A 57,671-nucleotide genomic window follows, 5' to 3' on the forward strand; every position below is an offset into this window, starting at 1 on the left:
CTCTTCCTCGCTCCGCTGGCGTCGACTTCATGTGCACTCGTCGACCGAACGAGAAATCCGCGTTGAGAAGTCGTGCACTCGTCGACATCACGTGCACTCGACGAGGGGAGGGAGGGAGGGAGGGAGGGAGGGAGGGAGGGAGGGGAGGGAGGGGATTTGGGGGAGGAGAGGGGGTGGGGTAGAGTGGGGGTAACCGAAGACCGCTGGTCATCGTCGTGCGCGTGAGTGCAAGACGGTCGAAGCTCTGCAATGCAGGGGCCCGCGCAGGTGTCACGAACTTCTCTGAGCTCCGTGCGCTTGCGCCGGAGCTCTTCTCATTTTCAGGGCACCGGGTGGTCGAGGCCGATGCTCCACCGTCGTGGAGCATCCCGAACACATCAAGGAGTGACCATGGCGCAGAAGGATGCATCGGTTGCCGAGCTCACGAAGTCATTCGAGAACTCGTCCGCCGTTCTGCTGACCGAGTACCGCGGTCTGACGGTTGCCCAGCTCAAGGAGCTGCGCAACAGCATCCGTCAGGACGCTGAGTACGCCGTGGTGAAGAACACGCTGACCAAGATCGCCGCCAACAAGGCTGGCATCACCGCGCTGGACGACGACCTCAAGGGTCCGTCGGCCGTCGCGTTCGTGCACGGTGACTTCGTCGCCACTGCCAAGGCTCTGCGTGACTTCGCCAAGGCCAACCCGCTTCTCGTGATCAAGTCCGGCATCTTCGAGGGCAACGCCCTGAACGCCGACGAGGTCAACAAGTACGCCTCGCTCGAGAGCCGTGAGGTTCTGCTGGCGAAGGCTGCGGGCATGATGAAGGCCACGATGGGCAAGGCTGCGGCCACCATCGATGCTCTTCGCGAAAAGCTGGAGACCGCAGAGGCCGCGTAAGCGACCGGCGATCTCGTTCAACAAAAACCATCTATCTAGGAGATACATCATGGCGAAGCTCACCACCGAAGAGCTGCTCGAGCAGTTCGCTGGCCTGACCCTCATCGAGCTCAACGACTTCGTGAAGGCGTTCGAGGAGAAGTTCGAGGTCACCGCTGCTGCTCCCGTCGCCGTCGCCGGCGCTGCGGGTGGCGCAGGCGCTGCCGAGGCTGAGGAAGAGAAGGACTCCTTCGACGTCATCCTCGAGGCCGCTGGCGACAAGAAGATCCAGGTCATCAAGACCGTCCGCGAGCTCACCTCGCTCGGCCTCGGCGAGGCCAAGGCTGTCGTCGACGGCGCTCCCAAGGCCGTGCTCGAGGGCGCGAACAAGGAGACCGCCGAGAAGGCCAAGGCTGCTCTCGAAGAGGCAGGCGCCACGGTTACCCTCAAGTAATCCGTCAGGGTCGGCGCTCGCGCTCCGACCCGATCGCGTCTCGACGCTTCAACGAAGGCCCCGGGTTCATCCCCGGGGCCTTCGTGCATGCCGGGGCCTTCGTGCGCGCCGACGCCGGTTCGTCGGCCGGGTTCAGGTGCGCGGCGCTGAGGTCGAGTTGCGCACCACGAGAGCGGATGCCGTCGCCACGCGCTCCAGCGGGCCCTCCGGATGCTCCATGCGGTCCCGCAACAGCCGCACGGCCTCATGGCCCTGTTCGCGCGGCGACTGGCGGATCGTCGTGAGGGTGAACATCGCGGCATGCTGGTGGTCGTCGATGCCGACGATGCTGAGCTCGGCGGGTACCGCGATGCCGAGTCGACGCGCGGCGATGGTCGCTCCGATGGCCGCCTCGTCGCACACGCCGACGATGGCGGTCGGGCGGCGGCGCCTGTCACCGAGGAGCTCGACGGCCGCCTCGTAGCCGCCCGGCATGGTCGGCGTCGACTCGGCGAAGCGTGCGGAGCCTGCAAGTCCAGCGGCCTGAAGGGCCTCGAGGTACCCCTCGACCCTCATCGCGTCGCCGAAGCTGAGGTCTGCGGCATCCGTCGATCCGCCGACGAATGCGATGTCGGAGTGGCCGAGCTCGATCAGATGCTCGGTCGCGATGCGCGCGGCGGCGACGTCGTCGATCGACACGGCGCTTGAGCCCTCGCTGTACGGGCCGACGCTGACCAGCGGACGCTCCGATCGCTGCAGCCGCTCCAGCTCGTGCGCGCTCGGCTGGATGCCGACGGCGATGATGCCGTCGAACCGGCGCTGGGGGAGCACGGTGTCGAAGAGCTGTTCGCGGGTCGTCGTGCTCTCGCGGATGCCGTAGAGCGCGAGCTCGTAGTCGAGCGCGAACAGTCCCTCCTGGATGCCGGCGAGCAGCTCGGAGAAGAACCACCGGTCGACCGGTGGCATGATGACGCCGACGGTCCGGGTGCGTCCGGTGGCGAGGCTGGTGGCAGACGAGTGCGCGACGTAGGAGAGCTCTCTCGCGGCATCCTGCACCTGCTGTCTCGTCGCGTCGGAGACGTAGCCGCGTCCGGTGAGCGCGCGGCTCGCCGTCGCCTTGGACACACCGGCGCGTGCGGCGACGTCCGCGATCGTGCTCATCCCCGGTCCTCCTCGACCTCGGCCTGCATCAGCATGCCGAGTGACAGCGTATCCGCTCGGGGGCCTGAAGGGAACCGGTTCCACACGACCGTCGAGGGAGCGCTCCCACGGAATCATCCCCTTCCGCAGGAAAGGTTGCGAGCTTGTGATAGTTCCCCATTGTGCCGGGAGGATCGCGGCCGGTAGGTTGGCCTGGAATCGGTTCCCGATCGCACCGTTGAGGGGCGCGATCGAGGTGGGGGCCAGTTACTCGAAGAGGAGAAACCACATGGGTCTGTCACAGCGTTCACGGCGGTTCGCACCGCTGGCACTACTGGGGGTCGCTGGTATCGCGCTCGCCGGGTGTGGGGCACCCGGAGCACCGAGTGGCGGAGGCGGCGGATCGAGCGACAGCAAGACCGTCACGATCTACGGAACGATCGTCGACGACGAGGCGAAGCTCCTCCAGCAGTCCTGGGCCGACTGGGCCAAGGAGAACGACATCACCATCAAGTACGAGGGAAGCCAGGACTTCGAGACGCAGCTCGGCACCCGCGCACAGGGCGGCAACCCGCCTGACATCGCGATTTTCCCGCAGCCCGGTCTGTTCGCCGATTTCGCGAGCCGCGACTACCTCAAGCCGGCTCCGAAGGACGTCGAGGACAACGCCAACAAGTACTGGACGAAGGACTGGGTCAAGTACGGCACGGTCGACGACACCTTCTACGGCGCGCCGCTCATGGCGAACGTCAAGGGCTGGATCTGGTACTCACCGGCGAAGTTCAAGGAGTGGGGCGTCGAGGTTCCCAAGACGCTCGACGAGCTGAACACGCTCACCGCATCCATCCAGTCGAAGACCGGCACCGCTCCGTGGTGCGCCGGCTTCGAGTCCGGCACGGCCACCGGCTGGCCGGGCACCGACTGGATCGAGGACTACGTGCTCCGCCAGTCGGGCGCCGACGTCTATGACAAGTGGGTCACCGGAGAGGTCCCCTTCACCGACCCCGCGATCAAGGGCGCGTTCGACTCCGTGGGGAAGATCCTGCTCGACCCGAACTACGTCAACGCCGGCTTCGGCGACGTGCGCTCGATCAACTCGACGGCGTTCGGCGATGTGGCTCCGAAGGTGGCGGACGGCTCGTGCGCTCTGACGCACCAGGCATCGTTCCTCTCGGGCTTCTACCCGAAGGGCACCGACATCTCGCCCGAGGGCGACGTGTGGGCGTTCATGCTCCCGGGTGAGACCGAGGGTGAGACCACGGTCACCGGTGGTGGCGAGATCGTCGGGGCGTTCAGCGACTCGGAGGCCACGCAGAAGGTGCTGGCGTACCTGTCCAGCCCGGAGTGGGCGAACAGCCGCGTCAGCCTCGGCGGCGTGACGAGCGCCAACAACGGCCTCGACCCGGAGAGCGCGAAGGACCCGATCCTGCAGGAGACCATCAAGATCCTCCAGGACAAGGACACCACGTTCCGCTTCGACGGCAGTGACCTGATGCCCGGCGCCGTCGGCGCCGGCACCTTCTGGAAGGGCATGGTCGCCTGGATCAACGGCGACTCGACCGATGCGGTCCTGACCCAGATCCAGACCGGCTGGCCCGCCAGCTGATCGGTGACGAGGGCCGCCCCGTCGGGGCGGCCCTCGTGCTCTCACAGGCCCGTGCACCGTCGCCCGGACCTGACATTCTGTTCTGCGTCATGAAGGGGAATCCGTGACCGCGAAAGATTTCTTCGGATGGATCGGCATGCTCCCGCCGATCCTGCAGGCTGTGGTCGTCGTCATCGCATTCGCGGTGGTCGTCGCCATCATCCTGCTGCTGGTGGACATAGCTCCACGCAAGGGAGCCCTCTACACCGGCGTGCGTCTGGCCATGTGCCTTCTCATCCCGCTCGCCGTGATGTGGTTCTTCCAGTCCTACTACTGGGCTATGGGCGTCGCCGTCGTCGTCGGCGCCGTGTTCTTCCTCCTCGACTTCCGTTCGCGTGACGGGGCGGGGTACCTGATTCAGCTGGTGGCGTTCATGGCGCCGGCGATGCTGCTGCTGCTCGTGGGACTCATCCTCCCCTCGATCCAGACGATGTACACGTCGTTCTGGAACTCGACGGGCAAGGAGTTCGTGGGCTTCACCAACTACATCTGGATCTTCACCCAGTCCGACGGCATCACTTCCGTGATCAACTCGATCATCTGGGTGCTGCTCGTGCCGACCGTGTCGACGCTCGTGGGCCTCGCCTACGCGGTGTTCATCGACCGCACCCGCGGCGAGAAGATCTACAAGGTGCTGGTGTTCATGCCGATGGCGATCTCGTTCGTCGGCGCCGGCATCATCTGGCGGTTCATGTACGAGTACCGCGGCGCTGAGTTCAAGCAGATCGGCCTCCTGAACCAGATCCTGGTCTGGTTCGGCGGAACTCCGCAGCAGTGGCTGCTGAACCAGCCGTGGAACAACCTGTTCCTCATCGTGGTGCTGATCTGGGTGCAGACCGGTTTCGCGATGGTCGTGCTCTCGGCATCCATCAAGGGCGTTCCGCAGGAGCTCCTCGAAGCCGCCGAGCTCGACGGCGCGAACGCCTGGCAGCGCTTCTGGTCGGTCACGGTCCCGTCGATCCGCCCCGCCCTGATCGTCGTGCTGACCACGATCTCGATCGCCTCGCTGAAGGTGTTCGACATCGTGCGCACCATGACGGCCGGAAACTACGGCACCTCGGTGCTCGCCAATGAGATGTACACGCAGTTCTCGAAGTTCGAGGCGGGTCGGAGCGCAGCGCTCTCGGTGATCCTGTTCCTCCTGGTGCTGCCGATCGTCATCTACAACGCACGCCAGATCAAGAAGCAGCGGGAGATCCGATGAGCGCCGTGACCACCGATTCTCAGAGCACCCGCGCGATCACGACCGGGGGCAGGCTGGAGGCCTCCGCCGGGCGCGCCCGCAAGCGGCTCTCGCGCCCCTGGGCGTCCATCGCCTCGATCATCATCGCGGTGCTGTGGACGATCCCGACGCTGGGGCTGTTCGTCTCCTCGTTCCGTCCGAAGGATCAGATCTCCTCGAGCGGATGGTGGGAGTTCTTCGCCAACCCGCAGGTGACGCTGGAGAACTACGTCGAGGTGCTGCAGTCGGGCACCACTCAGCTGACCATCGTCGAGTCGTTCGTGAACTCCATCGCGATCACGATCCCGGCGACGCTCATCCCGCTGATGATCGCCTCGATGGCGGCCTACGCGTTCGCGTGGATCGACTTCAAGGGACGCAACGCGCTGTTCATCTTCGTGTTCGCTCTGCAGATCGTGCCGATCCAGATGGCCCTGGTGCCGTTGCTCAGCTCGTTCTCTCGAGGGATCAACCTCTTCGGCGTGCAGATCACGACGCCGCTCGAGGCCTCCCAGGGTTACGCGCAGGTGTGGTTCGCGCACACGATGTTCGCGCTGCCGCTGGCGATCTACCTGCTGCACAACTTCATGTCGGAGATCCCCGGCGAGATCATCGAGGCCGCGCGCGTCGACGGCGCATCGCGCGGGCAGATCTTCTTCCGGGTGGTGCTGCCGCTGACGATGCCGGCGATCGCGTCGGTCGCGATCTTCCAGTTCCTCTGGGTGTGGAACGACCTGCTCGTGGCCCTCGTCTTCGCCGACGGGGCAGCGGCGCCGATCACGAAGCTGCTGGCCGAGATCACCGGAACGCGAGGAAACGACTGGTACCTGCTCACCGCGGGCGCCTTCGTGTCGATCATCGTTCCGCTGATCGTGTTCTTCTCGCTCCAGCGGTACTTCGTCCGCGGCCTGCTCGCGGGCTCGACGAAGGGCTGACCCGGACCGTAACGGTGGAGCTCGGGTGGCGAATGCGGACGTAGTCTGAACGACATGTCCGATCACGCATTCGCCACCCGAGCCATCCACGCAGGTCAGGCGCCGGACCCCACGACGGGTTCGATCATCCCTCCGATCCACCAGGCGTCCACCCACGTCCAGGACGGCATCGGCGGCTTCCGCGACGGCTACGAGTACAACCGTGCGGGCAACCCCACGCGCTCGGCCCTGGAGACCCAGCTCGCCGCGCTCGAAGGCGGCGCGCACGCGCTCTCCTTCGCATCGGGCCTCGCCGCGGAGGACGCGCTGCTGCGCGGCATCCTGAAGCCCGGCGATCACGTGCTGCTCGGCAACGACGTCTACGGCGGCACGTACCGCCTGCTCACCAAGGTGCTGGCGCCGTGGGGCATCGAGACCACGACCGTCGAGCTCTCCGACGCCGACGAGGTCACCGCGGCGATCCGTCCGGAGACGAAGATCGTCTGGGTCGAGACCCCGAGCAACCCGCTGCTCAAGATCGTCGACATCGCCGCGCTCGCCGGCATCGCCCACGACGCGGGGGCCGTCCTCGTCGTCGACAACACCTTCGCCTCACCGGCGCTGCAGCAGCCGCTGTCTCTCGGCGCCGACCTGATCGTGCACTCGACCACCAAGTACCTCGGCGGGCACTCCGACGTGCTCGGTGGCGCCGTCGTGTTCGCCGACGATCGCTTCTACGACCAGATCAAGTTCCAGCAGTTCGCGGTCGGAGCCGTGTCCGCGCCTCTGGACGCCTGGCTGACCAGCCGCGGCATCAAGACCCTCGCGGTGCGGGTGCGCCAGCATTCCGAGAACGCCCAGGCCGTCGCAGAGTGGGCGGCGTCCCGTCCCGAGTTCGAGACCGTGTACTACCCGGGTCTGGCGTCGCACCCGGGGCACGAGATCGCGGCCGCGCAGATGAGCGGATTCGGGGGGATGCTGTCGCTCGCCCTCTCCGCGGGTCCTGACGCGGCACGGGCGTTCGCGTCGTCCACCTCGGTCTTCCAGCTCGCCGAGTCGCTCGGGGGAGTGGAGTCGCTCATCAGCTACCCCTCCGACATGACGCACGCCTCCGTGCGCGGCACTGCTCTCGCGGTTCCGGAGAACGTCGTCCGCCTCTCGGTGGGCATCGAGGATGTCGCCGATCTGATCGCGGATCTGGAGCAGGCTCTGGAGAAGATCGCCCGCTGAGGCTCTTGGCGCGCGGGTCGTTCCGCGCGGCTTCCGGCTAAGGTTCGTCGGGACGCGGGGCTTCGAGGTCATCCTGCGTGGCCTGCACTCTCTGCAGGAACTCCCGGAACTCTCCGAAGCCTGACCCGAGCGCGTTCGCGAGCTCTTCCGGCGACTCGACCCAGACGGTGTCATCGGGTTCGGGGACATCGTCCTCGCTGTGCGTGCGTCCGACGACGATGTACAGAGGGTCGCCCTGGGGGTTGACGATCATCATCCTCCCGGCGGAGCAGAGACCGTAGATGAAGGCGCACTCGGATGCCGTCAGGGTGGCGTGATCGATCCCGCCGCTGACCGCATCCTCCTGGTCGAGCGGGTCGATGTGCAGATCGCTCCAGAATCCATCGAAGGCGAGCCGCTGGCCGGACGAGTCGACGATGGCACTGTTGCCGGCCTCCCCCTCCACGTGGAGATCTCTGGCGGTGAGGAACTCTTCGATCCCCGTGCGGTCAGCATCGACGACGTCACCGTCGCCGAGGTTGAAGAAGTGCAGAGAGAAGCCCATAGAGAGATCATGCCAACTCTCGGGGATGGAGGACCGACATCGGCTCGCCCGGGACCGACCCTCTGCGCCGGGCCGACAGGTTTCTCGGTGATGAACTCACGGCTGTCGAGCGGTAACATGGAGTCTCGTTGTCGAATCGATTCGACGGCATCCGCTCCTCTCGAAAGCCCTCTGTGTCTGACGCGCCCACGACCGACCCCGCCTCGAACGACCCCGAGCGCACCGCGACGGGGAGCATCCGCGTCCCCTCGGCGACCGGCGCGATCCGCACCCTGGGGGCCAACCCGGCGACCGCGCCGATCATGCTGCACCCCGGCGATTCGATCTCGAACGGCCGTCGCCTTCTCTACATCGTGCTCCTCGGCGCGCTCACCGCGCTCGGCCCGTTCACGATCGATCTGTACCTGCCCGCGTTCCCCGTGCTCGAGCGCGACTTCGACACCACGGCAGCGGCGATCCAGCTGACCCTCACGGGCACCATGATCGGCTTCGCCCTCGGACAGCTCGTCGTCGGCCCGCTCAGCGACAAGGTCGGCCGCAGAGTCCCGCTCATCGCCGTCACGGCGCTGCACGTGCTCGCCAGCGTCGGCGCCGCCTTCGCTCCCGATCTGCTCCTGCTCAGCGCCGCCCGCGTGCTCATGGGCGTGGGCGCCGCCGCCGGTGGCGTCGTCGCCATGGCGATCGTGCGCGACCTCTTCGGTGGACGTCGCCTCGTCGTCATGCTGTCGCGTTTGGCCCTGGTCTCGGGCGTCGCCCCGGTGATCGCCCCGCTGATCGGATCGTGGCTGCTCACGCTCATGCCCTGGCGCGGCATCTTCGGCGTCCTCGCCGTGTACGGGGTCGTGATGCTGGTCTCCACGATCTTCTTCATCCCCGAGACGCTCCCCGTGGCGCGTCGACAGGATCGCGGCGGCGCCACCGTGCTGCAGCGGTACCGCTCGGTGTTCAGCGATCGGGTGTTCATCGGCGTGCTGATCATCGGTGGCATGACGTTCTCCGGACTGTTCTCCTACCTCTCCGCCTCGCCCTTCCTCTTCCAGCAGACGCACGGGCTGGATGCGCAGCAGTACGGCCTCCTCTTCGCGGTGAACTCCCTCGGCGTCGTCGTGGGAGTCCAGGTCGCAGCACGACTCGCCGCCCGGTTCGGGCCGCAGTGGGTCATGGCGTACTCCACCGGCGTGCTGCTCATCGCGGGCATCGCGATCATCGTGACCGACCAGCTGGGCCTCGGTCTGTGGGGCACCGTCATCCCGCTGTTCGTCTTCATGACGGCCTGCGGCTTCACGTTCCCGAACGTGCAGGTCCTCGCGCTCGACCGCCACGGCAAGGCGGCGGGCACGGCGGCATCCGTCATCGGAGCCACCAACTTCGGCGTCGCCGGTCTCATCTCGCCGGTCGTCGGCTGGGTGTCGAAGGGCGCGGGGATCACCGCGACCACGATGGCCTCCGTCATGGTCGGGTGCGCGGCGATCGGCGTGATCGCGCTGTGGCTCATCGTGCGTCCGCGCACGGTCGAGATGCTCGCCCCCTGATCGCTAGCTACTCGGGGAGAATGGTCCGATGAGAAGACGGATGCTGCTGTGGTGGGGCCTCGGTCTGCTCGCCGCCGCCGTGCTGCTCGGAGCCGTGATCGTGTTCGGCTACTCCGAGCCGCCGGGATTCGACACGTGGTGGAACGACTTCGTCTCCGCGCACCGCGGAGAGGTGATGGTCGACTTCGCGATGGTGCTCAACGCCATCGGCGGGGGATGGATCGCGGTCCTCGCTGTACCGCTGCTCGCCGTGCTCGCGCTGCTGCTCGCTCGGCGATGGCGTGCCGCGGTGTTCGCGGCGCTGTGCTTCGCCGCCAGCGCCGGAGCCGTGCAGATCCTCAAGCACCTGTTCGGCCGGGCGCGACCCGACGACATGATCGCGGCGAGCGACTTCGGGTCATTCCCCTCCGGGCACACCGCCAACGCCGCGACGATCGCACTCGTCGTCTGGGTGCTGTTCCCGCGGGTGTGGACGGCGATCGCCGGAGCGGTCTGGATCGTCGCCATGGCGCTCTCCCGCACCTTCCTGTCGGTGCACTGGGCCACCGACACCCTCGGCGGCGCCCTCGTCGGAGCGGCGACCGTGCTGCTCCTCGCGGCATGGCTGCTGCCGTGGGCGCAAGGGCTGCGGCCCCCGCGCGAACCCGCGCCGATAGTCTGAAAACCCGACCCCGCTGAGGAGCACCCGTGTCTGTCATCCGTCCCTATCGCCCGAGCGACCGTGCAGCGATGTACGAGATCTGCCTCAGGACGGCGGATGCCGGCACCGACGCCACCGGCATCCTCTCCGACGACGCGCTCTGGGGCGACCTGTTCGCCGTCCCGTACGTCGAGCGGCACCCCGACCTCGCGTGGATCGTCGAGTCCGAAGACGGTCGAGCCATCGGGTACATCGTCGCGACCGACGACACCGACGCCTTCAATACCTGGTTCCGCGACGAGTGGTGGCCGGCTTTCCACGAGAAGCACCCGCGGCCCGACTCCGTCGTGACCCGTGAGGACCGCATGGTCGAGTACGGCTACGGCCGTGCCCCCGGCATCGACGCCAACGCCGCGGAGTACCCCGCCCATCTGCACATCGACCTGCTCCCGGAAACCCAGGGGCAGGGTCTCGGACGTGCGCTCATCGAGACGCTGTTCGCCGAGCTCCGCCGCCGCGGGGTGCGGGGACTGCACCTCGGCATGGACCCCGAGAACACCGGCGCCGCCGCGTTCTACGAGCGGCTGGGGATGACGGAGCTCCCTGCGGCGCCCGGCGGGAAGAGCTACGGAGTGCTGTTCGACTGAGACGCGGAGGGGTGCTTGCGGGCCGCTTCGCGAGGGTCGCTTAGCGCTCGGCGGTGACGGCGGGACTCCGCTCTTCGCTGCGCTCAGGGCTCCCCGAATCCCACAGCATCAGATAAACGTAAAACGGCCCCCGCTTCGCGAGGGCCGTTTTACGTTTGGCGGTGACGGCGGGATTCGAACCCGCGGTTGCTTGCACAACACACGCTTTCCAAGCGTGCTCCTTCGGCCGCTCGGACACGTCACCAGGGAACAACCTGAACAGTCTATCCGATTGGCCGGGTTCCCCGTGACACAGGCGAGAGGTCAGGCGGCCGGGACCTCATCGATCGAGAAGTAGACGGGGATGCCGCGCTCCCGGGCGATCCGCACATCGGTGTCCGCACCAGACGACTCTCCTGGCAGACGCAGCACCGCATCGCAGTGCTGCAGCAGGCGGGCGGCGACCTCGTACATGACGTCACCGCGCTCCGCCTCCTCGTCCGACAGGCCGCGCAGCACCGGCAGCGCCACCCACTCGCCGATCATCGGCACGTGGCCGAGACGATGGAGGGGAGCGGCCGACTCCTCCAGGCGTTCGAGGTTGCGCGCGATCGCATCCGGGTCTCCGCCCGTGCCGGAGCGATAGGGGCCGGCGATCAGGATCATCAGTGGATTCTTCATGTCGGACACTGTAGCGTTAACCGTGCAAGATCATGCAACAACAGGAAGAAGTGGGAATGCTGGGTGTGCAGCGCAAGGATCATCTCCTGACCGTCCTGCGGAAGGAGGGGAGGGTCGTAGCCAAGGAGGTGGCAGCCGACCTCGGCGTCTCCGAGGACTCGATCCGCCGCGATCTGCGCGAGCTGGCGGATGCCGGCGCCTGCATCCGCGTCTACGGCGGAGCGCTGCCCGTCCCCGAGGCTGACGCACCGGTGGCCCGGCGGCTCGCTGTCGCGTCGGAGAGCAAGGAGCGCGTCGCGCGCGCGGCCGTGGCGCTGATCCAGCCCGGCGCCACGGTGGTCCTGGATGCCGGGACGACGACGCTCGCGATGGCGAGGATGCTGCCGCACGGCGCCGACCTCACCGTGATCACCCCGAGTCCCGCCGTGGCGCTGACCGCGCTGGAGCATTCGGCCGCCCGCGTGCTCATGGTCGGAGGTGAACTCGATCGGCACTCCCTCGTCGCCACGGGAGGGTTCGCACTTGAGGCGATCGGGCGCCTGGGAGCGGACGCGTTCTTCCTCGGCGTGACCGGCATTCATCCGGATCACGGCTGCACGACCGGGCGCCTCGACGACGCCGTCACCAAGCGCGCGATCGCCTCTCGATGCGCCGACGTGTTCGTGCTGGCGAGCGAGGAGAAGATCGGCGCCGTCTCGCGCTTCCCCGTGCTGGGGCTCGATGAGATCACGAAGGTCATCGCGGATCCGCAGGATGGGAACCCGATCCTGCGTGAACTCGGGTGAGGGGCGGGATTCCCCTCTAAGTGCCGGTTAATCGACCACGTCCAAGTGCGTATAGTCCTCATATGAGGGGCTTCGACGGAGGATGCGGAGCCCCCTGAATCTGAGTCTCCGTGTTCACGCCCCGCGGAGAACGCACTGGGGGGAGCGTGGACATGACGTCTTCGACGACGAGCACGAATCACCGGACGGCGGCCGCCTTCGAGCAGTACGTCAGCGCCCGGCGATCAATCGTGGAGGGAACCGTCTTCTTCCTGGAAGCCGGCGCCCACCTCGACGAGGTCCGCCGGATCTGCACCGGATCCGACATCATCTTCGCGCCGGGCGCCGACATCGGCTCGGACGGTCACGAGGTCGGATACACCGGCTCCTTCCAGGAGACCGGTGATGAGATGCTGCTCGACGGACGACACGCCTTCGAGCTGCAGGACTACCTGGCGGCGCCCTTCATCTCGATCGTCGGGCTGACCGTCGTGCGGCAGAACTCGGCGGTCGGCCTCGACGCATTCCTGCAGGACGCCGACACGGCCAGAGCATCCGGTGTGTTCGTGGAGCAGCTCCTCAGCGGCGCGGTGCTCCTGGACTCGCGGGCGTCGTTCTCGGGGCACGACACCGGAGCGGAACTCGTGCGAGTGCACGTGACCGCCGCGGGAGAGTACCGCGACGGCCCGGACGGCGCGCTGCTCGGCGTCATCGGCGATCTGCGGGAAGAACTCGACGCGGCAGCCGCGGCGTCCGCAGGACCCGGCCGAGCTTTCGAGCGCATCGTCGCCAGGAGCGAGTTCGACGACGCGGTCGCATCCCGACCATGGCTCGGAAGGTACATCGCGGCGCTCGATCTGCTGCGGCAGTGGGACGGCGCGCATGCACACCCCGCGATCTCCGGCTTCGGTGGTCATCTCGTCAGGGCGCTCGACGACCGCCAACGTGCGGCGGCCGCGACGTCACCGGAGGCGCCGTTCCTGGTGACCGAGGTCGACGGCGACTGGGTCCTCGTCGAGCCGAGGACCCGTCGTCGCTTCCGGCTCGGAGCGGACGCCGCGCGCGGGGCCGAATGTCTCATCACGACCGGAGACGAGGCGCTCGCCGCCGAGATGCTCGCCGAGGATGCCGGCAGCTCGCCCGCGTCGGCCGGCGCCGCCGTCTCCGAGATCAGGGCACGATTCGCCGACGCGGGCGTCGATCTCCTCTCCTTCTCCGGTGCGGTGTCATGACGGGCGATGCACGGCACGCGGTCTGGCAGAGCCTGACGGCCCGCCGCGCCTGGGACGACCCGTCCGCGAAGGCGACCGGCGCTGAGGGCGTCCGCGTCCACGGCGCCGACGGCGTGGCGCGACTGTGCGCCACGAGCGGCCTGTGGAACGTGCCGCTCGGCTACGGGAACGCCGCCGTGGCGGACCGTGTCGCCGAGGCGCTGCGCTCGGCGTCCTATCTCTCGCTCTTCCGGTCGTCCCACACGTACGCCGAGGAAGCCGCGGAAGCACTGATCGACATCACGGGACCCGAGAGATTCGCGCGCGTGCTGTTCTCGACATCGGGGTCCGCAGCCAACGATCTGACCATGAAACTGGTCCGCCAGGCGGCCGCGCTGAGGGGGAGCCCCGAACGCGCCATCGTCGTCGGTCTGCACGGGGGATACCACGGGCTGACGTACGGTGCGCTGAGTCTCAGCGGCGACCCCCTCGGCCAGGCGGTGTACTCGGCCGATCGCAGAGGCGTTCGACACGTGTCCGCGGTCGACGGGGGCGCGCAGCTCCGCCAGCTGTTCGCCAGGGAAGGGGAGCGGATCGCCGCGCTCGTGCTCGAGCCGCTTCTCGGTTCGGGGGCGTTCCCGCTCGACGACGACTTCCTGGCAGCGGTGGCGGAGATCCGTGCGAGCCATGACATCGCCCTCGTCGCCGATGAGGTGGCCACCGGTTTCGCCCGGTCCGGACCCCTCTTCGCCTCCTCGCGATGGCCGGTGGCTCCCGACGTCATGGTGCTCTCGAAGGCGCTGACGAACGGAGCAGCCGCAGCATCCGCCGTCCTCGTGTCCGCGGAGATCTGCGACCTCTTCGACCGTCCCGACGCGGTCTTCGTGCACGGCGAGACCCAGGCGGGAACCCCGGCATCCTGCGCCGCCATCCTCGCGACCCTCTCCGAGTTCGTGAGGATGGACGCCGCCGCGCTCGCCGGCCGTCTCGCAGCCCGACTGGATGGCGCCCTCGCGCGGATCAGCGACCATCCCGATGTCACGGGCGTCCGAGGCGCCGGGTGCTTCCGAGCCATCGTCCTCTCCCGTGACGGGGAGCCGCTGAGCGGCGAGGAGGTGTCCGGTGTCGTCACAGCCGTCCGGCGTGCGGGCGCTCTCGTGCAGCCGGGGCCGAGCTGCATCCAACTGATCCCCGCATACGTCTACGAGCGTGCGGAGCTCGATGCGCTGGAGACCGCCGTGCTCCACGGCATCGACGAGGCCGCCGCGTGAGGGGCATCGTCGAATCTTCCGACAGGGTGCGGGTGACCGCCGGAGCCGGCGCCACGGCGGCGGCCTTCACGCGCTTTCCGCGCGGAGACCGCCCGCTGGTCATCCGCGATGCCGCGGTCTCCCATGAAGGTCTCGCTCTGCCGCGCGATGCGATCGATGTCCCTCTGGAGGCTGCCGCCGTCGACTCCGCCATGATCGGGACCCTCGTGGCCGCGGGGAGGGGCGCGACGTCGATCGTCTCGCTGGGCGGAGGGTCGGTCATGGACGCCGCGAAGATCGTGCGGATGCTGCTCGTGACTCCGCAGTTGACCGGCCCGCTGCAGAGCCTCGCGCGGCGGAGCGGCCTGGTGCGGGTGCCGGAGCTGCTCGTGCGGAGGGGACCGGATCTGCCGCTGCTGCTGATCTCGACGACTTTCGGCACGGGCACGGAGACGAGCAGGGTCGCCTGCCTCGCGACGTCGTGGGGACGACGGTTGCTCTCCGGCTCGCGATTGCAGGCCGATGGCGCGGTCCTCGATCCCGTGCACACCGCGACGCTTCCGCGGATGCTGCAGGGCGAGGGACTGATGGAGGTGATCCTCCGCGTGCTGGGACCGGCGGTCGGGAGCGCTCCGAGTCTCGCGGCCGATCACGACGCGCGCGGCATCGTGATGGCCGCGACGGGGCTCGCCGAGCAGCTGCGGACAGGACGCCTCTCCCCGGAGCAGCGTCTGTTCGCCTCCCAGCTGAGCGCCGCCACGCATCGCTCCTGGGCGCTCGTCGGCCGGCGCACGTACGCGGCTGCGCACTGGTATCTCGCGAACGAGCTCTCCTGGGAGACGGGGACGCGCAAGATCCCGGCGACGCTCGCGATCCTGCCGGCGATCTGGCGGCGCATCGCCGACGGCGACACGCGCTGGGGGTCGCAGGAGCGGCTGGCTATGGTCTGGGCGTGGATCCGTGAGGCGGTGCCGGGGCTCCCGGAGGACGCCGATGACGGCCTGATCGCCCTCCGAACGAGGTGGGGCCTGCAGGTGATTCCCGCCCCGGCACCGGCGGTCCTCGATGTCGTCGTGGAGCGATGCCTCGCCTCCTGGGGCGCGCCGCTGCCTGCGCTCGGACGCCTCGACCGCGACGCCGTCGCGAGCATCTTCGCAGAGTCCTTCGACGGCTCTGCGATTCGCCCGAGACAGGGAGAGGAGGTGATGGGGAGATGACGAACGACATGGATCTGCTGATCGAGGAGCTTCCGACGATGGACGCGCCCTCCGAGTGGTCCGACTTCGTGAACGGAGTCGGCATGGGGATCGCGATCGTCGTGATCGCCGCCGGCCTCACGTAGCCGTCGGCCGCCCGATTCGACCACCGGAAGGAGGTGAATGCACATGGAGATCTCGAACGAGCTGCGCTTCGAAGAGCTGGAGTCGATGGACTCGCCCGATTTCTGGACCTGGTACGCCGCGGTCAAGATCGGCGTCGTCCTCGGCCTGATCGGCCTCGCCGCCACCTGAGTCCTCTCGAACGACACCCTCGAAGGAGGTGAGCACATGGACCTGAGTTTCGAAGAGATCGAGACGATGGACGCGCCCGAGCCCTGGTACATCATCGTCGGCGACATCGTCATCCTCATCGGCGCGGTCGTCGCCATCACCTGATGAGCATCACCTGAAGAAAGAAGTCGAGGGCGTAGCGGGTGACACACCCGCTCGACACGGAGAACCGTGCATCCGCTATGCCCCCGACCTCGCATCCAGCATCCCACGCCAGAAAGAAGGCCGCCATGACCACACAGGGCCTGAACCGCGCCGCGGCGCGGCTCCTCGCGGTGATCGACCCCGACGCCGTCGTCTCCGACATCTACAGCGAGCGCGGGTCGGAGGTCTATGACGCGATGATCCGCGGCGACGACAGCGAGATCCGCGAGATCCTGCGGATCGCGCGACGCAGCACCGGACGCGTCCTCGAACTGGCCTGCGGATCGGGGCGACTCAGCCTCCCGCTGGCGCGGCTGGGGCGGGAGACGGTGGCTCTCGACACCTCGCCCCGGATGCTCGCCCTCCTCGAGGAGAAGGCGAACCGGGCCGGGCTCCCTGCACTGCGTCCGGTGCTCGGCGACATGAGCGACTTCCGGATCGACGGGGAATTCGGGCTGATCGTGCTCGCGACGACCTCGATCTCGCTGCTGTCCGCCGCCGAACGACGGACGCTGTACGACTCTGTCCGCGCGCACCTCGCCCCCGACGGCCTCTTCGTCGTCTCCGCCCACGTGGCCCGGCCGCGTGACGACGACAACGAGGCGCTCGTCGTGTCCACCGGAGACTCGGAGGTGGTGTTCCTCAGCGACGAGGTGGATGCCGCGGCCGGAGTGCGCGACGTGGGAGTCGTCCATCTTCGCCGCGAGGGCGGGGTGCTCCGGGCGGAGGCCTTCTCCTCACGGGTCGCGTTGATCGACGCCGGACAGCTCGAGGCGGAACTCCGGGAGGCGGGGTTCGTCGTCCGTGACACGCATCCGGTGCGCTTCTCCGAGGGAGCCCGCCGCATCGCGATGATCGAGTGCTCGCTGTGACCTCCGTCCTGCCTCCGCTGCCCCTGACCGCCACGCCGAGGCTCGCGCCGGGGATCACGGTCGACGATCCGCTCGCCGACGCCGGGCAGTGGATCATCGCGCGCGACGGGGCGCCGGCCGTGCGCGTGTCGGAGCCGGTCGCCGTGGTCGCGCGGCGGTTCACGGGAGACCGGAGCATCGCCGAGATCGCCGCCGCACTCGGCGACCCGTGGACCGCCGACGATGTCGGCCTGATCGCTCGGCGTCTCGACGGGGCTGGACTGCTCGCCGCAGACGCCCACACCGGCGGATCGCGCGGCCGCCCCCCGCGTCGGCGCGGTCGACGTCTGCAGTTTCGACCGCCGCTGACGCTGCAGTGGAGCGTCGGCGACCCGTCGGCGCTCTTCGCCGCGCTGCGTCCGCTGACGCGCGCCGTCGCGGGTGCGCCCGGCGTCGTCATCGGCGCTGTGGTCGTCGTCGCCGGGGTGGTCGCGACGGCACTCGGCTGGTCCGACGTCGTCGCGGTTCTGGAGAGCCCGCTCCCGCTCTCGGTGATCGCGTGGCTCGGGCTGGCGATCATGCTGACGACGATCGTGCACGAACTCGGGCACGGTGCGACGCTCAGCGCATTCGGCGGAAGCCCGCGACGCATCGGCATCATGCTGTTCTATCTCGCTCCCGCCTTCTTCTGCGACGTCACCGACGGCTGGCGTCTGTCGCGCCGCCGTCAGCGGGTCCTCGTCGCTCTCGCCGGGCCCGCGGTGCATCTCGTGTGCGCGGCGGCGAGCATCGTGGCCTCGCGTTTCGTGGTCGACGACTCCCTGCACGCCGGACTCGTCCTGTACGCGCTGTCGTGCCTGGCGATCGCGGCCCTCAACCTGCTTCCCTTCGTTCAGCTCGACGGCTACCTCGCGCTCATGTCCGCTCTGGACTGGCCGCATCTGCGCAGAGACGCGATGACGGCCGCCGGGCACTCGCTCCTCGGGCTCCTCGGAGGCGCGGCACGCTCCACGGGTGCGGCCGATTCTCGTCCCGAGCCCGACGGCCTCCATCGCGCTGGGCGGCATCGCGGCCTGCTCATCGCCTACGGCATCCTGTGCCGGCTCTTCCCCGTCGGGCTCGTCGGGTTCGTGCTCTACCGGTACGCCACGTCGGTCGCGGGTCTCGGGACGGTGCCGGCGCTCTGCTACCTCGCCACACTCGGTCTGGTCGCCGTCGTCTTCTTCCGGGCGCTCCTGCGCCGGGCGAAGGCGCTCGCCGCGTCCGCGCCGAACCCGTGGCGGGTAGCCGCGGCTGCCGTCGCCACGAGCGCCCTGATCGCCGCCGTGCTCATGATCCCGGTGTCGTCGGCCCGCACCGTCGGCTTCGTCAGCGAGGGCGGCGAGGTGCGGCTCGTCGCGTCCGCGGGGGAGACGCTCCCGGAGGCAGGGACCCCCGTGGTTCTCGAGAGCAGCGGAATTCTCATCCAGAGGCGTCTCGGAACCGCGGTGGTCGGTGACGGGGAGCCCCACCGGGGCGAGATCGACCTCGCCGCGCTCGTGCCGGTGACCCCGTCGACCCTCAGGACGGATGGCGTCCAGGTCGCCCTGTCCGACGTCCGGAGCGAGACCCTTCCGCGCTTCGGAAGGGCCCGCGTCGACGGCGATTCTCGATCGCTCGGCGCCTGGTTGTGGCGGACGTTCCTCGACGTCCCCCTCGCCGCGCTCGGATCGGAGGCGCGCGCATGACGGCCGAACCGCACACGTCAGCTCCGGAGAACGAACTGCGGAGGATGCTGCACTCGGCCCTGGAGAGGGAGCTCGGCGCTCTCGGCGTCGAAGCGAGCGGGGTGCCCGTCTTCGGGTGGCGCGACCGATCCCTCGGGGCCGCCGTGTCGCGGGGCGGGGAGGCGCTGTGGCTCCGACTCGTCTGGTCGAGGACGGAGTGGGCCCGCGGATCCTGGTGGACGGGCAATCAGGACGCCGGTGCGATCAGTGGCGTTCGTAAGCCGAGGGTGCTCGAGGTCCGCGAGCAGACCGACGGTCCTCTCACGGTGCGCGCCGAGCTGATGACGCTCGTTCCCGGGCGCCCGGCTCAGTCGACCCCGGACCTCCGCGCGGCTCCATCGCTCGACGAGGCGTGGTGGAACGCGCTCGCGGGCGGCCTCGATGCGCTCTCCGTGGCGCCGACCGTGCGGAGGGCCGTCGACCCCGACGGCATCCGCCGCCGCATCGCGGTGTTCTTCGGCCTCGACGTCGACACGGACGTCGGCGACTGGCGGGCGGCCCACGGCGACCTGCACTGGAACAACCTGCACGTGGAGCCGTTCGCGATGGTCGACTGGGAGGCGTGGGGGCTGGCGCCGCGCGGCTACGATGCCGCCTTCCTGCTCTGCCATTCCCTTGCGCAGCCCGACGTCGTCGCGCAGATCGCCCGGCGTTTCGCGGACGACCTCGACTCCGAGGACGGCGTCGTCTCCCAGCTCTACGTCCTGACCAAGCTGCTCACGAGGGCGGATGGCGGAGAGCATCCCCACCTCGTGGCCCCGATCCACCGGCACGTCGATCGTCTGATCGGTCGTGCCACACGCACCCGCCCCCTATCGAGAGGAGAAGGCTCATGACAGCGGTCATCAGCTTCGACGGATTCACCAAGAGCTACGGAGGGGATGCCGTCGTCAGAGACCTCAGCTTCACGGTCGAGTCCGGAGCGATCGTGGGCCTGCTCGGCCCGAACGGCGCAGGCAAGAGCACGGCGATGCGCGGTCTCGTCGGCCTGCTGCATCCGACGGCGGGTTCCGCCACGCTCTTCGGAGCCCCCTTCGCGGCCATGACGAACCCCGCGCGCCGGGTCGGCGTGCACATGGACGGCCTCGGATTCGAGACCGGGATCACCGCCCGCCGGCACCTCGACATCTACCGTCTCGCCGCGGGCATGCCGCGGACCCGTGTGGACGAGGTGCTCGCGCAGGTCGATCTCACCGCCCACGCCGGCAAGAGGGTGAAGCGGTTCTCCACCGGCATGCGGCAGCGGCTCGGCCTGGCGACCGCGCTGATCGGGAACCCGGAGCTCCTCGTGCTCGATGAGCCGGCGAACGGGCTCGACCCCGGCGGCATCCGGTGGCTGCGCGGATTCCTGCGGTCCTTCGCGGAGAAGGGCGGCACCGTCCTCATCTCCAGCCACCAGCTCGCCGAGCTGGAGCAGACGGTCGACGAGGTCGTCGTGATGCGCGGGCGCAAGCTGTTCGACGGTCCGCTGGAGGCGCTGACGGCCGATGGGGCGACGACTCTCGAAGAGGGGTACTTCGGGCTCATCGGCGGCGCCGAGGGAGGGAACGTCCATGTCTGACTTCCTCCGGAGCGAGCTGCTGCGCGGCGTCAGCGGGCTCGCGATGCTCGGGATCTTCTCCTTCACGCTCCTCATCCCTGCGCTGATGGTCACGGTCGGCCCGTCGCTGGACGGACTGACCGATCTCGATGACGGGAACGCGACGCGGATCGTGTTCGGCCTGTTCGCCGCGATCGGCATCACGGCGATGTACCTCGGCAGCTATTCGGTGTCGCGGGAGTACTACTACCACTCCATGTCGCGATCGCTCGTCATCGGATCCATCCGGCGGGTGCTCCTCGCGAAGCTCCTCGCCAGTGCGATCACCGCCGTGGTCCTGTGCCTCGTCGGGGCGGCGATCTGGGCGGCGGCGTCTGCGGTCCTGCTCTCTTCCGTGGGGCGGAGCCTGCAGATCGACCGGGCGTTCTGGGGGATCGTCGGCGGGTCGGTGTTCGCGGCGATCTTCGGCAGTGTGATCGGGGTGTCCCTGGGCTGGGTCATCAAGGGCTACTACGCGGTGTCCGCGATCGTCCTGCTCGTGCCGATCATGATCGAGCTCCCGCTGCTGTTCAACGTGCCCGCCGTCGAGAGGTACCTTCCGGTCGGCGCCTTCGCGGGCGTCACCGGTGCACCGGTCGACGGGCTGCTGCCGTGGTGGGGGAGCGCGCTCGTGCTGCTCGGCTGGAGCGCCGTCACCGTCGTGCTCGCGGTCGGTGCGGTGCGGCGGCGAGAGCATTGAGCGCCGGCGGGGCGAGGCCGTGGGGCGGCCCGATGCGCGGGCAGGTCGTCCGCGGGCTCTCCGCGGAGCTGCGACGGCTGCGCGGAGACCCCCTGCCCTGGGTGTTCCTCCCCGTCGCGCTGCTCTCGGGGCTGTCGATCGCGGCGTCGCTGCCGAGCGATGTGCGATCGGCGCCGCCCGCCGTCGTCGATGCACTAGGAGCCACCATGAGCGCATCTCTCGTCGGCGGGCTGGTGATCCTCGCGGCGGTGCTGGGAGCGCTGGGCCCGGCGCTCGCCGACCGATCGGGCGTGCTGGCGCGCGATCATCTCTTCACCTCCGGCGTGGTGGTCCTCGGATCGCGCGCGGTCTCCGCCGTGGCCTCGACGCTCCTCTTCGGGGTGTTCGGGATCGCGGTGATCCAGGCGGCGTTCCTCCTCGTCACCGGTCGCGCGCTGTTGAGCGTTCCGGAGGCTGCCGCCGCTGTCGGCATCCTCGCGGCGGCGGGGCTGTGGGGGTATCTCGTCGGCGTGCTGGTGCGCAGCCCGGTCCTCGTGCTGTTCGTCGTGCCCGCGACGCTGTCGCCGGCTCTCCTGCTGTCGGATGCCGCGCCGGACGTCGCGAGGATCCTTCCGCTCAGCGCGCTGCTGTCGGCCGCGGGCCTCGCCGACGACGGGCTCGCCGCTCCCGTCGCGTCGCTCGTGGCGACGGGGTGGGCGGTCGCGCTCGCCGTGGTCGTGGTCCTGGTGCTGCGTCGCCGCGACCGTCTCTGAAGGGCGTGGTCACGACGTAGGATTCCCTGGTGGCAACCCCCAAGATCGTCCTGTTCTACGTCTTCACCCCGCTCGCCGACCCCGAGGCCATCCGGCTCTGGCAGCGTGACCTCGGCGAGGCGCTCGGCCTCCGCGGGCGGCTCGTGATCTCGAAGGACGGCGTCAACGGCACGCTCGGCGGCGATCTCGTCGCGCTCAAGAAGTGGGCGCGCTCGTTCCGCTCGTACGCGCCGTTCAAAGGCGCCGACATCAAGTGGAGCGAGGGGACGGGTGTGGATGCCGACGGCCGCAGCATCGACTTCCCCAAGCTCAGCGTGAAGGTGAGGGAGGAGATCGTGTCCTTCGGTGCGCCGGGGGAGCTCAGGGTCGACGAGCACGGCGTCATCGGAGGCGGCACCCGGCTCTCGCCGGAGGCCCTGCACGCGCTGATGGACGAACGAGGAGACGAGGTCGTCTTCTTCGACGGGCGCAACGCGCTCGAAGCGCAGATCGGACGCTTCCGCGACGCGATCGTCCCCGATACGGAGACCACGCGGGACTTCGTGCAGCTCCTCGATTCCGGAGCCTACGACGACCTCAAGGGCAAGCCGGTCGTCACCTACTGCACGGGCGGCATCCGGTGCGAAGTGCTGTCGAGCCTGATGGCGTCGCGGGGCTTCGGCGAGGTGTATCAGCTCGAGGGCGGCATCGTCCGCTATGGCGAGCAGTACGGAGACGACGGCCTCTGGGAGGGCTCGCTCTACGTGTTCGACAAGCGCGGCTCGGTCGACTTCTCCGACCACGCAGCCGTGATCGGAGAGTGCGCGGGGTGCGGAACGGCGACGAACCGCACGGCCAACTGCCCCGACCTCTCGTGCCGGGTCCAGCTGGTCGTGTGCGACGCATGCGCGGCGGTGCCGTGCCCGGTCCACGTGCACGCCTGAGCACTCCCGTCAGACGAGCAGCGGGGCCTGCGAGCCGCGCCCGGCGAACAGCGAACGCGGAAGCAGCAGCGCCCTGAGCCGCGACGGCCGATCGACGCTGCGACGCAGCTGTGCGAGAACCTCGCCCAGAGCGGGGGACAGATCCGCCGGGTCGGCAGAGCGCGCATAGGTCGCGCGCTCGACGGCATCCGTCAGCACCCGCATCGCCTCCGGATCCACGCCGTGCTCGGACACGAGGGCCGCGCCGCGCGAGCGGGGCGAATCGGCATCCGACAGCGCGATGCGCAGGTCGATCAGCGTGGCGCGCAGCTCGGCCCACGCGGACGCCGCATCTCCCCGTCGTGCTCGGCGACGTCGCGCCGTGCCGATGCCGAGGCGGATCAGCGCCGGCAGCAGGAGCACGAGCAGCGCTCCGAACGCGGTGAGCACGACCGGCATCGGGTCGAGCTGACGCAGGGCGCTGGCGCCGCCGGTGTTTCCGCCCGCATCTGTCCGATCGATCTCGGGGCCGCTCGTGGCCTCCGAGGTCGGGGCCGTCGTGGGCGCGGGGGTGGCCGCGCCCCCAGGGCCGGAGCCCGTCGTCGTCGCCGATGCGAACGCCGTGGGCACGCCGAGAGAGGCCGTCGGCTCGAACGGCACCCAGCCGATGCCGGGGAAGAGGACCTCCGGCCAGGAGTGCAGCTGATCGCTGGAGACAGAGTAGATGGTCTCTTCGCCGCGCTTCTCGTCGGTGCGCGTGCCCGGCAGGTATCCGACGACGATGCGGACGTCCATCCCCAGGCTCTGCGCCATCAGGGCGAAGGCGCCGGCGAAATGCACGCAGTATCCGGATCGTACGTCGAGGAACTGCGCGACGGCGTCCGCGCCGGTGCCGTCGAAGCCCTCATCGACCGGCGTCTCCAGAGAGTAGGAGAACTCGGTGCGGAACCAGGTCTGCAGTGCGATCAGACGGTCGTAGTCGCTCGTGGCGTCCGCCGTGACCTCGCGCGCCGTGTTCGGGATGACGTCGGGGAGCTCCAGCGGCTCGTCGTCGGGGTCGACCACCGCCGCGGCCGCGGGCACGGCTCTGATCTGCTCCAGCGACGGATTCACCCTGAGCGACGCGACCGTGTAGTCGTTTCCGACGGCATCCGCGGTCTTCGAGACGATCGTGCGGTTCTCCGGCATCAGCTTCCAGGCGCCGCTCAGACCCTGGACGCTCGTCGCGGGGTAGGGAACGGGCAGCCACGAGCTCGACATGCGCAGCACGCGGATCGAGGTCGTGACATCCTTCGCGGCGACGTCCTCCGTCCACTCCGCGGCCCCGAAGCCGTCGCTCAGCGACTGGGTGTCACCGCGATCCGGATGCCAGACCCTGCCGTCGAAGCGGGACAGGGTGGTCAGTCGGAGGTACGGAGCGGTGTTCTCCGCCGTCGCGAGCGTGAGCACCTCGACCGGGTCGGGCTGACGCAGGTCGTTCCCCAGGCGCAGCGACGCGTCGACGCTGACGCCGACGCCCGTGCCGGCGAGGGATGCCGAGACGGGAATGATGGGCGCGATGACGAGCGCCGCGGCGACGGCGGCGGCTCCGGCGCCCACCGCGATGCCCGTGGACACGCGGCGGGGGGACTCGGAGTTGCGTTTCGCGGACTGCCGGAACAGCAGCAGGATCATGACTCCGAGCATCACGAACCACACGACGTTCGCGTCTCCGAGCGTGACGATCATCGGCGTCGCGCCGACGACGGCGACGAGAACACTGGCCAGGACGGCGCTCCGCTGGGCGACGAGCTGGTCGAGGAGGAGCGCGACGAGAGCGAAGCCGGCGCCCATGATCACGCGGAGACCCGGCGTGCTGTCGAGCGGAGCGGTGCCGAACACGACCTGCTCCCAGGCCGTCGCGGCGAGGGAGCTGAACACGGTGAAGGTCGATGAGGTGGGCACGACTCCGAAGATCGCGGTGTCTCCGGCGACGAGAATCGTGAGGACGCCGAGCGCCGCGACCGCCTGCGCGATCATGGCCGCGGTCTCCCGGATCCAGCGCTTCCGGCGGAGCAGCAGGGTGCGCACGGCGACCCCGACCGCCGCGATGATGAGGACCACCGTGACGACGGTGAAGGACCAGGCGCCCGGCTTGATCACGGAGGTGTAGGGCCACACCGCGACGAAGGCCGCCGCGGCGGCGAGGGCGCCCTGGGCGATGCGGCTCTCGCTCAGCTCGTGGTCGCGATGCCACGACAGACGAGGAGCACGGGGCTCAGCGCGAGACATCGCCGACCCCCATCCGCTCCGGGAGCGCGTCCTCCCACGCTTCGGCGAGGTCGGGGCCGAGAACGGCCACACGCCAGCCGTGGTGGACGGCGGTCTGCTCCACGCCCTCGTCGAGCTCGGCGGCGAAGAGCATGGGCGCCGCGGCGCCGGCAGGGCGCAGCCGTTCGGCCGTCTCCTCGTCGAGGCGCCCGGTGATGTAGACGAGCGGGCCGGGCGGGGTGCCTCCCATGACCGTCGCGAGGTCGCGCGGCTCGCCCCGTGGAGTGACCATCGCGAGAGCGACCAGCAGACCCTCCCTGTCCTCCTCGTGTCCGCGGAGGGTGCCGAGCAGGATTCCCGCGCTGTCGACCACGTCGACCCCGTAGCCCTCCTGCACGAGATGCACCGCGGCGGAGGCGCACAGCGAGACGGCGGCCTCGAAGGCCGGATCGGCGTCCTCACCGGGCGCGGCCCAGCGCGCCGAACTGCGATCGAGCACGACGAGGGCGTCGGGGCTCGACTCCTCCTCTTCCTGTCTGACCATCAGCTGCCCGCGGTGCGCGGTCGCACGCCAGTGGATGCGCCGCATGGAGTCGCCGGCGATGTACCGGCGCGGCGAGAGGTTGTCGCTGCCCTGCCCGAGCCTGCTCGAGGAGGTGTGGGCGGTGCCGCCCGCCGCTCCCACCTTGACGGCGAGCGGGGCGAGCGTGATGATCTCCGGCACGACGGTCACGGTGCGGGTCTCGCCGAAGGCCTGCTCGCGCTGAGCGATGCCGAAGGGGTCGACGGTGCGCAGCACCAGCGGTCCGATCGCCCAGACGCCGCGGCGCACGCCGGTGATGAGATAGCTCAGCTGCCCGCTCTCGGGCGGGTACTCCCCGGCCGAGTCGCCCGACACCGCATCGGGGAGGACGTCGCGCCACAGGCCGTGCGGGATGCGGATCGCGCGCAGATCGAACCGCAGCGTCACCCGCGAGGTCTCGGCCACCGTCAGGAGATCGGTGGAGATCTGCCGGGCGACCGCGCCGTTGCGCCGCGGCATGTGCACCGCCAGCAGCGAGAACACGGTGAGGGCGAGGAGGAGGATGCCGACGTAGATGAGGATCGGCGCCCCCACGAGGTTCGCCGCGAGCAGGCAGCCGAGACCCGCGATGAGCGCACCTGCGCCCCTGGCGGTGAGGGCTCGACGTCGTCTCATGCTGTCCGCCGCTCAGGCGCGGGACGCCACCGGCACGCGCACGCGCTCCACGATCTGACGCAGGGCCGCCTCCACCGGCTGGGCGCCGGCGCGGTGGGCTCCGCGCGCGGGGAGAAGACGGTGGGCGAGCACCGGGATCAGCAGGGCCGTCACATCATCGGGGATCACGAAGTCGCGGCCGTCGAGCGCCGCCCACACCTTCGCGGACCTGATGAGCTGCAGGGTCGCTCGCGGGCTCGCACCCAGGTGGAGGTTCGGGTCGTTCCTCGTCGCCTGAGCGAGGGCGACCGTGTACTCCTCGATGGCGGGGGCGACGTGCACCGACCGCGCCCAGGCGATCAGGCCGGAGATGGATGCCGCATCGGCGACGGCCGTGACTCCCGCGAGCGGGCTCACCGTGTCGCGCTGTCGGATCATGAGCGCCTCTGCCGCGGCATCCGGGTAGCCCATCGAGATGCGCATCATGAAGCGGTCGCGCTGCGCCTCGGGCAGAGCGTAGGTGCCCTCCATCTCCAGCGGATTCTGGGTCGCGACGACGAGGAAGGGCTGCGGCAGGGGATGCGTGGAGCCGTCGACCGTGACCTGGCCCTCCTCCATCGCCTCCAGCAGCGCCGACTGGGTCTTCGGGGACGAGCGGTTGATCTCGTCGGCGATCACGATGTGCGCGAACACGGCGCCCTGCTTGAACTCGAACTCGCGATCCACCGGGTTGTAGACGCTCACGCCGGTGACGTCTCCCGGCAGGAGGTCGGGGGTGAACTGGATGCGGCGGACGGTCGCGTCCACGCTCGCGGCGAGGGCCCGCGCCAGCATCGTCTTGCCGACGCCGGGGACGTCCTCGATGAGCAGGTGCCCCTCGGCGAGCAGACAGACGAGGGCGCTGCGCACGGCATCCGGCTTGCCGTCGATGACCTGACCCACCGAGCCGAGGATCGCGGCTGTCTGCTCCGCGAACTGCTCGGCGGTGATCGAGGTCGTACTCAGGGGGGAGTTCTCCAGCATGCGTTCCCTCTCGCGTGAGCGCAGCGTTGCGCGCGTGATCCGATCGTAACCTCTCTGCAGGTCCCTGAACCTGTTCATCGGCCCTGCTCTCGTCGGCTAGACTTGACGACGGCTCTCCGCGCGGCGGCATCCAGGCCAATTCCCCCAGGGCGGAAACGCAGCAAGGGTAACCGGGCTCTGCTGGGTGCGCGGAGGGTCTTTTCTTTTGCCCGGCGACTCCTCAGGACGTCCTGCGAGAATCGACGGGTGAGCACCGTGGAGCAGCAGCAGCCGAGAACGCTGAGTCGATTCGCCTCTCCTGTGGCGCTGCTCGCCGTGATGTGGATCGTGCAGCTGGCCGACAGCATCCTCCCCGGCTCGTTCTCCGTCTTCGGCATCCGCTCCTGGGACCCGGCGGGACTCGGCGGCATCGTGCTCGCGCCGCTCCTGCACTCCGGGTGGCCGCACCTGATCGGCAACTCGGTGCCCTTCCTCGTCCTCGGCTGCATCGTCGCGATCGAGGGCCCCCGCAGATTCTGGGCGGTCACCGCGTTCGCGACGGTCATCGGCGGGCTCGGCACCTGGCTCGTGAACGCCCCCGGCACCCTCACGGTCGGCGCCTCCGGTCTCGTCTTCGGCTACTTCGGCTACCTCGTCGCCAGGGTGTTCGCGCCGGGCCGCGTCTCGCACCGCATCCTCTACGCCGTGGTCGCGCTCGTCGTCATCGGGATCTACGGCGGCACCATGCTCACGGGCATCTTCGGCGCGGGTGCCGGCGTCTCCTGGCAGGGCCACCTGTTCGGGGCCGTCGGCGGTGCGCTCGCCGCGTTCGCCGGACGGCGTCCGGATCGCCGCACATGACGAAGACGCGCACAGGGCGCAGGCCGACGGCCCGCCGCTCCTCCACCCGCGCTCGATCGCGTCGCCGCAGGCCGTCGCCGCGTCGCCGCGCCCAGCTCCGGTCGCAGCGCAGGCGGATGCTGCGCCGCATCTCGCTGTGGAGCGCGGCGATCGTCGTCGTGGTCGGCGCGGCCGTGCTGATCCCGCTCGGACTCGCCCACGAGCCCGCCGTCTACTGCGCGACGGAGCCCGCCGGCTTCCCCGATGCGGGGATCGCCGGCTGGGAGGGGGAGCAGCTGGACAACGCCGCGACCATCATGCTCACGGCATCCGCCCTCGGATTCGGACGCGACGGGCAGATCCTCGGGGTGATGACCGCGATGGGCGAGAGCAGCCTGCGCAACATCGACTACGGAGACTGGGAGACGTCGGGATTCCGCAACCCCGACGGGACCAGGACCACCAGCATCGGGCTCTTCCAGCAGCAGGACTGGTGGGGCAGCGCCGAGCAGCGGATGGACCCGGCGACGGCCGCCACGCTGTTCTACGGCAAGCTCTCGACGCTGGAGGGCTGGCAGCAGATGCCGGCGTCGCACGCGATCCACCGCGTGCAGGTCAACACGGATGCCGACTACTACACGCGGTACCAGGAGGACGCGACCGCCGTGGTCGACGCCCTCACGAGCGGATGCACGGCGCCGGACGCGGGCGCCGCACAGGCGGCGCGTCTAGGCTGAGCCCGTGGCGCAGAGCATCTACATCACCTCGGCCGAAGGCCATACCGGCAAGTCGACGATCGCGCTCGGAGTGCTCGACGCGCTGATGCGCGTCAGCCCGCGTGTGGGCGTGTTCCGCCCGATCGCCCGCTCGGTGGCGGATCGCGACGAGATCCTCGAGCTGATGCTCGCGCACGACGGCGTCCATCTCGACTACGACCTCTGCGTCGGCGTCACCTACGACGACGTGCGCGACGATCCAGAGCGCGCGCTGTCGACCATCGTCTCCCGCTTCAAGGCGGTCGAGGCGCAGTGCGACGCCGTCGTGATCGTCGGCAGCGACTACACCGACGTCGCGAGCCCGGCCGAGCTCGGCTACAACGCGCGCATCGCGGCGAACCTCGCCGCTCCCGTGCTGCTCGTGCTCTCGGGTCGCGACGGTCAGCGCCAGGCGGAGCAGCTCGGCACCACGACGGCCCGCTCGGCCGCCGCCGTCGGGCAGATCGCCGCCCTCGCGCTCGCGGAGCTCGAGGCCGAGCGCGCCGAGCTGTTCGCGGTCATCGTGAACCGCGCCGACCCCGAAGCGCTGGACGACGTCGCCGACGCGGTCTCGGCCGTGCGTCCGGCGCGGAGCACTCCGGTGTGGGCGATCCCCGAGGACCGCACGCTCGTCGCGCCGTCGATCCGCGGCATCCTCTCCGCCGTCGACGGACGCCTCATCAAGGGCGACCCCGACCGTCTCGCCCGCGAGGCCCTCACCATCGTGGTCGCCGGCATGTCGATGGTGAACGTGCTGCCGCGCATCACGGAGGAATCGGTCGTGGTGATCCCGGCCGACCGCACCGAGGTGCTGCTCGCCACCCTCCTCGCCGACGCGTCCGGTACCTTCCCGCGCGTCTCGGGCATCATCCTCAACGGCCCGTTCCCGCTGCCGGAGCCGATCGTGCGGCTGCTCGACGGCTTCACGTCGACGGTGCCGATCATCGCGACCGATCTCGGCACCTACGACACCGCGGTGCGCGTGATGGGTGCACGAGGGCGCATCTCGCCCGACTCGAGGGCGCGCTACGACCGGGCGCTCAGCCTCTTCCAGACGCACGTCGACGTCGCCGAGCTCACCACCCAGGTGGGCCTGGCCGAGTCGCGCGTCGTCACGCCGCTGATGTTCGAGTACGGCCTCATCGAGCGCGCCCGCGCCGACCGGCGGCGCATCGTCCTGCCCGAGGGCGACGACGACCGCATCCTCCAGGCCGCGTCCACGCTGCTCGCCCGGGAGGTGGCGGATCTGACGATCCTGGGCGACGAGGCCACGGTGCGCGCGAGAGCGATCGAGCTCGGCGCCGACATCTCGGCGGCGCAGGTGCTCAGCCCCCACGACCCCGAGCTCGTCGAGCGCTTCGCCGCCGAGTACGCGCGGCTGCGCGCGCACAAGGGCATCACGCTCGCGCAGGCCGCCGACACGGTCACGGACGTGTCGTACTTCGGCACCATGATGGTGCACACCGGCCTCGCCGACGGCATGGTCTCCGGCGCCGCGCACACCACCGCGCACACGATCCGACCGTCGTTCGAGATCATCAAGACGAAGCCCGGCGTGAAGGTCGTCTCCAGCGTGTTCCTGATGGCGCTCGCCGACCGCGTGCTCGTGTACGGCGACTGCGCCGTCATCCCCGATCCGACGAGCGAGCAGCTCGCCGACATCGCGATCTCCTCCGCGGCCACCGCGCGGCAGTTCGGCATCGAGCCGCGGATCGCCATGCTGTCGTACTCGACGGGGGAGTCCGGTTCAGGAGCCGATGTCGACAAGGTCCGCGCGGCCACGGCCCTCGTGCACGAGCGGGCGCCGGAGCTTCTGGTCGAGGGGCCGATCCAGTACGACGCCGCGGCCGACGCCGCCGTCGCCAAGGCGAAGCTCCCCGACTCGGCCGTCGCAGGACGGGCCACCGTGTTCGTGTTCCCCGACCTGAACACCGGCAACAACACCTACAAGGCCGTGCAGCGATCGGCGGGAGCGGTCGCGATCGGCCCCGTGCTGCAGGGGCTGAACAAGCCGATCAACGACCTCTCCCGCGGGGCGCTGGTCGACGACATCGTGAACACCGTGGCGATCACGGCGATCCAGGCCCAGGGAGGGGCGGCATGAGCGCCATCCTCGTCATCAACAGCGGCTCCTCGTCGCTCAAGTACAGCCTGATCGACATCGAGAGCGAGCACGAGCTCGCGAGCGGCCTGATCGAGAGGATCGGCCAGGAGTCGAGCCCGGTTCGGCACACGGTCCGACCGGACACGACAGCGGATGCCGTCGTCACGATGCTCGACGCCGACTATCGCAGCGAGCAGCACATCGCCGACCACGATGCGGCGTTCGCGGTCATGCTCGAGCAGTTCGCCGCCCACGGGCCCTCCCTCGAGGAGCATCCGCCCGTGGCCGTCGGTCACCGCGTCGTGCACGGCGGGGCGCGCTTCTTCGCCCCCACGCTGATCGACGCCGACGTCGAGCGCCAGATCGAGGAGCTCGCGGTGCTGGCGCCGCTGCACAACCCGGCCAACCTCGCCGGCATCCTCGCGGCGGAGGCCGTGTTCCCCGATGTGCCGCACGTCGCTGTCTTCGACACCGCCTTCCACCAGACGCTCCCGCCCGCGGCGTACACGTACGCGATCGACGCGGAGCTCGCCCGCGAGCACAGGGTGCGGCGCTACGGCTTCCACGGCACCAGCCACCAGTACGTCAGCGAGGCCGCGGCGGCCTTCCTCGGGCGCGACCTCTCGACGCTCCGCCAGATCGTGTTCCACCTCGGCAACGGGGCCTCCGTCACGGCGATCGACGGCGGCCGATCCGTCGAGACGTCGATGGGGCTCACCCCGCTCGAGGGACTCGTGATGGGCACGCGGTCGGGAGACATCGACCCCGCGGCGCTGGTGCATCTCGCGCGCCGGGCCGGGTACACGATCGACGCCCTCGACGTTCTGCTCAACACCCGCAGCGGACTGGCGGGGCTCGCCGGGCGCAGCGACATGCGCGACATCCTCGCTGGTCGCGAGGCGGGGGAGGAGGCGGCGACGCTCGCCTTCGACGTCTACGTCCACCGGCTCCGCGCCTACGCGGGCGCTTACATCGCGCAGCTCGGAGGGGTCGACGTGATCTCGTTCACCGCGGGAGTCGGCGAGAACGCGGCGCCCGTGCGCGCCGAGGCGATGGCGACGCTCGGATTCGCCGGAGTCGAGATCGATCCCGCCCGCAACACCGCCCGTGAACGCGGAATCCGGCGCATCTCCACCGACGACTCCCCGGTGACGGTGCTCGTCGTGCCGACGAACGAGGAGCTGCAGATCGCGCGTCAGACCGCCGAGCTGCTCTGAGCATCCGCTCGCGCGACCCACGAGTCCGACACCGGCGTATTCGGGGGTTACCTCACCCGGCCCTCCGCACTACGCTGGCACAGTGGCACGGAGAGGTGCCGACCCCCTCGTCCTTCTCCTGGAGGCTCCTGTGCCCGAAGCCCTTCCCGATCTGCTCGCCGCCGACGGCGTGCTCTTCGACCTCGACGGCGTGCTCACGCCGACCGCCGAGGTGCACATGCGCGCATGGAAGGTCGTGTTCGACGATGTCTTCGCGAAATGGAGCATCGAGCCCCCCTACACGGATGCCGACTACTTCGACTACGTCGACGGCAAGAAGCGCTATGACGGGGTCGCCAGCCTGATGCGCAGCCGCAACGTCGAGATCCCGTGGGGTGCGGTCGACGACACCCCGGACGCCGACACGATCTGCGGCATCGGCAACCGCAAGAACGACGCCTTCGCCGCGTCGCTGCGCAGCGAGGGCATCGCGCCCTTCCCGGGCTCCCTCGCCCTGATCGAGCGGCTGAGCGCCTCAGGCATCCCGCTCGGCGTGGTGTCGAGCTCGAAGAACGCGGAGGAGGTGCTGGCCGCGGCCGGCATCCGCTCCTTCTTCCGCATCGTCGTCGACGGCGTCGTCGCCGAGAACGATGGGCTGGCCTCGAAGCCGGCGCCCGACATGTTCCGCGCCGGGGCCGTCGCCCTCGGCGTCGACCCTGCCCGCAGCGTGGCCGTCGAGGACGCGACGTCCGGCGCCGCGTCCGCCGCGGCCGCCGGCTTCGCGACCGTGGTCGGCGTCGACCGCGGGACCGGCGCCGACGCGCTGCGCGCCGCAGGAGCCACCGTCGTCGTCGACGACCTGTCCGCTTTCGCACCCGACTCCGAGGAGATTGCATGATCGACCGCGACCGCTTCCCCGTCGACCCCTGGCGCCTGATCGAGACGCGCTACACAGAAGACGGGGTGGGTGAGACGCTGTTCGGCGTCGGGAACGGCTACCTCGGACTCCGCGGCAACCACATCGAGGGACGCGGCGCGCACGAGCACGGCACGTTCATCAACGGCCTGCACGAGACCTGGCCGATCCGTCACGCAGAGCAGGCGTACGGCTTCGCCGAGGTGGGGCAGACGATCGTCAACGCTCCGGATGCCAAGGTCATGCGCGTCTACGTCGACGACGAGCCCATCTCCTTCGACGACGCCGACGTGCGCGAGTACCGCCGCACGCTCGACATGCGCACCGGTGTGCTGGAGCGGGTCGTCGTCTGGGAGACCCCGTCGGGCAAGCGGGTGCGCATGCGCGACGAGCGCATCGTCAGCTTCGAGGAGCGCCACCTCGCGATCCTCCGGCTCGAGGTCGTCGTGGAGAACTCCGACGCCCCCGTGACGATCAGCTGCCAGCTGCTGAACCGACAGGACGGCGCCGGCGTCTACGCCGGAACCCCTGTGGAGGCGCAGGGCGCCGGCTTCGACCCCCGCAAGGCCGAGAAGATCGCCGAGCGGGTGCTGCAGCCCGCCGAGCACTGGCAGGACGGCCTGCGCTCCGCACTGTCCTACCGCGTCGCGGCGTCGGGCATGACGGTGGCCGTCGTCGCCGACCACATCGTCGAGACGGAGAACGAGTACAGCGCTCGCACGCTGATCGAGTCCGACATCGCCAAGAACGTGTTCCGCGTGCAGGCGAAGGCGGGCGTGCCGATCACGGTCACCAAGCTCGTCAGCTATCACACGTCCCGTGGAGTGCCCCCGCGTGAGCTGGTCGACCGCTGCCGACGGTCGCTCGATCGCGTCGTCGTCGAGGGCGTGGCCGCGCAGTTCCAGCGTCAGGCCGAATGGCTCGCCGCCTTCTGGGAGCGCAGCGACGTGCAGATCGGCGGTCACGACGATCTGCAGCAGGCGACCCGCTGGTGCCTCCTTCAGCTCGCCCAGGCATCCGCGCGCGCCGACGGCACGGGCGTCGCAGCCAAGGGCGTCTCCGGGTCCGGCTACAGCGGCCACTACTTCTGGGACACCGAGATCTACGTGCTCCCCTTCCTCACCTACACGTCGCCGCAGTGGGCGCGCAACGCGCTGCGTGCCCGTGTTCTGATGCTGCCCGCCGCGCGCCGCCGCGCCGAGCAGCTGAACGAGGCCGGCGCCCTGTTCCCGTGGCGCACGATCAACGGCGAGGAGGCCTCGGCGTACTACGCTGCCGGCACCGCGCAGTACCACATCAACGCCGACGTGAGCTTCGCGCTCGGCAAGTACGTGCGCGCCACCGGAGACGAGGAGTTCCTGCGCCGCGAGGGCGCCGACATCGCGATCGAGACCGCCAGGCTCTGGGCGACGCTCGGCTTCTGGCGGGTGTCCGACGGCCGGGAGACCTTCCACATCCACGGCGTCACGGGGCCCGACGAGTACACGACCGTCGTGAACGACAACCTCTACACGAACGTCATGGCGCGCTACAACCTGCGCTACGCCGCGAAGGTGGTGCGAGAGATCGCCGCTGACTTCCCGGAGGACTACGCCCTCCTCGTGGAGCGCACCGGCCTCGGCACCGGCGAGGCCGACGAGTGGGAGCGCGCGGGGGAGGCGATGTTCATCCCGTACAGCGAGGGCCTCGGCATCCACCCGCAGGACTCGCTGTTCCTGGAGCGCGAGGTCTGGGACCTCGCGCACACTCCGGCGACCCAGCGTCCGCTGCTGCTGCACTTCCACCCCCTCGTGATCTACCGGTTCCAGGTGCTCAAGCAGGCCGATGTCGTGCTCGCGCTGTTCCTGCAGGGCAACCACTTCACGCCGGAGGAGAAGCGCGCCGACTTCGACTACTACGACCCGCTGACGACGGGCGACTCGACGCTGTCCGCCGTCGTGCAGTCGATCCTGGCGGCCGAGGTCGGCTACCAGGACCTCGCGCTGAAGTACTTCGAGCAGTCGATCTTCGTCGACCTGCACGACCTGCACCACAACGCGGCGGACGGTGTGCACGTGGCGTCGGCGGGCGGCGTGTGGACCGCGCTGGTGAGCGGCTTCGGCGGCATGCGCGACTACGCGGGCGAGCTCAGCTTCGACCCGCGGCTCCCGGCCGACTGGCCGTCGCTCGCGTACCCGCTGCAGTGGCAGGGCTCTGCGATCCAGGTCACGGTGACCAGGGACGCGCTGACGGTCGAGGTGCGCTCCGGCGAGCCCGTGCCGTTCACCGTGCGCGGCGCCGCCTTCGTCGCCACGACGGAGGATGCCGTCGTCGTGCCGCTGGCCGATCAGGGGCCCGTCATCGCCGGTCGCCCGACGCTGCGTCAGTTCGAGGGTGCGCGCCGCGAGGACGGCACGCGCCTGTCAGCGTCGGTTCCCGTCATCACGACGTCGATCCCGGTGATCGAGCCGATCGACTGAGCCGCGCACTCCGTATCCGTCGACGCCCCCTCTGCTCGTCGGCGCCGCACCTGATTGACGACGATCCGGTGGGGCGCCGGCGGTCAGGTGGGGCGTCGTCGTCGGCGCGGGGATGAGCGGATGCCGGGGCGCGGCTGAGCGGATGCCGGGCGGGGCGCGAAGTCCCTCGAGGGGGAGCCCCGAGTGTCCGTGGTACGCCGTAGGCTGGTCTGGTGACTACAGCCCTCTATCGCCGCTACCGGCCCGAGTCGTTCGGCGAGATGATCGGGCAGTCCCAGGTGACCGATCCGCTGATGACCGCGCTGCGCGGCGACAGAGTCGGCCACGCCTATCTCTTCTCCGGTCCTCGCGGCTGCGGCAAGACGACGTCGGCCCGCATCCTGGCGCGGTGCCTGAACTGCGCCGAGGGCCCGACCGACGTCCCCTGCGGGAAGTGCCCGAGCTGCATCGAGCTGTCGCGCGCGGGCGGCGGATCCCTCGACGTCGTCGAGATCGACGCGGCGAGCCACAACGGTGTCGACGATGCGCGCGATCTGCGCGAGCGCGCGACGTTCGCACCGAGCCGCGACCGGTACAAGATCTTCATCCTCGACGAGGCGCACATGGTGACGCCGCAGGGCTTCAACGCCCTGCTCAAGCTCGTCGAGGAGCCTCCGGAGCACGTCAAGTTCATCTTCGCCACGACCGAGCCCGAGAAGGTGCTCGGCACGATCCGTTCGCGTACGCACCACTACCCGTTCCGGCTCGTTCCGCCCGCGGCGATGCTGGAGTACGTCGAGAAGCTGTGCACCGAGGAGGGCGTCGTCGTCGAGCAGGGAGTCCTCCCGCTCGTCGTGCGCGCCGGAGGCGGATCGCCCCGTGACACGCTCTCGCTGCTCGATCAGCTGATCGCCGGTTCCGACTCGCCCGCCGGCTCGGAGACCGTGACCGTCGCGTATGAGCGCGCCGTGGCTCTCCTCGGCTACACGCACGCGACCGTGCTCGATGAGATCGTCGACGCGCTCGCTGCGGGTGACGCGGCCGCCGCGTTCCCGGCGATCGACAAGGTCGTGCAGACCGGGCAGGATCCGCGTCGATTCGTCGACGACCTTCTCGAGCGGCTGCGCGACCTGATCGTGATCGCCGCCGTCGGCGCGGGTGCCTCCGCGGTGCTGCGCGGCATCGCCGCCGATGAGCTGGACCGCATGCGCGAGCAGGCGGCCTCCTTCGGCTCGGCTCGTCTCTCGCGCACCGCCGACATCGTGAGCGCCGCTCTCGACGACATGTCCGGCGCGACGTCCCCTCGGCTGCATCTCGAGCTCCTGGTCGCCCGCGTGCTCGCCGGGGGAGGCGCGGATGCCGCGGCACCCGCACCCGTCTCCGCCGCTGCTCGCCCCGCGGCGGCCCCTGCGTCCGCGGCGGCTCCGGCCCCTGCGTCCGCGGCTTCCGCTCCTGCAGCCTCCGCTCCTGCCGCCTCCGCCCCTGCTTCCGCTGCTCCGGCTCCGGCTCCTGCGGCTCCCGCATCAGCTCCGGCAGCCCCCGCACCGGCGGCTCCAGCGGCACAGACGCCGGCCGTCCCGCCGACGCCTGCGCCCGCGGTCGCCCCGCGAGGGAGCGGAGCGGGCGAGACAGAGCGCGGTGAGATCTCCGCGGACTCGGCTGCTCAGCCGGCGCCGGATTCCCCGTCGACGTCTGAGGCTCCCGCCGCGGCATCCGCTCCGGCGCCGTCCGGCCCGGTCACCTTCGAGCGCATCTCGGGGTCGTGGTCGGCCGTCCTCAAGCGTCTCGAAGACATCAGCCGCACGTCCTGGCTGCTCGCCACCGCGGTGCAGCCGCTCGCGTTCGACACCGCGAGTGAGGTGCTGACTCTCGGCTTCACGAGTCAGCATGACGTCCAGAAGTTCAAGGGGACGGTTCCGGGTTCCGGTCCGTCCGACCATCTGCGCACGGCGATCGAGCAGGAGCTCGGGGTGACGGTCAAGTACCGCCCGGCCCCCATGCCCGCGGGGGGTGCGCCGCGACGGCCCGCGGCCGCCTCGTCGCCCTCTTCTCCGTCCGGCGATGCGCCCGCTTCGGAGCCTGCGTCAGCGGGGTCACCCCGTCCGCAGGTCCGCAGTGATTCCGCCGGTCCCGTCACGGAGTGGGCCGTCGCGTCGATCCCGTCGGCCGGCGGGCAGGGGGTGGCCGCGGGCGGAGGGGCGGAGACGCCAGTTCCCGCAGCATCGACGTCGCCGGTGCCGGTGCCGGTGCCGGTGACCGGGGCTTCGGTTCACGCTGCGTCGACTCCGGCTACTCCTTCTCCGTCCGCGCCGGGATCGACGGCAGCCGCTGCCCCGTCCGCGCCCGCGACGTCGGTCTCCTCATCGCCGACCGCGGCATCGCCGGTGTCCGTCGATGAGCCCCCGCTGCCCGATGAGCCGCCGTATTACGACGACGAGCCGCCTTACGACCCCGCCTACGAACCGGCGATGTCGAGCGCTCCGCCGCGGCGCCCCGAGCAGAGCGCACCGGCGCCGACAGCGGCATCCGCTGCTCCCGAACCCCGGCGCTCCGCGCCGGCGCCCGTCGTCACCGAGCGCACCCCCGCCGGGGGAGTGCAGCGCTACGGCGAGGCCGTGATCCGCCAGGTGCTCGGCGCGACGTTCGTGCGCGAAGAGCCCTACGAGCCCCCGACGAGGTTCTCCTGATGTACGACGGCATCGTCCAAGAGCTGATCGACGAGTTCGGGCGGCTTCCGGGCATCGGCCCCAAATCCGCTCAGCGCATCGCGTTCCACATCCTGCAGACGCCGACGTTCGATGTCGCGCGCCTTGCGGAACTGCTCACCGAGATCCGCGTGCGGGTGCGGTTCTGCGAGATCTGCGGCAACGTGTCCGAGCAGGACCGCTGCGCGATCTGCCGCGACCCCCGCCGCAACCCGGCCCTGATCTGCGTGGTCGAAGACGCGAAGGACGTGGCGGCGATCGAGCGCACCCGCGAGTTCCGGGGGCTGTACCACGTGCTCGGCGGAGCGATCAGCCCGATCGCCGGCATCGGCCCCGACGACCTGCGCATCGCGCAGCTGATGACCCGCCTCGCCGACGGCACGGTCCAGGAGGTCATCCTCGCGACCAACCCGAACCTCGAGGGCGAGGCCACGGCGAGCTACCTCAGCCGTCTCCTCACCACGATGCAGATCACGGTCTCGCGACTGGCCTCCGGGCTCCCGGTCGGCGGCGACCTCGAGTACGCCGACGAGGTCACCCTCGGACGCGCCTTCGAGGGCCGGCGCGTCCTGTGAACGCCCACACCGGCTTCACCCGCCGGGGGTGGCTGCTCTTCGCGGCGATGTGCCTCCTGTGGGGCGTGCCGTACCTGTTCATCAGCGTCGCTGTCGAGTCCATCTCGCCGCCGGCCATCGTCGCCGGACGCACCCTCATCGCGGCGCTCCTCCTGCTGCCGTTCGCGATCCGCTCCGGCGCGCTCAGAGCCGCTCTCAAGATGTGGCCGTGGGTGCTCGCCTTCGGTCTCGTCGAGATGGCCGGCCCCTTCCTGTTGCTGGGGCATGCCGAGATGACGCTGCCGTCGGGCATGACCGGGCTGCTCGTCGCCACGGTGCCGCTGTTCGCGGCTCTGATCGCCCTCGGCGGCGGCGACCGCGGCGTGCTGCGTCCCGCTCGCGCGATCGGTCTCGTCGTCGGCTTCATCGGCGTCGCGATCGTCGTCGCAGGACCCGGCCTGTTCGGCGGGCACGTGAGTCTGCTGGCGGCCGGCGAAGTGCTGCTCGTCGCGGTGCTCTACGCGATCGCGCCGTTCATCGTGGCGCGCAAGCTCGGCGATGTGCCGTCGATCGGCACCATCACCCTCTCTCTTCTGATGATCGGCGTCCTCTACCTGCCGATCGCGCTGCTCACCCAGCACCGGATGCCGACCCTCCCGTCGATCGGGGCGCTGATCGCCCTCGCGGTCATCTGCACCGCGGTGGCGTTCCTCGCCTTCTTCGCCCTGATCCGTGAGGTCGGCCCGGTGCGCGCTCCGCTGTTCACCTACGTCAATCCGGTCGTGGCGATCATCCTGGGCGCCATCGTCCTCTCCGAGCCGCTGACGCTCGGACTCGTGATCGGCTTCCCGTTGATCATCGCCGGATGCTGGTTCGCCGGCACGGGCGGCCGACTCCGCCCAGCGGCATCCGCTCCTGCGGCATCCGCTCCCGCTCCGCTGCCGCCCGCGCCCTGACCCCGGCTTCCGTCCCGTCGTGGACGCGACGTCGGACACCGGTCCGTCTCGGAGTCTTTCCGTGGGCATGACTTCGGATGCCGGTCTGTCTCGGAGTCCTTCCGCGGGCACAACGTCGGATGCCGGTCCGTCTCGGTGTCCTTCCGTGGGCATGACTTCGGATGCCGGTCTGTCTCGGAGTCCTTCCGCGGGCACAACTTCGGATGCCGCGAACGAAACGCCGTGTCATCGGTGCCCCTGCCCGGTGTGTCGCCTCCGGTCTCCGAAGTTGTGTCCGGTGTGTCGTCCCTGGTCTCCGAGGTTGTGTCCGGTGTGTCGTCCCTGGTCTCCGAAGTTGTGCTCGGTGCGTCGCCCCTGGTCTCCGAAGTTGTGCCCGCGTGCGAACCTTCGTCGCCCCTGGTCTCCGAAGTTGTGCCCGCGTGCGAACCTTCGCCGCCTCGCCTCGAGCCCGGCCTCGTCACATGCGCGTCGGCGCATACGGGGTCTCCGTAGAATGGGCGTGGGCGGATCCGCCCGACATCCCAGGGAGTGAACGTGGCCCTCATCGTGCAGAAGTACGGCGGCTCCTCTGTCGCCGACGCAGAGAGCATCAAGCGCGTCGCCAAGCGCATCGTCGACACGCGTCGCGCGGGGCACGACGTGGTCGTCGCCGTCAGCGCGATGGGCGACACCACCGACGAGCTGCTCGATCTCGCCAACGAGGTCGCGCCGATCCCAGCGCCCCGCGAGCTCGACATGCTGCTGTCCAGCGGTGAGCGCATCTCGATGGCGCTGCTGGCCATGGCCATCCACTCGATGGGCTTCGAGGCGCGGTCGTTCACCGGCAGCCAGGCGGGCATGATCACCGATTCGCAGCACGGCGCCGCCCGCATCGTCGACGTCACCCCCGTGCGGCTGCGCGAGGCTCTCGACGAGGGCGCGATCGTGATCGTCGCCGGCTTCCAGGGCTTCAACCGCGACACCCGTGACATCACCACTCTCGGCCGCGGCGGCTCCGACACCACGGCCGTCGCCCTCGCGGCGGCGCTCGACGCCGACGTGTGCGAGATCTACAGCGACGTGGACGGCATCTTCACCGCCGACCCCCGCGTCATCCCGAAGGCACAGAAGCTCGACCACATCACCAGCGAGGAGATGCTCGAGCTCGCCGCGAACGGCGCCAAGGTGCTCTACATCCGCGCCGTCGAGTACGCACGCCGCCACGGCGTCCTGATCCACGCCCGTTCGACGTTCTCGTCGTCCGAGGGCACCTACGTTCTGGGCGAGGGCATGAAGAACCCCCGCGAATCCGAGGGAGCAGACATGGAAGAGCCGATCGTCGCCGGAGTCGCCACCGACTTCAGCCAGGCCAAGATCACCGTCGCCGGTGTGCCGGACGTTCCCGGCAAGGCCGCCGAGATCTTCAAGATCGTCGCCAAGTCGGGCGCGAACGTCGACATGATCGTCCAGAACGTCTCCGCGACCGGGCGCACCGACATCTCCTTCACCGTGCCCAAGGCGGATGCCGCCGCGGCGCTCAAGGCCCTGGCGGGCGACCAGACCGAGGTCGGCTTCCAGAACCTCATCCACGACGACCAGATCGGCAAGCTCTCGGTCGTCGGGGCGGGCATGCGCACGCACTCGGGTGTCTCGGCGACGCTCTTCGAGGCGCTGTCGGCCGGCGGCATCAACATCGAGATGATCTCGACCTCCGAGATCCGCATCTCGGTCGTGCTGCGCGACACCGACCTCGCCGAGGCCGCGCGCACCGTGCACACGGCCTACGGACTCGACGGCGATGCCGAGGCCACGGTCCACGCCGGCACCGGTCGCTGAGACACCGCTCGCACGCAATCGCCGGGCCGTCGGCATCCTGACATCGACGGTGTGAAAACCGCCACGACGACCTGGGCGAGTTCCCCGCCGCGGTAGACTCGCGGAAACCCTGACATCGGCGCCAGGCGCGGCATCCGCATCCCGACGCTGCGCCTCGCGCTTCGCACGCAGTACGTACGACGCCAAGGAACATCATGACCCGCATCTCCGACTCAGGACTCTCCGTCGCCATCGTGGGCGCCACCGGCCAGGTGGGCACCGTGATGCGCGAGATTCTTGCCGAGAGGTCCTTCCCGATTCGCGAGCTGCGGCTGTTCTCGTCGTCGCGATCGGCGGGCACGGCCATCGAGTTCGGCGGAGCGACCGTCATCGTCGAAGACGTGGAGACCGCGGATGCCGCGGGCATCGACATCGCACTCTTCTCGGCCGGCGCGACCGCCAGCCGCGCCTACGCCCCGCGCTTCGCCGAGGCCGGTGCCGTGGTCGTCGACAACTCCAGCGCTTGGCGCAACGACCCCGAGGTGCCCCTCGTGGTGAGCGAGGTCAACCCGCACGCGATCGACGAGCGCCCCAAGGGCATCATCGCGAACCCGAACTGCACCACGATGGCCGCGATGCCGGTGCTGAAGGTGCTGGATGCCGAGGCGGGTCTCGAGCGCCTCATCGTCTCGACCTACCAGGCGGTGTCCGGATCCGGCCTCGCCGGAGCGCAGGAGCTGCTCGGCCAGGTCGAGGGCGTGCTCGCCCAGGGCGACACCCTCCGTCTCGTGCACGACGGCTCCGCGGTCGACTTCCCGCAGCCGGAGAAGTACGTGGCGCCCATCGCCTTCGACGTCATCCCGTTCGCCGGCAGCCTCGTCGACGACGGCGACAACGAGACCGACGAGGAGAAGAAGCTCCGCAACGAGAGCCGCAAGATCCTCGAGCTCCCCGACCTCCGCGTCGCGGGAACCTGCGTGCGCGTCCCCGTGTTCACCGGGCACTCGCTCTCCATCCACGTCGAGTTCGCGCGGGACATCACCCCTGCGCGCGCGACCGAGGTCCTCGCGGCGGCGCCCGGCGTCGTGCTCGAAGAGGTCCCCACTCCGCTGTACGCGGCGGGCAAGGACCCGAGCTTCGTCGGCCGCATCCGCGCCGATCAGTCGGCGCCCGAGGGCAAGGGTCTCGTGCTGTTCATCAGCAACGACAACCTCCGCAAGGGCGCGGCGCTGAACGCGGTGCAGATCGCCGAGGTCCTCGCCGAGCGACTGAGCGTCGCGGCGTCATAGCCCGAGAGCATCCTGGCCATGCGGATCCGGTCTGACCGGCCGGTCCGTGTGGTCAGCCGGGTCGTGCCCGCGAACTAGACTGTTCTGGTGACCGAAACCGTCGATGTCGTCTTGATCGGTGGTGGCATCATGAGCGCCACCCTGGGTACCCTGCTGCACCAGCTGCAGCCGGATTGGAAGATCGTCGCCTTCGAGCGACTCTCCGATGTGGCGCAGGAGTCGTCCAACCCCTGGAACAACGCCGGCACCGGTCACGCGGCGCTCTGCGAGCTGAACTACATGCCGCAGACGCCCGGTCAGCCTCTCGACCCGGCCAAGGCCGTCTCGATCAACGAGCAGTTCCAGCAGAGCCGTCAGTTCTGGTCGTCCCTCGTCGAGAAGGGCGTCCTGGACGCGCCGAAGACGTTCATCAACGCGACCCCGCACATGACGTTCGTGCGTGGCGAGAAGGACGTGGCGTACCTGAAGGACCGGTACGAGGTCCTCAAGAAGCAGCCGCTGTTCGACGGCATCGAGTACAGCGAGGACTCCCGGGTCATCAACAAGTGGGCGCCCCTGCTCATGCAGCAGCGCCGCAAGGGCGAGCCGTTCGCGGCGACCCGTGTGCCCGCAGGCACCGACGTCGACTTCGGCGCGCTCACCCACCAGCTCTTCGATCACCTCACCGCCTCGGGCGTCGACCTGCGTCTCAACCACGAGGTCAAGAGCCTGAAGAAGCAGAAGGACGGCGGCTGGCTGCTCGGCTACCGCAATACCCTCGGCCACACCCCGAACCAGATCAAGGCGCGCTTCGTCTTCGTCGGCGCCGGCGGCTGGGCTCTCAAGCTGCTGCAGCGCTCCGGCATCCCCGAGATCAAGGGCTACGGCGTCTTCCCGATCGGCGGCCAGTTCCTCAAGACCTCCAACCCGAAGGTCGTCGCGCAGCACCAGGCGAAGGTGTACTCGCAGGCATCCGTCGGCGCCCCGCCGATGTCCGTGCCGCACCTCGACACGCGTGTCGTCGACGGCGAGGCCTCCCTGATGTTCGGCCCGTTCGCGACCTTCAGCCCCAAGTTCCTCAAGCAGGGCTCGATGCTCGACATCGTCACCCAGGTGCGCACGCACAACCTCTGGCCGATGCTGCGGGTCGCCTTCGCGAATCCCGACCTGATCACGTATCTGGTGAGCGAGCTGCTGAAGAACCACCGCAAGAAGGTCGAGAGCCTCCGCACCTTCATGCCCACGGCGAAGGACGAGGACTGGACCCTCATCGACGCCGGTCAGCGCGCTCAGGTGATGAAGAAGGACGCCAAGAAGGGCGGGATCCTGCAGTTCGGCACCGAGGTCGTCTCCGCGGCCGACGGGTCGATCGCGGGTCTGCTCGGCGCCTCGCCCGGCGCGTCCACGGCCGTGCCGATCATGCTCGACCTGCTCAAGAAGTGCTTCCCCGAGGAGTACCCGAGCTGGGAGCCGGAGCTGCGTGCCCTCATCCCGACGTTCGGCGAGAAGCTGAACGAGGATGCCGCCGCTGCCGAGAGGTCCACGGCGGCGACCGCCGAGGTCCTCGGCATCAACGCGTAGTCGCATTGTGGCGAAGCTCTACTTCCGCTACGGCGCGATGAACTCGGGCAAGTCCACCTCGCTGCTCCAGGCCGCGTACAACTACGAGGAGCGCGGCCAGCACGTGCTGCTCGCGAAGCCAGCGATCGACACCAAGGGCGCCTCCGAGATCTCCAGTCGCCTCGGCATGACGCGTGAGGTCGACTTCCTCGTCGGCGCCGACGACGACGCCCGGGCCCTGTTCGCCGCGCATAACCGCGACAGGGACATCGCCTGCCTCCTGGTCGACGAGGCGCAGTTCCTCACGCCGGCGCAGATCGACGACCTGTTCCGGATCGCGATCGAAGACGGCATCCCGGTGATCGCCTACGGCATCCGCAACGACTTCCTCACGCACGCCTTCCCCGGCTCTGCTCGTCTACTGGCGATCTCGCACTCGCTGGAGGAGCTCAAGACGATCTGCCGCTGCGGACGCAAGGCGGTGTTCAACGGCCGCGTCGTCGGCGGCCGTTTCGTGTTCGACGGCGATCAGGTCGCGATCGACGAGGGCGCCGAAGGTGAGATCGCGCCCGAGGTCACGACGTACGAGTCGCTGTGCGGCGCCTGCTACCTCCAGGAGTCCGGAGGACGCCTGGGCTGACCGGGGCCCACGCCGTCTGACCCGGGCGTATGCCGGGCCGACGCGGGCCTGTGTCGAGCTGTCGGGGTGTATGCCTGGGCTGACGCCCGCTCTGCTCTGCTCTGCTCTGCTCTGCTCTGCTCTGCTCTGCCCTGTTCCGCATCGTGCGCCTCGGTCGCGCCGAGCTCGCGTGATCTCGTCCTCGCGTTCACAACTCCTCATAGACGGCAGCACTCCTGCGCGTGACGGCGCGACAGCGTGCGATTCGCGCGTTCTTTGAGGAGTTGTGAACGTCGCTTGCGTGGTCTGACCACACGCGTTACTGTGGTCAGACCACACACTCGATCTCGGGAGGACGGATGCCGGAGCAGCCGCGCGCCTGGCGCCTCGTGCTGGAGCACGTCGAGCGCGACCTCCTCGACGGTCGACTCGGCCCCGGCGACCGCCTCGCGTCGGAGCGGGATCTCTCTGCCGATCTCGGCGTCGGCCGATCCAGCGTCCGCGAAGCGCTGCGGGTGCTGGAGGTCATGGGACTGATCCGCACGGCGACGGGCTCCGGGCCCCAGTCCGGCGCGATCGTCATCGCCACGCCGTCCGGCGGGCTGTCGACGCTGCTGAGGCTGCAGGTGGCCGCCCACGGCTTTCCGATCGACGATGTCGTGCAGACGCGACTCGTGCTGGAGGCTGCGGTCGTCACGGCACTCGCCGCCGCGCCCGACCGTGATACGGAGGCCGCGCACCGCGTTCTCGAGGCGATGGATGCCGACGGCCTCACCGCCGAGGAGTTCCTCGCCCTCGACGCGCAGCTGCACCTCGCTCTCGCCGAGGCAAGCGGGAACTCCGTGATCGCCGCCATGATGGCCGGACTCCGCACGTCGATCGAGTCGTACGTGCTGGAGGGGTCGGCATCCATCGGCGAGTGGAGCGCGATGGTCGACCGGCTGCGCGCCGAGCACCGCGCGATCGTGAACGCGATCGACGGGGGAGAGGCGGATGCCGCCCGCGCCCTGGTGCACGCGCACATCGCCGGCTACTACGAACACGTTCTGGGCCGCTGAGGCCCCCGACCGAAGGAGCACCATGGTCCAGCGCCAGGTCCCCAACCCCGTGGAGCTGCTCGAACTGATGAAGTTCAAGAAGCCCGAGTTGAACGGGAAGAAGCGGCGGCTCGACGCCGCGCTCACGATCGACGATCTGCGCACGATCGCGAAGCGGCGCACGCCCAAGGCCGCCTTCGACTACACGGACGGCGCGGCGGAGGGGGAGCTGTCGCTCTCGCGCGCGCGCCAGGCGTTCCAGGACGTCGAGTTCCACCCCGGCATCCTTCGTCCCGCACCCGACGTCGACACGTCCGTCGACATCCTCGGCGGCCCCTCGGCGCTTCCCTTCGGCATCGCGCCGACCGGGTTCACGCGTCTGATGCAGACCGAGGGCGAGATCGCGGGTGCCGGTGCGGCTGCCGCGGCCGGCATCCCGTTCACGCTGTCGACCCTCGGCACCACGTCGATCGAGGGCGTCAAGGCGGCGAATCCGCACGGGCGCAACTGGTTCCAGCTGTACGTGATGCGCGACCGCGAGATCTCCTACGAGCTCACCCGCCGGGCCGCAGCAGCCGGCTTCGACACCCTGCACTTCACGGTCGACACCCCAGTCGCGGGCGCTCGTCTGCGTGACAAGCGCAACGGCTTCAGCATTCCGCCGCAGCTGACCCTCGGCACCATCGTCAACGCGATCCCGCGGCCGTGGTGGTGGTACGACTTCCTCACGACCCCCAAACTCGAGTTCGCCTCGCTCAGCACCACGGGCGGCACCGTCGGCGAGCTGCTGGACGCGGCGATGGACCCGACGATCAGCTACGAAGACCTCGCCGTGATCCGCGACCTGTGGCCCGGCCGGATCGTCATCAAGGGCGTGCAGAACGTCGAGGACTCCGTGCGGCTGAAGGATGCGGGCGTCGACGGCATCGTGCTCTCGAACCACGGCGGTCGCCAGCTCGACCGCGCGCCGATTCCGTTCCACCTGCTGCCGTCGGTGCGCGAGGCCGTGGGCGACGACTTCACGGTCATGATCGACACCGGCATCATGAACGGCGCCGACATCGTGGCTTCCGTGGCGCTGGGGGCCGACTTCACGCTCATCGGGCGCGCCTACCTCTACGGTCTGATGGCGGGCGGTCGCGCCGGCGTCGATCGCACGATCGCGATCCTGCGCAGCGAGATCGAGCGGACCATGCGGCTGCTCGGCGTCTCGTCGCTCGCGGAGCTGGAGCCCGCGCACATCACGCAGCTCACCCGCCTGGTCCCCGTCTCCCGCGCAGCCGTCGAGGCGAACGCTCGCTGACCGTCACCGGTCGTCGAGCGACCCGCGCGAGATGACACGCGCTGTTGCCGACGCTCGTCCTCAGAGCGTCGGCAGCAGGGCGTCGAGCTTGTCGGCCGTGTCCTCCCAGCCGTCGACGGCCACGGACGGCACGCCGAGGGCCAGCACGGGGTAGTCGTTGCCGCCCTCGTCGAGACGGTCGCCGTAGAAGAGCATGGCGGCCAGGGGGATGCCGGTGTGCTCGACGAGCTGCAGCATCCCGTAGGCCTTGTCGATGCCCGCGCGGGTGATGTCGATCGAGGTCGAGCCGCCGGCGCGCACCTCCAGTCCGGGCAGGCGGGCGGCCACGGCGTCGCGCAGGGCGAGGCGCTTCGCGCCGCTGGGGTCCCAGTCGTGCTTGGCGTCGCGCGGAGCCTTCTGCCCGAGGGCGGAGAAGGTGATCTGCGAGCCGCGGTCCTCCAGGATCTCGCCCCACGGCTCCGGCTCCCACAGGCTCAGCCGTTCGGCCTCCTCGCGCAGCGCCGTCAGCGCGGCGGACTTCTCGTCGTCGGTGAGGTCGTGCGCGTAGGCGGCGGTGAAGCGGGTGCCGTCGTAGCGCAGGTAGCGGGTGCCGCACGTGGGCAGCAGGTGCAGGCGCGCGAGGTCGGCGGGATCCGCATCGACCAGCTGCGCGATCACCTGGCTGCGGAACTGCTCTTCGTTGCCGCCGGAGATGATGGCGACGTCGACGCGACGCAGCAGCGCGAGGAGGAGATCGGCGATGCGAGGGCTGATGGCACCCTTCGACGGTGCGAGCGTGTCATCGAGGTCGAAGGCGACGAGGGCAGGCGAGGTCATGATGCTTCCAGGGTAGACGGACGTGCGGAGACGCGTGACGGGAACGCCCAGCTGCTCAGCAGACAGAGCGCGACGCCAATCGTGGCGCCGATCGAGTTCGCGATGACGTCGTTGATCGACGGGTCGCGGTTCGGCAGGGCGAGGAGCTGTGTGAGCTCGATGGCGATGGATGCTGCGGGGCCGACGGCGAGCGCGAGCCAGCGCGCGCGGCGGGGGAGGAACACGTAGGCGACGATCCCCACGGGGATGAACACCAGGACGTTGGCTGCGACCTCGAGGGTCGTGAAGTCGAGCGAGGTCCAGCCCAGCCGGTGGACGGCACCGAGGACCAGGTCGAGCACGTTCGGGATCGACTGCTCCACACGGCGGGGAGTGAGCGCCAGGAACCCGATGAGGGCGAGGAAGGGGATGCCGATCACGAGGGTCGTGATGCGCGCGATGCGGCGCCGTCGTGTACTCACGTGCGTTCCCCCTCGCGTGTGTGCCGTACAGAGAAGGCCGCCCCTGAGGGCGGCCTTCCGGTGTTACTGGTCGGGGTGACAGGATTTGAACCTGCGACCTCTTCGTCCCGAACGAAGCGCGCTACCAAGCTGCGCCACACCCCGTTTTGCAACCCTCCGAGTCTACAAGAGAAGGAGCGGAAACGGCGAATCGGGGCGATCGAATCGACGGGGTGACGGGCGACGGAATGAGCAATGCCGGCCAGAAACGCCCGTGGCCTGAGAACGGACGCGCAGAGGCGATCGGTCCATCGCCTCTGTCTCAGTACTTCACCCACTCGTACTGTGCAGGCAGTACTGCGAGGGCGACGATGAGACCCGCAACCACAACGGCGCAACTGATCCCGACGGCTGTGTAGCTGGTTCGCTTCATCTTGATCCTGTCGCCAGGGGACACCCCCGCGCGGGACATGATGAGGACGGCGATGAGTGAGGACACCCATCCGAGAAGCGAAGCGCAGCCGAAAGATACTGTGATCGCGCTTTCGAGGGGTTCCCAGTACATTGCCTTCTCGAACGAGCCTCCCACCCAGATCAATCCGGCGAGGTTGAAGAATGCCGCGCCGCCCAGGCCCAGTCCAGCCCCGACAATGCTGACGAGGATGATTGATGTGATTCTCATTCGCCCGCCCTTGAGTGCTAGAAGGATTGGTGCCAGCGGTGAATTGTGTAGTAGAGCATCATTCGGTTTCTGCCGTACACCAGCGCTGAATCACCCGGTCCGTCGTACCACGAGCCGTTGTACCCGGTGCACATAGCCATGACTTGACTGGGGTTCATCTTGCGGAGGTCAGCCGGGGCCACTCCCATCTTCTTTTCTGCTTCGGCCATCATGTTCAGTGCAGCGAGACGGATTGCCGCTTGCTCGTCGTTGTGGATGGTCCTCCACATATCCCACACGTCTTGCCATTTGGTGGCGTCGTACGCACGGGTCGAAACGAGTCCCTTCGCCACGCCCCAGTTGTTGGCACGGATCCCGGTTCGAGCGAACATCTGGCATGGCCCCGTCGAGCTGTCATCGGGGAGTCCCGGAGGAGCGTTTCCCGTCAGCTCCAACGCCGAGTAGTAGGACGCTGTAGCGGCGTCCGCCGCGTCGTCATCCGCTCGGATGACCATTCCTTCCCAGATCAACGGGGTCATGATGAGCGCTTTGGGAACGTTGAGTATCGTGGCAATCTGGGTGATGTAGGCGTCGTGCGTCTGCACTCGGTTCTTGACGTTCTGACGGTTGAGCGGCATGAGTAGCTGTTGGGCGAGAGAGTCCTCGTGCTCGTAGCATTCCCTCCACCATTCCTCTTCGAAGGCGTTGAACTGAGAGGCCGGAATCTGCGGGTCGGGCGTCGTGCGCAGAGGCGGTGACACGGACCCGATGCCGTTGTCGCGTCCGGACACCACGTTTTTGTCGATCTCGATTCGGCCAGCTCCGGACCCGATCCAGATCGTCTGGATCTGGTCGAAAGCCCAGCTGGCGGGGAGCGGTTGACCCAGGTTGCCTGCGTATCCGGTCGACATGTCCGACACAAAGCTGCTCACTGCGAGGCCTTCGGAGACGAGTTTTCTGCATACGTCGCGCGGTCCGTACACCCCGATTCGGTACGTTCGGCCCGTCCGGCCCAGTCGTTGCTGGAGGCCTTGGAAGTAGGGGATGACTGCGCTCGTCACCTGCTGAGGTAGAGCATCGAAGTCGACGGAGAAGTAGATGATCGTATTGTTGGGTATTCCGTAGGCCCATGCGGAGATGGCCGCCTCTTCGCCCACTTGTTCGCCGCGCTTGTATGTGAAATGTTCGATCGCCCCGCCTCCTGTTTGAAACAGGGGGAACACCCTTCCGCCCGAAGCGAAGATGCGGTCGAGTTCTCCTTGCTTGATGCACTTGTCGAGTGTCTGATCTGGTGTGTTTGTGAGGTAGCGGCCGAAGTGGGTGTAGCCCGCGTTGCGGAGCGTGGTCAGACGCTCTGCCGTGATGGTCATGACACAGTCTGCTCCTGTTCCTGGACGATCAGGATCTCCAGTGCTCACGAGCAAGGATCCCCAGGTCTGCAGATTCGCAGTTCCGGTCACGGGGAGGCCGACGAAGGATTGAAAGTCACGGGTGTGACCTGCCGTGGTTGATGTATAGGTGGAGCTGAACGATGCCGGATATCCGTTGACGCGGAGCGCGAAGTGGAAGAGTCGTACGAAGTACGTATCCGCATCTACTGAACCAACGGATAGAGCAGCTTTCTGTTGCAAGCCGGTCTTCGTCCCAGGTCCGAAGTTCCCGTTGGCAACGCCGTCAGCCATCCCGATCTCGTATTGGATCGCGAACAGAAGCGATCGATGTGTATCACGGAGGAAGTAGCCGTCTGCAGGAACGAGGAAGTAGTCCCTCCGATTCACATATCGGGCGTTCATCGCTTGCTGGCCGGCCCGTATGACACTGTCTCCACCGGGCAGTAGTCGTGCCGCATCCATCGCGAGGAGGAACTTCACTAGCTTGGGCGGGATCTCGGCAAGGGTTCCCACCAAGCCGAGATCATCCCGCAAGCTTCGGACCGCCCCACTCATCGTGGAACTCCACACGCCAGTGAGGTTCCCGTTCCCTGCGTTGTAGCCCTTGCAGTACAAAGCGCCCTGAATGATCATGAGGATCTTTGAAGGGCCGGACGACGTGTTGGGATTCGACGCGGAGATAGTCCCGAACGCAGTGACTGCAGCGAGCGTACCCGGGCCGAAAGCATCCGAAAGGCTCGTGATCCCGAGCTCGCTCTGTAGCGCTCTGGTGAGACCATACATGGTCTGCCATCCGGACTGGCCGTCGACGGTGAGGATAGGGAATCCTGGCCGAAAACCATACTCATTGTTGTACCAGACCTGTGTCGCCTGAACCCAGGGGTCGCCCATTTGTCGATTTCCTTCCCGAATGATCTACGCGGCTACCCAGCGTTGGGCGCGGGGAGATAGGTGCTGAGCTGGGAACCGGACGTCGTCACCGGGTACTGCGAATGCTGGCCCGAAGAACGCAGTCCGAGCATGTCAGTCGGCGGCGTCAGCAGCACAGACGGGATGAGATCTTCGAATGGAGCCGGAACCGAGTCGGACTCCTCGGCGGAGAACTGCACCTCCACAGTGGCTCCTGGCGGCAGCTGCACCGTAGTGGCCAGTGTGAGTCGTGTGACACCACCCGATGAGCGTTCAGAGATGGAGGCACTCGCTGTCTCGGTTCCTTCGGGCACCGTCACCGTCGGTCGAGCGAGAACGTCCGCATAGTTCGCGACGACCTCAAGGCCCCCCGGGGCAGCGTTCGGTCCGACACTCGTCAACGTCATCCGCGCCGGGACGACGTCCTTCGCGTAGGAAACCCAATCGACGACGATCTCAACGCTCCAAGGGGCGCACGCCGCAAGGGTCGCCTCGACCGCAAACTCATCGACGACTGCCCCCGTGGCGTCCGTCAACGAGAGCGCTGTCGACGTAGCATCATCGATATTCTCAACGGGGTACAGGTTCAAGCTCTCGACCTGCAACACGATCTCACTCACATCCGCCCCCACTGATGTGGAGAAGACTCCGGCTTCACCGTGGACAAGGGCCAGCTCTCGTGTCTCCTCACCGATCACGCCGTAGGCCGGGCCGTGAACAGTGAAAAGCCGCGGATCCCACTGAGCTCGTAGCATCAGATGCTCTGACCTTTCGGCTAGTCCGAATCTGACAGGGAACGACGCGATCACCTCGTTCGACCATGCTGCATCGAAGTGCCGGGCTGTGGCGTGGGCAATATCCGTGGTCAGGAAGACCGTCGACGGAGCAGCAGAAGTTGGCGCCGCAAAAGGAGAGCTCAGCGGCCCGATACCTCCGCTGAGCACGTACGCAGACGCAACGGCCGCCCCCCGAAGTATCGTCCGACGTGTCACCACAAGAGCTCTCGGCATCTTCAGCCCTTCGGGGTCTCAATAGCGGTTTGACGATCACGGTGGCAATATCGCCAACGACCCGACGGTAGCAACTAGACGGTTACGCCGTCTGTCCGCCTTATGGGGGACAAATCGATGCCGGCGACCAGGATCACCGTCTCTGCGGGCCTGGGCGCGCGCGGCACGAACATCTGATCGGTCGCCCAGAGCTGGTTCGGCGCGGTCGCGGTGCGCGTCTTCGCGGGTCAAGGTTGGCTGCGAGGTGGCGACATCCGAAGGTGTTTTCTGTCCCCCTTTTGGCCTACAGACGCCGCGCGGTGCATATGGTAACGGTCAATTGAGGTCTAATCCTAGGTGCTTCCCCGGGTTTCAGTGTTGATTGACAGAACCCGAAACCTGCGATTATGTTTTGGGCATGAGTGGGAATCAAATAGCTGATATTTCACGACGTGCGATGCTTAAGCATGTCGGCGTCACGGTGGGGCTTGGTGCAGTGGTTGCGTTCTCGACGCTACCGCTCGGAGTCGGTCTCGCCTCCGCGGACACCGGAGGCGAAGGTGGCGTGAAACCCGACACGTCCGCGCGAGATCGACTCTCGGCGAGTATGCCAGGGTTCACTGACGTCGCCGGCGTTCATGCCGAGTATCTCGCCGCGATCGCGTCCTTCCCTTTCGCGCTCCCGGAGGGTGTCGAGTTCCCTTCGGCCTCTAAGCTACAAGAGTCCTCCACGGGTGAGATGTGGGAAAAGGGCATCGGTGAGGCTGAAGCCTATTTGTTCTGGCATGGAGCTATGGTCTCTGCTGCGCAGACGGCATCTGCTCGCGGCGACAGGGAAGAATCGAATCGACTTCTCAACGAGTTGAAATTCGCATACGGATCGAAGGCGCGCACTGCGATATGGGAGGACGACGGCCGAGCCTTCTCCTTGAGTCTTGGTCAAGCAGTTGAGGGAGATTTTGCGCCGCTCAGCACATTGGTGTCCTGACCTCTCCGGCTAGCGCTCCCGAGATTGAGGAAGATCGTAAGCAGCGTCTTGTCGCGACAGAAGATTTGAATGTGTCTGAGTTTCACCTTAAGAGAGATTCTAGTGGAGCTGGCGGGCGCTGCGTGAATGAGCGATTCGCCGGCTCTCGATAGGAGCAAAAATGGTTACACTAACTGGGCCTTCGTCCACCAACAACTCCACAAACTACGGAACATATCGTTCAATACGTGGGGCTGCGTACGCCAAACTGGACGACGTCTCTTTTAATGATGGGCAGCCGTTCAGTACGTTCTGGATGGACTTCCAGCTAGTGGACAGCAGTGGTGTCGTTCACTACAAAGGTCGTTTGCACAGGACCTGGGGGCAACCCACCAGTTTCACCCAGCTAGCGGGAGGAAACGGCGCACAGTGGGCCAGTCTTCGTGTGCGAATCGCGAACTCCTACATGACATATGGCAACGGCTCTATTTGCACCGGATGCGCGTACACCTGGACTGGCCAATTGACCTGGAGCTAGAAATTCTTGCCCTGACTCTCCTTGCTACCCTTCGTGCTCAGGAGATCTCTTTGTGAGTGTCGGATCCTGAGTTCGGCGGCCCCGTGAGCGTCAGCAGCGTCGCCTCAGGACGGCACGCGAAGCGCACGGGGGCGTAGATCGAGTGGCCGCAGCCGGCGCTGACGTTCAGCGGCACGGTGCGGTGGTCGTGCGTCCACGTGCTCAGGCCCTTCGCCTGCTTCAGCGGGATGTCGCAGTTCGCGACCAGAGCGCCGAAGCCGGGTAGGCACACCTGACCGCCGTGCGTGTGTCCGCCGAAGATCGCATCGGCACCGAGGTCGGTGAAGCCGTTGAGCACGCGCTGGTAGGGGGCGTGCGTCACGCCGAGAACCGAGGCTCCGGCATCCCTCGGGCCGAGGGCGCCGATCGCGTCGGGGAGCACATCGAGGCGGTCCCAGTCGCGGTGCGCGTCGCTCACGCCGAAGAGGTCGACGGTCTCGCCGCCGACGGTCAGGCGTGCGGCGGCGTTGTTCAGATCGGTCCAGCCGAGCTCGTCGGTGAAGAAGCGGTCCATCGCCGCGGTGTCGAGCAACGGCGACTTCTGGTGCTTCTTCGAGGGGCCCATGAAGTATCGGAACGGATTGCGCGGAGAGGGCTCCGTGACGTCGTTCGACCCGTGCACGAAGACGCCGGGGATGCCTGCGAACGGCTCGAACGCACGGCGGATGCCGTCGAGTCCGTCCCGGTGCCCGAGATTGTCGCCCGTGTTCACGATGAGGTCGGGCTTCAGCTGGGCGAGTGAGGCCAGCCAGTCCTGCTTGCGGTGCTGCCAGGGCGCCATGTGCGCATCGGAGATGTGCAGCACGCGCAGCGGAGCGGAGCCCGGAGCGAGCGCGGATGCCGTCGCCTCCCGCACCGTGAAGAGGTAGCGTTCGATGCCGGTGCCCCAGACCGCGGCGGCAGCGCCAGCGGCCCCCACCGCGCCGAGCGCGATGAGGGCCGGGTGGACCGTGCGAGATGACGTCACTGGCACGAGACCTGGATCGTTGCGCTCTTGTTCGCCGCGGTGCCCGCTGCGGGGTTGGTGCTCGTCACCTTCGCGTTGGGCGGGTTGCAGCTGTTGTCGAACGCCACGGCGCTGAATCCGGCGCCGAACAGCGTATTCTGCGCATCTGATCTCGATTGCCCGATTACCGCCGCCGGCACGGTCGCGCCTTGGCCGTTGCTCGGGGAGAGCGTGATGGGGGTGCCCGTCGCGGCCTGACCGGAGGGGTTCTGCGCGGCGACGACGTTCGCGGGCAGATCGCTGTCGACAGGAGAGCCGACCGTAGCGCTGAATCCTGCCTCGTCGAGGATCGCCGTGGCCTCCTCGATCGACTTGCCCACCACGTTCGGGACGTCGCTCTGCACCTGGCGGGTGAGCTTGGTGTCGGGCTTCGGGAAGGCATCGCCTCCGTACACGGCATTGGCCGCGGTCTGGATGGCCTTCGCCAACGGATAGCGGATGTTGTTCAGCTGAGTCCCGTTCGCCGAGAGCTTCTGCAGCGGCACCAGACCCGTGATGTTTCCGACCCAGACGGCCGTCGCGACCTTCGAGCTCGACTCCACCAGCATGGTGTGCTCCGCCTCGGCGGTTCCCGTCTTGCCGAAGACGGGAATGCCATCGTTGGGCCGTGCCCTCGCGCCCGTGCCGCCGTTCATGACGCCGCTGAGCGCGTACGCCGCGGTCGCCGCGACCTCGGGTGCGATCACCGGAGTGCACTTGGTCTCGGGGATCTTCTTCTCCAGCCCGTCGGCTCCGACGACGCGGTCGATGGCCTTCGGCTCGCAGAAGGTGCCGTTGTTGGCGACCGCAGCGTAAGCGCCGGCCATCTGGAGCGGCGCGATGCTCTTCGATCCGAGCACCGTCGCGAACGGGGAGTACGGCGAGTCGTTCGGGCCTGCCTTCTCGGACACCGACGTGCCGTTGCCCCAATGCACCCCGAGGCTGGTCGCGACGTCATTGATGTCGCACAGATCGAGCTGCTGAGCCATGGCGAGGAAGCCGGTGTTGAGCGACTGGGCGGTGAACTTGGCCACACTGCTCACGGAGCCGCCGCCGTTGCCGAAGTTTCCGATCGGGGTCTTGTTCGGGACCTTGTCGCCGCAGACGGTGAAGGGGTTGAAGACCCTCACACGGCCGTCGAGCACCTGATTGACGGACTTGCCCTTGTTCAGCCAGTCGAGCAGGGTGAACAGCTTGTAGGTGGAGCCGGGCTGGAAGCCGTCTCCACCACCGTGGGCCTTGTCAGCCGCGAAGACGATCGAGGTCTCACCTGTCTCCAGGGGAACATCCGCCTCATTGAATGCCGTGTTCTGCGCCATGGCCAGGATACGTCCCGTGTTCACCTCGACGGAGACGCCGGCGCCGCCGAGGAGGATGCCGGGGAGGGTCTGCGGAACCTGCGCGTGCACGGCGTCGATCGCCGGCTGCTGCACGTTCATGTCGAGCGTGGTGTAGATCTGCATGCCGCCGCGTCGGAGGTTGGCCTTGCGCTCCTCGTCGGTGGCGCCGAACGCCGGGTCGCTCTCGATGACCTTCTTCACGTACTGGCAGAAGTAGGCGTTGGGGCCCGCCGTGCTGCAGCCCTGGGTGGTCGTCTTGATCGCGGGGGTGATCGGGGTCGCGTGGGCCTCGTCGTACTGGGCCTGCGTGATCTTGCCGTCGATGAGCATGCGCTCGAGCACGTAGTTACGGCGCGTCAGGGTGTCCTTGTAGCCGTCCTCCGCGCTGTTGTGCGCGACGCCGTCGCTCTTGGTCGTGTAGGTGCCAGCGGGCAGATCGATGCGAAGCGTGTTGGGCTCCTGCACCATGCCGGCGATGGTCGCAGCCTCGGCGATGGTGAGGTTCGCCGCCGACTTCGAGAAGTAGCGGTTCGCGGCGGCCTCGATGCCGTAGACCTGTCCGCCGAAGCTGGAGATGTTCAGGTATCCGAGCAGGATGTCGTTCTTCGAGTAGTCCTTCTCGATCTGCAGGGCATAGCGCATCTCGCGCAGCTTGCGCTCGATGCCCTCACTGCCCGAGGCGACCGCGTAGTTCATCCAGCACTGCTGGACCTGGGCCTGATAGTCGTCCGCAGCGGTGTCGACCTTCTGCTCGCACTCCTGGATCTGCACGTTCTTCACGTACTGCTGCGTGATGGTCGAGGCGCCGCGGTCGGTGGAGCCCACGACGTTGCCGAAGGCCGCCTTGATGGTCGCGCCGAGGTTCACTCCGCCGTGGGAGTAGAAGTTCTTGTCCTCGCTGGAGAGGATGGCGTCGTACATCACCGGGGCGACCTGGTCGTACGCGACCGGGATGCGGTTCTGCTCGTAGAACGACGCCAGGGCGACCGGGTTGCCGTCGGTGCCCTTGGCGTAGATGGTCGACTGCTCCATGGGGGCGTTGACCTTGAGGTTCTCGGGGAGATCCTCGAAGAGGGTGAGGGCCTTGGAACCGGTGATGCCCGTCATTGCGAGGACGGGGGTGGCGCTGGCCGTGACGAGGAGGCCGGCTACGACGCTGAGTCCGACGAGCCCGAGAAGGCCGCCGAG

General features: G+C 68.5%; 52 protein-coding genes, 2 tRNA genes and 1 other RNA gene (1 of these 55 running past the window's edge). 40 read left to right on the forward strand and 15 right to left on the reverse strand.

Features of this window, described 5'->3' with window-relative positions; genetic code table 11:
- Positions 1–390: 390 nt before the first annotated feature.
- Together rplJ and rplL are read left to right on the forward strand one after the other, a co-directional pair.
- On the forward strand, positions 391–879 hold the full coding sequence (rplJ, locus tag ACFVRO_RS08595) for a 50S ribosomal protein L10 (RefSeq protein WP_105674161.1): 489 nt from the start codon (positions 391–393) through the stop codon (positions 877–879).
- 49 nt (positions 880–928) lie between these two features.
- A complete protein-coding gene (gene rplL / locus ACFVRO_RS08600) occupies positions 929–1,312 on the forward strand; it encodes a 50S ribosomal protein L7/L12 (protein ID WP_105674159.1) in 384 nt (127 codons plus the stop codon).
- 132 nt (positions 1,313–1,444) lie between these two features.
- Here rplL and ACFVRO_RS08605 read toward each other — a convergent pair whose 3' ends face one another.
- Positions 1,445–2,452 (reverse strand): LacI family DNA-binding transcriptional regulator, encoded by a 1,008-nt coding sequence (locus ACFVRO_RS08605; RefSeq protein WP_386951324.1) that lies wholly within the window; start codon positions 2,450–2,452, stop codon positions 1,445–1,447.
- A 268-nt stretch (positions 2,453–2,720) separates the two neighbouring features.
- Between ACFVRO_RS08605 and ACFVRO_RS08610 the strand changes: the two genes are divergently transcribed.
- The 4 genes from ACFVRO_RS08610 (at position 2,721) to ACFVRO_RS08625 (ending at position 7,442) form a co-directional block, all read left to right on the forward strand.
- On the forward strand, positions 2,721–4,037 hold the full coding sequence (locus ACFVRO_RS08610; RefSeq protein WP_386951327.1) for an ABC transporter substrate-binding protein: 1,317 nt from the start codon (positions 2,721–2,723) through the stop codon (positions 4,035–4,037).
- A gap of 103 nt (positions 4,038–4,140) precedes the next feature.
- Positions 4,141–5,280, forward strand: coding sequence for a carbohydrate ABC transporter permease (locus tag ACFVRO_RS08615; RefSeq protein ID WP_386951330.1), 1,140 nt, complete (start codon positions 4,141–4,143; stop codon positions 5,278–5,280).
- Complete coding sequence (locus ACFVRO_RS08620; protein ID WP_386951333.1) at positions 5,277–6,233, forward strand: carbohydrate ABC transporter permease; 957 nt, start codon at positions 5,277–5,279, stop codon at positions 6,231–6,233. The genes ACFVRO_RS08615 and ACFVRO_RS08620 overlap by 4 nt, the downstream gene beginning before the upstream one ends.
- A gap of 54 nt (positions 6,234–6,287) precedes the next feature.
- A complete protein-coding gene (locus ACFVRO_RS08625) occupies positions 6,288–7,442 on the forward strand; it encodes a cystathionine gamma-synthase (RefSeq protein WP_386951336.1) in 1,155 nt (384 codons plus the stop codon).
- 37 nt (positions 7,443–7,479) lie between these two features.
- Here the strand turns inward: ACFVRO_RS08625 and ACFVRO_RS08630 are convergent, their stop codons facing one another.
- Complete coding sequence (locus ACFVRO_RS08630) at positions 7,480–7,986, reverse strand: hypothetical protein (protein ID WP_386951339.1); 507 nt, start codon at positions 7,984–7,986, stop codon at positions 7,480–7,482.
- Between the two features lie 173 nt (positions 7,987–8,159).
- Between ACFVRO_RS08630 and ACFVRO_RS08635 the strand changes: the two genes are divergently transcribed.
- From ACFVRO_RS08635 to ACFVRO_RS08645, 3 genes are read left to right on the forward strand one after another with little or no spacing between them, the layout of a single operon-like run.
- The gene (locus ACFVRO_RS08635; RefSeq protein ID WP_386951342.1) at positions 8,160–9,518 is read left to right on the forward strand and encodes a multidrug effflux MFS transporter; all 1,359 of its coding nucleotides are present in this window, start codon (positions 8,160–8,162) and stop codon (positions 9,516–9,518) included.
- Between the two features lie 28 nt (positions 9,519–9,546).
- On the forward strand, positions 9,547–10,179 hold the full coding sequence (locus tag ACFVRO_RS08640; protein ID WP_386951345.1) for a phosphatase PAP2 family protein: 633 nt from the start codon (positions 9,547–9,549) through the stop codon (positions 10,177–10,179).
- Positions 10,180–10,205: 26 nt separating this feature from the next.
- On the forward strand, positions 10,206–10,805 hold the full coding sequence (locus ACFVRO_RS08645) for a GNAT family N-acetyltransferase (protein ID WP_341941477.1): 600 nt from the start codon (positions 10,206–10,208) through the stop codon (positions 10,803–10,805).
- Positions 10,806–10,961: 156 nt separating this feature from the next.
- Here the strand turns inward: ACFVRO_RS08645 and ACFVRO_RS08650 are convergent.
- Positions 10,962–11,049 (reverse strand) — tRNA-Ser (locus tag ACFVRO_RS08650).
- Between the two features lie 59 nt (positions 11,050–11,108).
- Positions 11,109–11,465 (reverse strand): DUF4406 domain-containing protein, encoded by a 357-nt coding sequence (locus ACFVRO_RS08655; protein WP_386951348.1) that lies wholly within the window; start codon positions 11,463–11,465, stop codon positions 11,109–11,111.
- 56 nt (positions 11,466–11,521) lie between these two features.
- On the opposite strand from ACFVRO_RS08655, the gene ACFVRO_RS08660 reads away from it, so the two are divergent.
- The 14 genes from ACFVRO_RS08660 (at position 11,522) to ACFVRO_RS08725 (ending at position 22,955) form a co-directional block, all read left to right on the forward strand.
- Entirely contained in the window at positions 11,522–12,250 is a 729-nt protein-coding gene (locus tag ACFVRO_RS08660) for a DeoR/GlpR family DNA-binding transcription regulator (protein ID WP_386951350.1), read from the forward strand.
- A gap of 152 nt (positions 12,251–12,402) precedes the next feature.
- On the forward strand, positions 12,403–13,461 hold the full coding sequence (gene mpaB, locus ACFVRO_RS08665) for a daptide biosynthesis RiPP recognition protein (RefSeq protein ID WP_386951353.1): 1,059 nt from the start codon (positions 12,403–12,405) through the stop codon (positions 13,459–13,461).
- Entirely contained in the window at positions 13,458–14,711 is a 1,254-nt protein-coding gene (gene mpaD, locus ACFVRO_RS08670; protein WP_386951355.1) for a daptide-type RiPP biosynthesis aminotransferase, read from the forward strand. The genes mpaB and mpaD overlap by 4 nt, the downstream gene beginning before the upstream one ends.
- 32 nt (positions 14,712–14,743) lie before the next feature.
- On the forward strand, positions 14,744–15,907 hold the full coding sequence (locus tag ACFVRO_RS08675; RefSeq protein WP_386951357.1) for an iron-containing alcohol dehydrogenase: 1,164 nt from the start codon (positions 14,744–14,746) through the stop codon (positions 15,905–15,907).
- Positions 15,904–16,032 (forward strand): daptide-type RiPP, encoded by a 129-nt coding sequence (locus ACFVRO_RS08680; RefSeq protein WP_258132544.1) that lies wholly within the window; start codon positions 15,904–15,906, stop codon positions 16,030–16,032. The genes ACFVRO_RS08675 and ACFVRO_RS08680 overlap by 4 nt, the downstream gene beginning before the upstream one ends.
- A gap of 43 nt (positions 16,033–16,075) precedes the next feature.
- Positions 16,076–16,201, forward strand: coding sequence for a daptide-type RiPP (locus tag ACFVRO_RS08685; protein WP_258132543.1), 126 nt, complete (start codon positions 16,076–16,078; stop codon positions 16,199–16,201).
- A 36-nt stretch (positions 16,202–16,237) separates the two neighbouring features.
- Entirely contained in the window at positions 16,238–16,345 is a 108-nt protein-coding gene (locus tag ACFVRO_RS08690) for a daptide-type RiPP (protein ID WP_308116174.1), read from the forward strand.
- 125 nt (positions 16,346–16,470) lie between these two features.
- Complete coding sequence (gene mpaM / locus ACFVRO_RS08695) at positions 16,471–17,256, forward strand: daptide-type RiPP biosynthesis methyltransferase (RefSeq protein ID WP_386951360.1); 786 nt, start codon at positions 16,471–16,473, stop codon at positions 17,254–17,256.
- A complete protein-coding gene (mpaP, locus tag ACFVRO_RS08700; RefSeq protein ID WP_386951367.1) occupies positions 17,253–18,962 on the forward strand; it encodes a daptide biosynthesis intramembrane metalloprotease in 1,710 nt (569 codons plus the stop codon). The genes mpaM and mpaP overlap by 4 nt, the downstream gene beginning before the upstream one ends.
- Positions 18,959–19,837: a hypothetical protein gene (locus ACFVRO_RS08705; protein WP_386951370.1), complete on the forward strand. Its 879-nt coding sequence runs from the start codon at positions 18,959–18,961 to the stop codon at positions 19,835–19,837. The genes mpaP and ACFVRO_RS08705 overlap by 4 nt, the downstream gene beginning before the upstream one ends.
- Entirely contained in the window at positions 19,834–20,562 is a 729-nt protein-coding gene (locus ACFVRO_RS08710; protein ID WP_386951373.1) for an ABC transporter ATP-binding protein, read from the forward strand. The genes ACFVRO_RS08705 and ACFVRO_RS08710 overlap by 4 nt, the downstream gene beginning before the upstream one ends.
- Positions 20,555–21,280, forward strand: a complete 726-nt coding sequence (locus ACFVRO_RS08715) for a hypothetical protein (protein ID WP_386951376.1) — start codon at positions 20,555–20,557, stop codon at positions 21,278–21,280. Before ACFVRO_RS08710 ends, ACFVRO_RS08715 begins: the two co-directional genes overlap by 8 nt.
- Before the next feature lie 32 nt (positions 21,281–21,312).
- The gene (locus tag ACFVRO_RS08720; protein ID WP_386951379.1) at positions 21,313–22,032 is read left to right on the forward strand and encodes a hypothetical protein; all 720 of its coding nucleotides are present in this window, start codon (positions 21,313–21,315) and stop codon (positions 22,030–22,032) included.
- 29 nt (positions 22,033–22,061) lie between these two features.
- The gene (locus ACFVRO_RS08725; protein ID WP_386951382.1) at positions 22,062–22,955 is read left to right on the forward strand and encodes a rhodanese-related sulfurtransferase; all 894 of its coding nucleotides are present in this window, start codon (positions 22,062–22,064) and stop codon (positions 22,953–22,955) included.
- A gap of 9 nt (positions 22,956–22,964) precedes the next feature.
- Here the strand turns inward: ACFVRO_RS08725 and ACFVRO_RS08730 are convergent, their stop codons facing one another.
- The 3 genes from ACFVRO_RS08730 to ACFVRO_RS08740 are packed head-to-tail and all read right to left on the reverse strand — an operon-like array spanning position 22,965 to position 27,384.
- Positions 22,965–25,205, reverse strand: coding sequence for a transglutaminaseTgpA domain-containing protein (locus tag ACFVRO_RS08730; protein WP_386951385.1), 2,241 nt, complete (start codon positions 25,203–25,205; stop codon positions 22,965–22,967).
- Positions 25,192–26,382, reverse strand: coding sequence for a DUF58 domain-containing protein (locus tag ACFVRO_RS08735; RefSeq protein ID WP_386951387.1), 1,191 nt, complete (start codon positions 26,380–26,382; stop codon positions 25,192–25,194). Before ACFVRO_RS08735 ends, ACFVRO_RS08730 begins: the two co-directional genes overlap by 14 nt.
- Positions 26,383–26,394: 12 nt before the next feature.
- Positions 26,395–27,384: a MoxR family ATPase gene (locus tag ACFVRO_RS08740; protein WP_341941493.1), complete on the reverse strand. Its 990-nt coding sequence runs from the start codon at positions 27,382–27,384 to the stop codon at positions 26,395–26,397.
- Between the two features lie 107 nt (positions 27,385–27,491).
- On the opposite strand from ACFVRO_RS08740, the gene ffs reads away from it, so the two are divergent.
- From ffs to ACFVRO_RS08820, 16 genes are all read left to right on the forward strand, one after another.
- Positions 27,492–27,588, forward strand: an RNA gene (ffs, locus tag ACFVRO_RS08745) — signal recognition particle sRNA small type.
- Between the two features lie 42 nt (positions 27,589–27,630).
- Complete coding sequence (locus ACFVRO_RS08750) at positions 27,631–28,224, forward strand: rhomboid family intramembrane serine protease (RefSeq protein WP_386951389.1); 594 nt, start codon at positions 27,631–27,633, stop codon at positions 28,222–28,224.
- A complete protein-coding gene (locus ACFVRO_RS08755) occupies positions 28,221–28,940 on the forward strand; it encodes a hypothetical protein (RefSeq protein WP_386951392.1) in 720 nt (239 codons plus the stop codon). The genes ACFVRO_RS08750 and ACFVRO_RS08755 overlap by 4 nt, the downstream gene beginning before the upstream one ends.
- Positions 28,941–28,944: 4 nt before the next feature.
- Entirely contained in the window at positions 28,945–31,062 is a 2,118-nt protein-coding gene (pta, locus tag ACFVRO_RS08760; protein ID WP_386951395.1) for a phosphate acetyltransferase, read from the forward strand.
- Positions 31,059–32,279: an acetate/propionate family kinase gene (locus ACFVRO_RS08765; protein ID WP_386951396.1), complete on the forward strand. Its 1,221-nt coding sequence runs from the start codon at positions 31,059–31,061 to the stop codon at positions 32,277–32,279. Before pta ends, ACFVRO_RS08765 begins: the two co-directional genes overlap by 4 nt.
- A gap of 82 nt (positions 32,280–32,361) precedes the next feature.
- On the forward strand, positions 32,362–33,156 hold the full coding sequence (locus tag ACFVRO_RS08770) for a beta-phosphoglucomutase family hydrolase (RefSeq protein ID WP_386951397.1): 795 nt from the start codon (positions 32,362–32,364) through the stop codon (positions 33,154–33,156).
- Positions 33,153–35,633 carry a glycoside hydrolase family 65 protein gene (locus tag ACFVRO_RS08775; protein WP_386951400.1) on the forward strand — a complete coding sequence of 827 codons (2,481 nt, stop codon included), beginning with the start codon at positions 33,153–33,155 and terminating at the stop codon, positions 35,631–35,633. Before ACFVRO_RS08770 ends, ACFVRO_RS08775 begins: the two co-directional genes overlap by 4 nt.
- A gap of 212 nt (positions 35,634–35,845) precedes the next feature.
- On the forward strand, positions 35,846–38,299 hold the full coding sequence (locus ACFVRO_RS08780) for a DNA polymerase III subunit gamma and tau (RefSeq protein ID WP_386951402.1): 2,454 nt from the start codon (positions 35,846–35,848) through the stop codon (positions 38,297–38,299).
- Positions 38,299–38,892, forward strand: a complete 594-nt coding sequence (gene recR / locus ACFVRO_RS08785) for a recombination mediator RecR (protein ID WP_341941499.1) — start codon at positions 38,299–38,301, stop codon at positions 38,890–38,892. The genes ACFVRO_RS08780 and recR overlap by 1 nt, the downstream gene beginning before the upstream one ends.
- Positions 38,889–39,827: a DMT family transporter gene (locus tag ACFVRO_RS08790; RefSeq protein WP_386951404.1), complete on the forward strand. Its 939-nt coding sequence runs from the start codon at positions 38,889–38,891 to the stop codon at positions 39,825–39,827. The genes recR and ACFVRO_RS08790 overlap by 4 nt, the downstream gene beginning before the upstream one ends.
- Positions 39,828–40,361: 534 nt before the next feature.
- On the forward strand, positions 40,362–41,642 hold the full coding sequence (locus ACFVRO_RS08795; RefSeq protein ID WP_105674171.1) for an aspartate kinase: 1,281 nt from the start codon (positions 40,362–40,364) through the stop codon (positions 41,640–41,642).
- Between the two features lie 194 nt (positions 41,643–41,836).
- Entirely contained in the window at positions 41,837–42,910 is a 1,074-nt protein-coding gene (locus ACFVRO_RS08800) for an aspartate-semialdehyde dehydrogenase (protein WP_105674105.1), read from the forward strand.
- Positions 42,911–42,997: 87 nt separating this feature from the next.
- Entirely contained in the window at positions 42,998–44,470 is a 1,473-nt protein-coding gene (locus ACFVRO_RS08805) for a malate:quinone oxidoreductase (protein WP_386951407.1), read from the forward strand.
- A gap of 7 nt (positions 44,471–44,477) precedes the next feature.
- A complete protein-coding gene (locus tag ACFVRO_RS08810) occupies positions 44,478–45,089 on the forward strand; it encodes a thymidine kinase (RefSeq protein WP_341941504.1) in 612 nt (203 codons plus the stop codon).
- A 338-nt stretch (positions 45,090–45,427) separates the two neighbouring features.
- Entirely contained in the window at positions 45,428–46,126 is a 699-nt protein-coding gene (locus tag ACFVRO_RS08815; protein ID WP_386951408.1) for a FadR/GntR family transcriptional regulator, read from the forward strand.
- 22 nt (positions 46,127–46,148) lie between these two features.
- Positions 46,149–47,408, forward strand: coding sequence for an alpha-hydroxy-acid oxidizing protein (locus ACFVRO_RS08820; RefSeq protein WP_386951411.1), 1,260 nt, complete (start codon positions 46,149–46,151; stop codon positions 47,406–47,408).
- A 60-nt stretch (positions 47,409–47,468) separates the two neighbouring features.
- Here ACFVRO_RS08820 and ACFVRO_RS08825 read toward each other — a convergent pair whose 3' ends face one another.
- The 6 genes from ACFVRO_RS08825 to ACFVRO_RS08850 all read right to left on the reverse strand — a co-directional run bounded on the left by ACFVRO_RS08825 (position 47,469) and on the right by ACFVRO_RS08850 (position 52,635).
- Positions 47,469–48,224, reverse strand: coding sequence for an HAD-IIB family hydrolase (locus ACFVRO_RS08825; protein ID WP_386951413.1), 756 nt, complete (start codon positions 48,222–48,224; stop codon positions 47,469–47,471).
- Positions 48,221–48,685, reverse strand: coding sequence for a VanZ family protein (locus ACFVRO_RS08830; RefSeq protein WP_223586029.1), 465 nt, complete (start codon positions 48,683–48,685; stop codon positions 48,221–48,223). The genes ACFVRO_RS08825 and ACFVRO_RS08830 overlap by 4 nt, the downstream gene beginning before the upstream one ends.
- A gap of 67 nt (positions 48,686–48,752) precedes the next feature.
- Positions 48,753–48,829: transfer RNA gene (locus ACFVRO_RS08835), tRNA-Pro, on the reverse strand.
- Positions 48,830–48,986: 157 nt separating this feature from the next.
- Positions 48,987–49,346: a hypothetical protein gene (locus ACFVRO_RS08840; RefSeq protein ID WP_386951416.1), complete on the reverse strand. Its 360-nt coding sequence runs from the start codon at positions 49,344–49,346 to the stop codon at positions 48,987–48,989.
- Positions 49,347–49,363: 17 nt separating this feature from the next.
- Positions 49,364–51,607 carry a glycoside hydrolase domain-containing protein gene (locus tag ACFVRO_RS08845; RefSeq protein WP_386951419.1) on the reverse strand — a complete coding sequence of 748 codons (2,244 nt, stop codon included), beginning with the start codon at positions 51,605–51,607 and terminating at the stop codon, positions 49,364–49,366.
- 32 nt (positions 51,608–51,639) lie between these two features.
- Positions 51,640–52,635 (reverse strand): hypothetical protein, encoded by a 996-nt coding sequence (locus tag ACFVRO_RS08850; RefSeq protein WP_386951421.1) that lies wholly within the window; start codon positions 52,633–52,635, stop codon positions 51,640–51,642.
- A 397-nt stretch (positions 52,636–53,032) separates the two neighbouring features.
- On the opposite strand from ACFVRO_RS08850, the gene ACFVRO_RS08855 reads away from it, so the two are divergent.
- A complete protein-coding gene (locus tag ACFVRO_RS08855) occupies positions 53,033–53,602 on the forward strand; it encodes a hypothetical protein (RefSeq protein WP_386951424.1) in 570 nt (189 codons plus the stop codon).
- Positions 53,603–54,156: 554 nt separating this feature from the next.
- Here ACFVRO_RS08855 and ACFVRO_RS08860 read toward each other — a convergent pair.
- Together ACFVRO_RS08860 and ACFVRO_RS08865 are read right to left on the reverse strand one after the other, a co-directional pair.
- Entirely contained in the window at positions 54,157–55,125 is a 969-nt protein-coding gene (locus ACFVRO_RS08860; RefSeq protein WP_386951427.1) for a metallophosphoesterase, read from the reverse strand.
- Positions 55,122–57,671, reverse strand: partial view of a transglycosylase domain-containing protein gene (locus ACFVRO_RS08865; RefSeq protein ID WP_386951428.1) — the 3' portion only. The gene runs 33 nt beyond the window's last position; 2,550 of the gene's 2,583 nt are visible here — the last part of the coding sequence; the start codon falls outside the window, past its right edge; it ends in the stop codon at positions 55,122–55,124. Before ACFVRO_RS08865 ends, ACFVRO_RS08860 begins: the two co-directional genes overlap by 4 nt.

This window comes from Microbacterium sp. NPDC057944, from assembly GCF_042887445.1.
GTDB lineage: Bacteria > Actinomycetota > Actinomycetes > Actinomycetales > Microbacteriaceae > Microbacterium > Microbacterium natoriense.

Coding starts and splice junctions, on each gene's coding strand:
- ACFVRO_RS08755 (WP_386951392.1), top strand. CDS start 28,221: ATGACGAAGACGCGCACAGGGCGCAGGCCGACGGCCCGCCGCTCCTCC.
- mpaD (WP_386951355.1), top strand. CDS start 13,458: ATGACGGGCGATGCACGGCACGCGGTCTGGCAGAGCCTGACGGCCCGC.
- ACFVRO_RS08640 (WP_386951345.1), top strand. CDS start 9,547: ATGAGAAGACGGATGCTGCTGTGGTGGGGCCTCGGTCTGCTCGCCGCC.
- ACFVRO_RS08710 (WP_386951373.1), top strand. CDS start 19,834: ATGACAGCGGTCATCAGCTTCGACGGATTCACCAAGAGCTACGGAGGG.
- mpaB (WP_386951353.1), top strand. CDS start 12,403: ATGACGTCTTCGACGACGAGCACGAATCACCGGACGGCGGCCGCCTTC.
- ACFVRO_RS08720 (WP_386951379.1), top strand. CDS start 21,313: ATGCGCGGGCAGGTCGTCCGCGGGCTCTCCGCGGAGCTGCGACGGCTG.
- rplJ (WP_105674161.1), top strand. CDS start 391: ATGGCGCAGAAGGATGCATCGGTTGCCGAGCTCACGAAGTCATTCGAG.
- ACFVRO_RS08605 (WP_386951324.1), bottom strand. CDS start 2,452: ATGAGCACGATCGCGGACGTCGCCGCACGCGCCGGTGTGTCCAAGGCG.
- rplL (WP_105674159.1), top strand. CDS start 929: ATGGCGAAGCTCACCACCGAAGAGCTGCTCGAGCAGTTCGCTGGCCTG.
- ACFVRO_RS08730 (WP_386951385.1), bottom strand. CDS start 25,205: ATGTCTCGCGCTGAGCCCCGTGCTCCTCGTCTGTCGTGGCATCGCGAC.
- ACFVRO_RS08840 (WP_386951416.1), bottom strand. CDS start 49,346: ATGAGAATCACATCAATCATCCTCGTCAGCATTGTCGGGGCTGGACTG.
- ACFVRO_RS08705 (WP_386951370.1), top strand. CDS start 18,959: ATGACGGCCGAACCGCACACGTCAGCTCCGGAGAACGAACTGCGGAGG.
- ACFVRO_RS08825 (WP_386951413.1), bottom strand. CDS start 48,224: ATGACCTCGCCTGCCCTCGTCGCCTTCGACCTCGATGACACGCTCGCA.
- ACFVRO_RS08610 (WP_386951327.1), top strand. CDS start 2,721: ATGGGTCTGTCACAGCGTTCACGGCGGTTCGCACCGCTGGCACTACTG.
- mpaM (WP_386951360.1), top strand. CDS start 16,471: ATGACCACACAGGGCCTGAACCGCGCCGCGGCGCGGCTCCTCGCGGTG.
- ACFVRO_RS08740 (WP_341941493.1), bottom strand. CDS start 27,384: ATGCTGGAGAACTCCCCCCTGAGTACGACCTCGATCACCGCCGAGCAG.
- ACFVRO_RS08620 (WP_386951333.1), top strand. CDS start 5,277: ATGAGCGCCGTGACCACCGATTCTCAGAGCACCCGCGCGATCACGACC.
- ACFVRO_RS08660 (WP_386951350.1), top strand. CDS start 11,522: ATGCTGGGTGTGCAGCGCAAGGATCATCTCCTGACCGTCCTGCGGAAG.
- recR (WP_341941499.1), top strand. CDS start 38,299: ATGTACGACGGCATCGTCCAAGAGCTGATCGACGAGTTCGGGCGGCTT.
- ACFVRO_RS08685 (WP_258132543.1), top strand. CDS start 16,076: ATGGAGATCTCGAACGAGCTGCGCTTCGAAGAGCTGGAGTCGATGGAC.
- ACFVRO_RS08815 (WP_386951408.1), top strand. CDS start 45,428: ATGCCGGAGCAGCCGCGCGCCTGGCGCCTCGTGCTGGAGCACGTCGAG.
- ACFVRO_RS08630 (WP_386951339.1), bottom strand. CDS start 7,986: ATGGGCTTCTCTCTGCACTTCTTCAACCTCGGCGACGGTGACGTCGTC.
- ACFVRO_RS08655 (WP_386951348.1), bottom strand. CDS start 11,465: ATGAAGAATCCACTGATGATCCTGATCGCCGGCCCCTATCGCTCCGGC.
- ACFVRO_RS08855 (WP_386951424.1), top strand. CDS start 53,033: ATGAGTGGGAATCAAATAGCTGATATTTCACGACGTGCGATGCTTAAG.
- ACFVRO_RS08820 (WP_386951411.1), top strand. CDS start 46,149: ATGGTCCAGCGCCAGGTCCCCAACCCCGTGGAGCTGCTCGAACTGATG.
- ACFVRO_RS08735 (WP_386951387.1), bottom strand. CDS start 26,382: ATGAGACGACGTCGAGCCCTCACCGCCAGGGGCGCAGGTGCGCTCATC.
- ACFVRO_RS08800 (WP_105674105.1), top strand. CDS start 41,837: ATGACCCGCATCTCCGACTCAGGACTCTCCGTCGCCATCGTGGGCGCC.
- ACFVRO_RS08690 (WP_308116174.1), top strand. CDS start 16,238: ATGGACCTGAGTTTCGAAGAGATCGAGACGATGGACGCGCCCGAGCCC.
- ACFVRO_RS08625 (WP_386951336.1), top strand. CDS start 6,288: ATGTCCGATCACGCATTCGCCACCCGAGCCATCCACGCAGGTCAGGCG.
- ACFVRO_RS08850 (WP_386951421.1), bottom strand. CDS start 52,635: ATGCCGAGAGCTCTTGTGGTGACACGTCGGACGATACTTCGGGGGGCG.
- ACFVRO_RS08775 (WP_386951400.1), top strand. CDS start 33,153: ATGATCGACCGCGACCGCTTCCCCGTCGACCCCTGGCGCCTGATCGAG.
- ACFVRO_RS08715 (WP_386951376.1), top strand. CDS start 20,555: ATGTCTGACTTCCTCCGGAGCGAGCTGCTGCGCGGCGTCAGCGGGCTC.
- ACFVRO_RS08845 (WP_386951419.1), bottom strand. CDS start 51,607: ATGGGCGACCCCTGGGTTCAGGCGACACAGGTCTGGTACAACAATGAG.
- ACFVRO_RS08680 (WP_258132544.1), top strand. CDS start 15,904: ATGACGAACGACATGGATCTGCTGATCGAGGAGCTTCCGACGATGGAC.
- ACFVRO_RS08765 (WP_386951396.1), top strand. CDS start 31,059: ATGAGCGCCATCCTCGTCATCAACAGCGGCTCCTCGTCGCTCAAGTAC.